The 57,671-nt window shown below is 54.9% G+C and carries 49 protein-coding genes (1 of these 49 running past the window's edge); 27 read left to right on the top strand and 22 right to left on the bottom strand.

Annotated features, from left to right (window positions below; translation table 11 throughout):
* From glnD to ABDW13_RS14460, 3 genes are all read left to right on the top strand, one after another.
* Positions 1–2,543, top strand: partial view of a bifunctional uridylyltransferase/uridylyl-removing protein GlnD gene (glnD, locus tag ABDW13_RS14470; protein WP_343553263.1) — the 3' portion only. The gene continues 112 nt to the left of window position 1, outside the view; the window shows 2,543 of its 2,655 coding nt (coding positions 113–2,655); the start codon falls outside the window, past its left edge; it ends in the stop codon at positions 2,541–2,543.
* Positions 2,544–2,727: 184 nt separating this feature from the next.
* Positions 2,728–3,552: a 2,3,4,5-tetrahydropyridine-2,6-dicarboxylate N-succinyltransferase gene (dapD, locus tag ABDW13_RS14465; protein WP_343553260.1), complete on the top strand. Its 825-nt coding sequence runs from the start codon at positions 2,728–2,730 to the stop codon at positions 3,550–3,552.
* A 294-nt stretch (positions 3,553–3,846) separates the two neighbouring features.
* The gene (locus ABDW13_RS14460; protein WP_343553259.1) at positions 3,847–4,236 is read left to right on the top strand and encodes a DUF3461 family protein; all 390 of its coding nucleotides are present in this window, start codon (positions 3,847–3,849) and stop codon (positions 4,234–4,236) included.
* Positions 4,237–4,282: 46 nt separating this feature from the next.
* Here the strand turns inward: ABDW13_RS14460 and ABDW13_RS14455 are convergent, their stop codons facing one another.
* From ABDW13_RS14455 to dgt, 4 genes are all read right to left on the bottom strand, one after another.
* Positions 4,283–5,503, bottom strand: coding sequence for an alginate lyase family protein (locus ABDW13_RS14455; RefSeq protein WP_343553258.1), 1,221 nt, complete (start codon positions 5,501–5,503; stop codon positions 4,283–4,285).
* A 2-nt stretch (positions 5,504–5,505) separates the two neighbouring features.
* Positions 5,506–6,663, bottom strand: coding sequence for a CdaR family transcriptional regulator (locus ABDW13_RS14450; RefSeq protein ID WP_343553257.1), 1,158 nt, complete (start codon positions 6,661–6,663; stop codon positions 5,506–5,508).
* A 184-nt stretch (positions 6,664–6,847) separates the two neighbouring features.
* Positions 6,848–8,290: a serine endoprotease DegP gene (degP, locus tag ABDW13_RS14445; protein WP_343553255.1), complete on the bottom strand. Its 1,443-nt coding sequence runs from the start codon at positions 8,288–8,290 to the stop codon at positions 6,848–6,850.
* A gap of 136 nt (positions 8,291–8,426) precedes the next feature.
* Positions 8,427–9,920: a dGTPase gene (gene dgt / locus ABDW13_RS14440; RefSeq protein WP_343553254.1), complete on the bottom strand. Its 1,494-nt coding sequence runs from the start codon at positions 9,918–9,920 to the stop codon at positions 8,427–8,429.
* A gap of 97 nt (positions 9,921–10,017) precedes the next feature.
* Between dgt and mtnN the strand changes: the two genes are divergently transcribed.
* The 3 genes from mtnN (at position 10,018) to ABDW13_RS14425 (ending at position 11,877) form a co-directional block, all read left to right on the top strand.
* Entirely contained in the window at positions 10,018–10,716 is a 699-nt protein-coding gene (gene mtnN, locus ABDW13_RS14435; RefSeq protein WP_343553253.1) for a 5'-methylthioadenosine/S-adenosylhomocysteine nucleosidase, read from the top strand.
* Positions 10,709–11,518, top strand: a complete 810-nt coding sequence (btuF, locus tag ABDW13_RS14430) for a vitamin B12 ABC transporter substrate-binding protein BtuF (protein WP_343553252.1) — start codon at positions 10,709–10,711, stop codon at positions 11,516–11,518. The genes mtnN and btuF overlap by 8 nt, the downstream gene beginning before the upstream one ends.
* Before the next feature lie 107 nt (positions 11,519–11,625).
* The gene (locus ABDW13_RS14425) at positions 11,626–11,877 is read left to right on the top strand and encodes a hypothetical protein (RefSeq protein WP_343553251.1); all 252 of its coding nucleotides are present in this window, start codon (positions 11,626–11,628) and stop codon (positions 11,875–11,877) included.
* A 35-nt stretch (positions 11,878–11,912) separates the two neighbouring features.
* Here ABDW13_RS14425 and erpA read toward each other — a convergent pair whose 3' ends face one another.
* Positions 11,913–12,260: an iron-sulfur cluster insertion protein ErpA gene (erpA, locus tag ABDW13_RS14420; protein ID WP_343553250.1), complete on the bottom strand. Its 348-nt coding sequence runs from the start codon at positions 12,258–12,260 to the stop codon at positions 11,913–11,915.
* A 220-nt stretch (positions 12,261–12,480) separates the two neighbouring features.
* Here erpA and hemL point away from each other — a divergent pair, with 220 nt between their 5' ends.
* Positions 12,481–13,761: a glutamate-1-semialdehyde 2,1-aminomutase gene (hemL, locus tag ABDW13_RS14415; protein ID WP_343553249.1), complete on the top strand. Its 1,281-nt coding sequence runs from the start codon at positions 12,481–12,483 to the stop codon at positions 13,759–13,761.
* A gap of 31 nt (positions 13,762–13,792) precedes the next feature.
* On the opposite strand, the gene fhuB is transcribed toward hemL, so the two are convergent.
* The 6 genes from fhuB to hrpB all read right to left on the bottom strand — a co-directional run bounded on the left by fhuB (position 13,793) and on the right by hrpB (position 24,987).
* Positions 13,793–15,769: a Fe(3+)-hydroxamate ABC transporter permease FhuB gene (gene fhuB, locus ABDW13_RS14410; RefSeq protein WP_343553248.1), complete on the bottom strand. Its 1,977-nt coding sequence runs from the start codon at positions 15,767–15,769 to the stop codon at positions 13,793–13,795.
* Entirely contained in the window at positions 15,769–16,647 is an 879-nt protein-coding gene (gene fhuD, locus ABDW13_RS14405; RefSeq protein WP_343553247.1) for a Fe(3+)-hydroxamate ABC transporter substrate-binding protein FhuD, read from the bottom strand. The genes fhuB and fhuD overlap by 1 nt, the downstream gene beginning before the upstream one ends.
* A gap of 6 nt (positions 16,648–16,653) precedes the next feature.
* Positions 16,654–17,448, bottom strand: coding sequence for a Fe3+-hydroxamate ABC transporter ATP-binding protein FhuC (gene fhuC / locus ABDW13_RS14400; RefSeq protein WP_343553246.1), 795 nt, complete (start codon positions 17,446–17,448; stop codon positions 16,654–16,656).
* 45 nt (positions 17,449–17,493) lie between these two features.
* Positions 17,494–19,701 (bottom strand): ferrichrome porin FhuA, encoded by a 2,208-nt coding sequence (gene fhuA / locus ABDW13_RS14395; protein ID WP_343553245.1) that lies wholly within the window; start codon positions 19,699–19,701, stop codon positions 17,494–17,496.
* A 217-nt stretch (positions 19,702–19,918) separates the two neighbouring features.
* Positions 19,919–22,456, bottom strand: coding sequence for a bifunctional glycosyl transferase/transpeptidase (mrcB, locus tag ABDW13_RS14390; RefSeq protein ID WP_343553244.1), 2,538 nt, complete (start codon positions 22,454–22,456; stop codon positions 19,919–19,921).
* 95 nt (positions 22,457–22,551) lie between these two features.
* Positions 22,552–24,987 carry an ATP-dependent helicase HrpB gene (gene hrpB, locus ABDW13_RS14385; RefSeq protein WP_343553243.1) on the bottom strand — a complete coding sequence of 812 codons (2,436 nt, stop codon included), beginning with the start codon at positions 24,985–24,987 and terminating at the stop codon, positions 22,552–22,554.
* Between the two features lie 76 nt (positions 24,988–25,063).
* Between hrpB and thpR the strand changes: the two genes are divergently transcribed.
* The 9 genes from thpR (at position 25,064) to panD (ending at position 32,072) form a co-directional block, all read left to right on the top strand.
* Positions 25,064–25,603, top strand: a complete 540-nt coding sequence (gene thpR, locus ABDW13_RS14380; protein ID WP_343553242.1) for an RNA 2',3'-cyclic phosphodiesterase — start codon at positions 25,064–25,066, stop codon at positions 25,601–25,603.
* Positions 25,604–26,308, top strand: coding sequence for a DNA/RNA nuclease SfsA (gene sfsA / locus ABDW13_RS14375; RefSeq protein ID WP_343553241.1), 705 nt, complete (start codon positions 25,604–25,606; stop codon positions 26,306–26,308).
* A gap of 247 nt (positions 26,309–26,555) precedes the next feature.
* A complete protein-coding gene (dksA, locus tag ABDW13_RS14370) occupies positions 26,556–27,011 on the top strand; it encodes an RNA polymerase-binding protein DksA (protein WP_007888770.1) in 456 nt (151 codons plus the stop codon).
* A 70-nt stretch (positions 27,012–27,081) separates the two neighbouring features.
* On the top strand, positions 27,082–28,014 hold the full coding sequence (gene gluQRS / locus ABDW13_RS14365; RefSeq protein ID WP_343553240.1) for a tRNA glutamyl-Q(34) synthetase GluQRS: 933 nt from the start codon (positions 27,082–27,084) through the stop codon (positions 28,012–28,014).
* 38 nt (positions 28,015–28,052) lie between these two features.
* Positions 28,053–29,459 carry a polynucleotide adenylyltransferase PcnB gene (gene pcnB, locus ABDW13_RS14360; protein ID WP_343553262.1) on the top strand — a complete coding sequence of 469 codons (1,407 nt, stop codon included), beginning with the start codon at positions 28,053–28,055 and terminating at the stop codon, positions 29,457–29,459.
* The gene (gene folK, locus ABDW13_RS14355) at positions 29,456–29,941 is read left to right on the top strand and encodes a 2-amino-4-hydroxy-6-hydroxymethyldihydropteridine diphosphokinase (protein WP_343553239.1); all 486 of its coding nucleotides are present in this window, start codon (positions 29,456–29,458) and stop codon (positions 29,939–29,941) included. Before pcnB ends, folK begins: the two co-directional genes overlap by 4 nt.
* Before the next feature lie 82 nt (positions 29,942–30,023).
* On the top strand, positions 30,024–30,818 hold the full coding sequence (gene panB, locus ABDW13_RS14350) for a 3-methyl-2-oxobutanoate hydroxymethyltransferase (protein WP_343553238.1): 795 nt from the start codon (positions 30,024–30,026) through the stop codon (positions 30,816–30,818).
* 15 nt (positions 30,819–30,833) lie between these two features.
* On the top strand, positions 30,834–31,688 hold the full coding sequence (gene panC, locus ABDW13_RS14345) for a pantoate--beta-alanine ligase (protein ID WP_343553237.1): 855 nt from the start codon (positions 30,834–30,836) through the stop codon (positions 31,686–31,688).
* Positions 31,689–31,691: 3 nt separating this feature from the next.
* Positions 31,692–32,072: an aspartate 1-decarboxylase gene (gene panD, locus ABDW13_RS14340; RefSeq protein WP_007888760.1), complete on the top strand. Its 381-nt coding sequence runs from the start codon at positions 31,692–31,694 to the stop codon at positions 32,070–32,072.
* A gap of 172 nt (positions 32,073–32,244) precedes the next feature.
* Here panD and ABDW13_RS14335 read toward each other — a convergent pair whose 3' ends face one another.
* The 3 genes from ABDW13_RS14335 to hpt all read right to left on the bottom strand — a co-directional run bounded on the left by ABDW13_RS14335 (position 32,245) and on the right by hpt (position 34,667).
* On the bottom strand, positions 32,245–33,015 hold the full coding sequence (locus tag ABDW13_RS14335; protein ID WP_343553236.1) for an ABC transporter permease: 771 nt from the start codon (positions 33,013–33,015) through the stop codon (positions 32,245–32,247).
* Positions 33,012–33,938 (bottom strand): ABC transporter ATP-binding protein, encoded by a 927-nt coding sequence (locus ABDW13_RS14330; RefSeq protein ID WP_343553235.1) that lies wholly within the window; start codon positions 33,936–33,938, stop codon positions 33,012–33,014. Before ABDW13_RS14330 ends, ABDW13_RS14335 begins: the two co-directional genes overlap by 4 nt.
* Before the next feature lie 192 nt (positions 33,939–34,130).
* Positions 34,131–34,667, bottom strand: a complete 537-nt coding sequence (gene hpt, locus ABDW13_RS14325) for a hypoxanthine phosphoribosyltransferase (RefSeq protein WP_343553234.1) — start codon at positions 34,665–34,667, stop codon at positions 34,131–34,133.
* 165 nt (positions 34,668–34,832) lie between these two features.
* On the opposite strand from hpt, the gene ABDW13_RS14320 reads away from it, so the two are divergent.
* On the top strand, positions 34,833–36,122 hold the full coding sequence (locus ABDW13_RS14320) for a cystathionine gamma-synthase family protein (protein ID WP_343553233.1): 1,290 nt from the start codon (positions 34,833–34,835) through the stop codon (positions 36,120–36,122).
* Here the strand turns inward: ABDW13_RS14320 and cueO are convergent.
* Positions 36,115–37,704, bottom strand: a complete 1,590-nt coding sequence (cueO, locus tag ABDW13_RS14315) for a multicopper oxidase CueO (RefSeq protein ID WP_343553232.1) — start codon at positions 37,702–37,704, stop codon at positions 36,115–36,117. The two genes, ABDW13_RS14320 and cueO, sit on opposite strands and share 8 nt — an antisense overlap.
* 177 nt (positions 37,705–37,881) lie before the next feature.
* On the opposite strand from cueO, the gene ABDW13_RS14310 reads away from it, so the two are divergent.
* The 3 genes from ABDW13_RS14310 to speD all read left to right on the top strand — a co-directional run bounded on the left by ABDW13_RS14310 (position 37,882) and on the right by speD (position 40,013).
* Positions 37,882–38,229 carry a YacC family pilotin-like protein gene (locus ABDW13_RS14310; RefSeq protein ID WP_007888732.1) on the top strand — a complete coding sequence of 116 codons (348 nt, stop codon included), beginning with the start codon at positions 37,882–37,884 and terminating at the stop codon, positions 38,227–38,229.
* Between the two features lie 105 nt (positions 38,230–38,334).
* Entirely contained in the window at positions 38,335–39,198 is an 864-nt protein-coding gene (gene speE / locus ABDW13_RS14305; RefSeq protein WP_343553231.1) for a polyamine aminopropyltransferase, read from the top strand.
* A 5-nt stretch (positions 39,199–39,203) separates the two neighbouring features.
* Entirely contained in the window at positions 39,204–40,013 is an 810-nt protein-coding gene (gene speD, locus ABDW13_RS14300) for an adenosylmethionine decarboxylase (protein ID WP_343553230.1), read from the top strand.
* Between the two features lie 130 nt (positions 40,014–40,143).
* Here speD and ABDW13_RS14295 read toward each other — a convergent pair whose 3' ends face one another.
* From ABDW13_RS14295 to ABDW13_RS14285, 3 genes are read right to left on the bottom strand one after another with little or no spacing between them, the layout of a single operon-like run.
* Entirely contained in the window at positions 40,144–40,905 is a 762-nt protein-coding gene (locus ABDW13_RS14295; RefSeq protein ID WP_343553228.1) for a DeoR/GlpR family DNA-binding transcription regulator, read from the bottom strand.
* A gap of 6 nt (positions 40,906–40,911) precedes the next feature.
* Positions 40,912–41,892: a D-threonate 4-phosphate dehydrogenase gene (locus tag ABDW13_RS14290; RefSeq protein ID WP_343553227.1), complete on the bottom strand. Its 981-nt coding sequence runs from the start codon at positions 41,890–41,892 to the stop codon at positions 40,912–40,914.
* Positions 41,885–43,156: a four-carbon acid sugar kinase family protein gene (locus ABDW13_RS14285; protein WP_343553226.1), complete on the bottom strand. Its 1,272-nt coding sequence runs from the start codon at positions 43,154–43,156 to the stop codon at positions 41,885–41,887. The genes ABDW13_RS14290 and ABDW13_RS14285 overlap by 8 nt, the downstream gene beginning before the upstream one ends.
* A gap of 187 nt (positions 43,157–43,343) precedes the next feature.
* Between ABDW13_RS14285 and ABDW13_RS14280 the strand changes: the two genes are divergently transcribed.
* The 6 genes from ABDW13_RS14280 to ABDW13_RS14255 all read left to right on the top strand — a co-directional run bounded on the left by ABDW13_RS14280 (position 43,344) and on the right by ABDW13_RS14255 (position 50,209).
* Complete coding sequence (locus ABDW13_RS14280) at positions 43,344–44,492, top strand: iron-containing alcohol dehydrogenase (RefSeq protein WP_343553225.1); 1,149 nt, start codon at positions 43,344–43,346, stop codon at positions 44,490–44,492.
* Positions 44,493–44,509: 17 nt separating this feature from the next.
* Positions 44,510–45,394, top strand: coding sequence for a dihydrodipicolinate synthase family protein (locus ABDW13_RS14275; protein WP_343553224.1), 885 nt, complete (start codon positions 44,510–44,512; stop codon positions 45,392–45,394).
* A 52-nt stretch (positions 45,395–45,446) separates the two neighbouring features.
* Positions 45,447–46,400: a phosphoglycerate dehydrogenase gene (locus ABDW13_RS14270; RefSeq protein ID WP_343553223.1), complete on the top strand. Its 954-nt coding sequence runs from the start codon at positions 45,447–45,449 to the stop codon at positions 46,398–46,400.
* Between the two features lie 39 nt (positions 46,401–46,439).
* Complete coding sequence (locus tag ABDW13_RS14265) at positions 46,440–47,759, top strand: MFS transporter (protein ID WP_343553222.1); 1,320 nt, start codon at positions 46,440–46,442, stop codon at positions 47,757–47,759.
* A 72-nt stretch (positions 47,760–47,831) separates the two neighbouring features.
* The gene (locus ABDW13_RS14260) at positions 47,832–49,169 is read left to right on the top strand and encodes an MFS transporter (RefSeq protein ID WP_343553221.1); all 1,338 of its coding nucleotides are present in this window, start codon (positions 47,832–47,834) and stop codon (positions 49,167–49,169) included.
* Positions 49,166–50,209 (top strand): cyclase family protein, encoded by a 1,044-nt coding sequence (locus ABDW13_RS14255; RefSeq protein ID WP_343553220.1) that lies wholly within the window; start codon positions 49,166–49,168, stop codon positions 50,207–50,209. The genes ABDW13_RS14260 and ABDW13_RS14255 overlap by 4 nt, the downstream gene beginning before the upstream one ends.
* Before the next feature lie 100 nt (positions 50,210–50,309).
* On the opposite strand, the gene yacL is transcribed toward ABDW13_RS14255, so the two are convergent.
* The 3 genes from yacL to ABDW13_RS14240 all read right to left on the bottom strand — a co-directional run bounded on the left by yacL (position 50,310) and on the right by ABDW13_RS14240 (position 54,678).
* Positions 50,310–50,672 carry a protein YacL gene (yacL, locus tag ABDW13_RS14250; RefSeq protein WP_343553219.1) on the bottom strand — a complete coding sequence of 121 codons (363 nt, stop codon included), beginning with the start codon at positions 50,670–50,672 and terminating at the stop codon, positions 50,310–50,312.
* Positions 50,673–50,845: 173 nt separating this feature from the next.
* Complete coding sequence (gene acnB / locus ABDW13_RS14245) at positions 50,846–53,443, bottom strand: bifunctional aconitate hydratase 2/2-methylisocitrate dehydratase (protein ID WP_343553218.1); 2,598 nt, start codon at positions 53,441–53,443, stop codon at positions 50,846–50,848.
* A gap of 239 nt (positions 53,444–53,682) precedes the next feature.
* Positions 53,683–54,678, bottom strand: a complete 996-nt coding sequence (locus ABDW13_RS14240) for an aldo/keto reductase (protein ID WP_343553217.1) — start codon at positions 54,676–54,678, stop codon at positions 53,683–53,685.
* A 98-nt stretch (positions 54,679–54,776) separates the two neighbouring features.
* Between ABDW13_RS14240 and ABDW13_RS14235 the strand changes: the two genes are divergently transcribed.
* Positions 54,777–55,676, top strand: a complete 900-nt coding sequence (locus ABDW13_RS14235; RefSeq protein ID WP_343553216.1) for a LysR family transcriptional regulator — start codon at positions 54,777–54,779, stop codon at positions 55,674–55,676.
* A 568-nt stretch (positions 55,677–56,244) separates the two neighbouring features.
* Here the strand turns inward: ABDW13_RS14235 and lpdA are convergent.
* The gene (lpdA, locus tag ABDW13_RS14230) at positions 56,245–57,669 is read right to left on the bottom strand and encodes a dihydrolipoyl dehydrogenase (protein WP_343553215.1); all 1,425 of its coding nucleotides are present in this window, start codon (positions 57,667–57,669) and stop codon (positions 56,245–56,247) included.
* Positions 57,670–57,671: the final 2 nt, after the last annotated feature.

Genomic DNA, 57,671 nt, shown 5'->3' with positions numbered 1-57,671 from the left:
AGCAAAATCTTGGCATCGCATTTGATGCCGGCACCGATATCGAATCGCTGATTGATGCGCGCACGCTGTTTATCGATCGCCTGCTACGCCGCCTGTGGCGTTTCTTTGGCTTCGATCAAATGAAAGAGATCGCGCTGGTTGCGGTAGGCGGTTACGGCCGTGGCGAACTGCATCCGCTCTCAGATATTGACGTGCTCATCCTCAGCCGCCAGCCACTGGATGACGCCGCCGCGCAGCGCACCAGCGAACTGCTGACCTTGATGTGGGATTTAAAGCTCGAAGTCGGCCACAGCGTACGCACCCTCGAAGAGTGCCTGCTCGAAGGGTTATCCGATCTCACCGTTGCCACCAACCTGATTGAATCGCGCATGCTGACCGGCGATGTCGCGCTGTTTCTTGAGTTGCAAAAGAACATCTTCAGTGACGGATTCTGGCCATCATCGCGCTTCTTTGCCGCCAAAATCGAAGAGCAGCAGGAGCGTCATCAGCGCTATCACGGCACCAGCTACAATCTCGAACCCGACATCAAAAGCAGCCCCGGCGGCCTGCGCGATATCCATACCTTGCAATGGGTGGCGCGTCGCCATTTCGGTGCCACCACCATGGATGAAATGGTCGGTTTTGGCTTTATCACCGAAGCGGAACGCAATGAAATAAATGAGTGTCAGGAATTCTTGTGGCGCATTCGTTTTGCACTGCACTTAACGCTGCCGCGTTACGACAACCGCCTGCTGTTTGATCGCCAGCTGACCGTCGCACAACGCCTCAATTATCTCGGCGAAGTCAACGAGCCGGTTGAGCGCATGATGAAGGATTTCTATCGCGTCACGCGTCGTATCGGCGAACTGAATCAAATGCTGCTGCAACTGTTTGATGAGGCAATTCTGGCGCTTTCAACCACAGAAAAGCCGCGCCCCATTGATGATGATTTCCAAATCCGTGGCAACTTAATCGACTTGCGCGATCCCACGCTGTTTGAACGCGAACCGCAGGCGATTCTCCGTATGTTCTACGTGATGGTGCGCAATGAAAATATCAAAGGCATTTACTCCACCACCTTGCGTCAGCTGCGCTATGCGCGCCGTCATCTGAAACAGCCGTTGTGTCAGATTCCTGAAGCGCGACAAATCTTTATGGCGATTTTGCGTCATCCCGGCGCGGTGAAACGCGCGCTGGTGCCGATGCATCGACACAGCGTGTTGTGGGCGTATACGCCGCTGTGGGGCAACATCGTCGGTCAGATGCAGTTCGATCTGTTCCACGCTTACACCGTGGATGAGCACACCATTCGTGTGTTGCAGAAGCTGGAAAGTTTTGCTGATGAAGCCACGCGCCCGATGCATCCGCTGTGCGTAGAGTTGTGGCCGCGCCTGCCGCAGCCAGAATTGCTGTTGATGGCCGCGCTGTTACATGACATTGCCAAAGGCCGCAATGGCGATCACTCGATTCTCGGTGCGCAAGACGCGTTGGATTTCGCCGAGCTGCACGGCCTTAACTCGCGCGAAACGCAACTTGTCGCCTGGCTGGTACGTCATCATCTGTTAATGTCGGTCACCGCCCAGCGCCGTGATATTCAGGATCCAACGGTCATTCAGCAGTTTGCCGAAGTGATGCAGAACGAGAATCGCCTGCGTTATTTGGTATGTCTGACGGTATCCGACATCTGCGCCACCAACGAGAGTCTGTGGAACAGTTGGAAGCAGAGCCTGCTGCGTGAGCTGTTCTTTGCGACCGAAAAACAGCTGCGTCGCGGCATGGAAAACAGCCCAGATCTGCGCGAACGCGTGCGTCATCATCGTCTGCAAGCGCTGGCGCTGCTGCGCATGGAGAACCTCGACGAAGAGCGTTTACACCATATCTGGAGCCGTTGCCGCGCCGACTATTTCCTGCGCCATACGCCGAACCAACTGGCGTGGCACGCGCGTCATTTAATCCATCACGATCTGAACAAACCGCTGGTGCTGGTCAGCCCGCAGGCCACACGCGGCGGCACCGAGATCTTTATCTGGAGCCCGGATCGCCCGCATCTGTTTGCTGCGGTGGCTGGCGAGTTGGATCGCCGTAATCTTAGCGTGCACGATGCGCAGATCTTCACCAGCCGCGACGGCATGGCGATGGATACCTTTATCGTGTTAGAGCCCGATGGCAGCCCGCTGGCCGCCGATCGTCATCCGATGATCATTCAGGCGCTGGAACAGGCGATTACGCAAACCGAATGGGTGCCGCCACGCACGCGTCGTCAATCGGCCCGCCTCAAACATTTCAGTGTCGATACCGAAGTCAATTTCCTGCCGACACACACCGATCGCCGCAGCTATCTGGAACTGGTGGCGCTCGATCAGCCAGGCTTGCTGGCGCGCGTGGGGGAAGTATTTGCAGATTTAGGCGTATCGCTCCATGGCGCGCGCATCAGTACAATCGGTGAGCGGGTTGAGGATCTTTTCATCCTTGCCGATAGCGAGCGTCGCTCGCTTGGCGTTGAAATGCGCAATGTGCTGCAACAGAGGTTGACAGAGGCCCTTAATCCAACCGATAAAGTGTGATCTACCCGTCATCATTCAAACCGCAGGGGCGTTGGCTTTCCTCGCTCGACCCGGTCACATACTGATGTATGCTCCCGGGCTCTCGCTGCGTTGCCGCCTTCCTGCAGCTTGAATGATTTAGGGTAGAAATTTTAATCATGTCCGAATTTACGGGCATCCGCTATGACAGACTCAGGAAATGAATATGCAACAGTTACAGAGCGTTATCGAATCTGCCTTTGAGCGCCGCGCCGACATCACGCCAGCCAGCGTAGACAGCGTAACCCGTGAAGCGATCAACCAGGTTATCGGCCTGCTGGACAGCGGTGAACTGCGCGTTTCTGAAAAGATCAACGGTGAGTGGGTAACGCATCAGTGGCTGAAGAAAGCGGTGCTGCTGTCTTTCCGCATCAATGACAACGAAGTGATTGAAGGCGCTGAAACGCGTTTTTACGACAAAGTGCCGATGAAATTCGCCGGTTGGGATGAAGCACGTTTCAAGAGCGCGGGCTTCCGTGTGGTGCCACCTGCAGCGGTGCGCCAGGGTTCATTCATCGCACGCAACACCGTGCTGATGCCTTCTTACGTCAACATCGGTGCTTACGTTGATGAAGGCACCATGGTGGATACCTGGGCGACCGTGGGTTCATGCGCGCAGATCGGTAAAAACGTTCACCTGTCTGGCGGTGTCGGCATCGGTGGCGTGCTGGAGCCGCTGCAAGCGAATCCAACTATCATCGAAGACAACTGCTTCATCGGCGCACGTTCTGAAATCGTTGAAGGCGTGATCGTTGAAGAAGGTTCAGTGATCTCCATGGGCGTTTACATCGGCCAGAGCACCAAAATCTTTGACCGCGAAACTGGCGAAGTGCATTACGGCCGCGTACCAGCGGGTTCTGTGGTGGTTTCCGGTAACCTGCCTTCTAAAGATGGCAGCTACAGCCTGTACTGCGCAGTCATCGTGAAGAAAGTGGATGCGAAAACGCTGAGCAAAACCGGTATCAACGAACTGCTGCGCACCATCGACTAAGTTTCTCCCCACCTTAATTTCCTGCCGACGGGTCTGTATTCAGACCCGTAATTATTTGTTTACACAGCCAATCAAATTACCTGTTTCGCGCCGCGAATTAACACGTGCGTTTAATTTTCAAACAGTTCATAATCCGCGCCAAGTTAACTCCGGTCGCGCACTGTTCATCCCGGTTTTTGTGTCTACAGTTGATTAAGTATGCCGTAAGCGTTCCGGTTGCAGCGTTTTTGCCGCATCCCGAATGATGATGATAGTCCTGCGCGCTCACCCACTCTTAGATGGAATATAAACGCTATGTACGACAACCTGAAAAGCTTAGGTATCAGCAACCCCGACGACATCGACCGTTACAGCCTGCGTCAGGAAGCTAACAACGACATTCTGAAAATCTACTTCCGCAAAGACAAAGGTGAATTCTTCGCCAAAAGCGTGAAATTCAAGTACCCACGTCAGCGCAAAACCGTTGTCGCCGATCACACCAGCCAGGGTTACAAAGAAGTGCAGGAAATCAGCCCAAACCTGCGTTATGTGATTGATGAGCTGGATCAGATTTGCCAGCGTGACCAGGTTGAAGTGGATCTGAAACGCAAAATCCTCGCCGATCTGCGTCATCTGGAAAGCGTAGTTTCAAACAAGATCGCTGAGATCGAATCAGACCTCGATCAGCTGACACGCAACAAATAATTGTTGGTTGCACATTGAGATGAAGGCCAGCGGATGCTGGCCTTTTTTATGGCTGCTGATAAGGCAGCGAAAGTAGCCAGGTATCGCGCTGCGCCTGCATTACTGCCCCACGACTCTTATCATTCGACCATTGCGTTTGCTGAATCCAGTGCTGATAACGCGGCTGCTGCAAACTGTTATCGGCAATCGAAAGCAGCGGAATTAAGCGCTGACTGACACGATCACGATTTTTCCACGGCCACGCTTTGGTGGCATCGCTATACGGTGCCATCGCGTCGAGCGCGTTCAGCAGCGGGCCATGCCACAAATCAGCTAGCCCAGCTTTACTGGCTAGTTGTGCCAGCGCGGTTAGCGCCTGCAAGTTGAAATAGCTGTAATGGAAGGATCGCGTGCGCGCCAATTCAAGCGGTTGCATTCCATCGGCACCAATTTGCCCCGCCATCTTATTACGGGCTAATTGCACCATCGCTTTAACGGTTGCGCGATCGCCCAAATACCAGGCAATGCCCGCCACTTGCGTGCAGTACCAGCTGCCATGATTGTTCTTCGCGACGGCTTCCTGCAACGCTAGCGGATCATGGCGCAGCCATTGCAGATAATCGCTAAACCAACGCTGCATCGCGGTTTCATCGGCTTGCTGCCAGCCTGGCGCGTTACGCAACAAGGCTAACGCATCAACCACGCGCGTAGCGAAATAGCGCCCATCCAGCACGCCATCATGACGACCCGTGCTGCGCCCGGGGATGCCTTGTGCAAACTTGAGATTCGGGTTCATGCGGCTATCTGGATTAATAAACCAATGGCGCATCATCGCCAGCGCCTTATCGGCATAACGTTGATCGCCGGCAAAGTACCACGCCAGCGTCAGCGCCTGAAAATCTGCGGTAAAACGCGCCAACCGCACACCGTCGCTTTGATCGTTCTTGCTGACCGGATTGACTTCACCATCGCGGCGCTGCCACGGCAAACCTTCAGCTTTGCTGGCATCCGGCCACCAATAAGCACTTAAGCTCAGATAATCATGCTTAGAACCGCTGGGCGGCAGCAGGCCTTTATCGGTCACGCTGGGATTGGGGTGCTTTAAGGCTTTATCAGCCTGCTGCTGCAATTGTTGCCAAGCTTCAAGCGTGGGCGCAGCGGCCTGATGTTGTGCCAACTGCTGCTTCACCCGTTGCAGATCGTTCAAGGACATAAACGCCGGATCGTTAGCAAAACTGAACGCGCAATAAAGCCATAACGACGCAAGCAGTAAGTTTTTCAATGTCATGGTTAACTTTGTTCGTCCAGTTGCAGTGCCACGTATAACAGTAGTCGATCATCAAAGTTAGCCAAATCCAACCCGGTTAATTCAGAGATGCGATTGAGGCGATATTCCAATGTATTGCGATGAATAAACAGCGCGCGTGCTGTGGCGCTGGGCTGCACATTATGGCTAAACCATGCCACCAGCGTGCGCCTTAGCAAACCGTTGTTATCCATGCTCTTGAGCTTAGCTAACGGCCGCGCCAGCTCGTTGGCTTGCCAGCCACCGCGTAAGCTATCAAGCAGCACCGGCAGCACCAGATCCTGGTAGAAATAGCTACGCTGTTCCGGCATACGTTGCTTGCCGACCATCATGGTGGTGCGCGCGGTGCGATACGAACGGGCGATGCTACCGGGGCCGGTGAAATAGTTGCCGAGCGCAATGCGCATTCGCACTTGTCCACTCTCTTTCATGCGTTGCAACAGTTGATCAACCCGACGCCGGTGATCGTCCTGATCGTAGCGGCCATGCGCGTTGAGCGCCGGTTTCAATACCACCATTTCAGTGAGCGACACGATAGCAATCAGGTTGTCGCGATCCGGCGTAGTGAGCAGCGTTTGCAGCTGCTGCAACTCCGACATCGCGCTATCAACGCCCAACTGACCGCTATCCACTTCCACCACCGCCACCACGCGCGGTTGATTGAGATCGATGCCGAGCCGTTGCGCCCATTCGCTCAATGCCGGTGATAAGGTTTCACTGCGGATCAGATTGAGCACCAACTCTTCGCGCAAGCGGCTATCCTGCGCCAGCATGTGCAGCAAACGTGCCTGCTCCAGCATCATTTCCGCCGTCATACACACCAACTCACCGTAGTGGCGCAGCGCTGCCGGTAAACCGGTCAAACCGATCACCCCGACAATTTCGCCATCAATGCGCAGTGGCAAATTGATGCCGGGACGCACGCCGTGCAGATGTTTTGCCACTGCGTCATCGATATCCACCACGCGGCCCTGCGAGAGCACCAGCAGCGCGCCTTCGTGCAATTCGCCAATACGCTCGCGATCGCCGCTGCCGATAATGCGGCCGCGCGCATCCATCACGTTGACATTGCTGTCAATAATTTTCATGGTGCGGGCAACGATATCCTGAGCCAGTCGCGCATCGAGATGATAGGTGGCCATCAATCACTCCGGAAATAAAGACGAACAGACAGAATACGCATCGAATAATGCGCTGGCATTGTGCAACTGCACATAGCCGGAGGGAGATTACGGGAATTGTGGTGGGCGTCACATTCAGTACCGGACATTTGCACAGGCGTAAAAAAGGCGAGCCGCAGCTCGCCTTCATCAACAACCTACAATGTTACTGCATCAGCAGATACAGGCTGCTATCACCGCGCTGTACGTTCAATGCCAGCACCGATGGTTTGGTATCCAGCACTTTACGCAGCTCGCCCAGATTAGCGATCGCTTGCTGGTTCACACCCAGAATCACGTCACCTTTCTTCAGGCCGATACGCGCAGCGGCACTGCCCGGTTTGACGTTATCAACACGCACGCCTTTCTGGCCGTTGCTGTCGATATTGCTGAGATCGGCACCTTCAATGCCGGTGTAAATGGTGGCGGATTGCACTTTATCCTGCGAGCTCTGCTGCAATTCAACCGTAACGTTGACCGGTTTGCCGTCACGCAGCAAGCCCAATTCCAGCTTGGTGCCTACCGGCAACGAACCGACTTCTGCGCGCAGCGCGGCGAAGCTGGTCAAGGCTTTACCGTTCATCGATACCACTACGTCACCGGCTTTCACGCCAGCTTTAGCCGCAGCCGAGTTCGGCAACACCTGGCTAACAAAGGCGCCACGCTGTGCATCGACCTTCATCGCTTTCGCCAGTTCAGAATTCAACTCGGTGCCCATAATGCCCAGCTCACCGCGTTTCACCTGGCCGTATTCCACCATCTGCGCAGTGAGGTTTTTCACCATCGAGCTAGGAATCGCGAAACCGATACCGATGTTGCCGCCATCCGGCGCCAGAATCGCGGTGTTAATCCCGATCAGTTCGCCATTAAGGTTAACCAACGCGCCGCCGGAGTTACCGCGGTTAATCGCCGCATCGGTCTGAATGAAGTTTTCATAATTTTCCACGTTCAAGCCGCTGCGGCCCAACGCGGAGACGATGCCGGACGTCACGGTTTCACCCAAGCCGTAGGGGTTACCGATCGCCACGGTGTAATCACCGACGCGCAGATTGTCGGAATCAGCAATCTTAATCGCGGTGAGATTTTTCGCGTCCTGCAACTGAATCAGGGCGATATCCGACTGCGGATCTTTACCGATCACTTTGGCGTCATAACGGCGGCCATCGCTGAGCTGAACCTGAATTTTGGTGGCGTTATCTACCACGTGGTTATTGGTGACCACGTAGCCTTTATCAGCATTGATCACCACACCAGAACCTAATGCGCGGAAAGGCTGTTTCTGCGCGTTGGCGCCGCCATCAGCGCTGCCATCACCGCCGCCGTTTTGGCACATAGGTGAACTCTGGAACGGCGAGCCGTCCTGGCAGAAAGGTGAATTATCACCAAAGAATTGCTGGAACTGCTGCGGCATACGCGGCGTTTTCACCGTGGTGCTGCCTTCCACGCTGATACTCACCACCGAAGGCATGACTTTTTCCAGCATCGGTGCCAGGCTTGGCAACTGCTGAGTGGAAGAAGATGCGGTTTCTGCGGCGAACACACTCACAGGGCTCAATGCAGCCGCGCCGAAACTCAGCGCCAACGCCAGCATAATGGAATTTTTTTTCATTTTTCTGTGTCTCTCTAAGAATTGCGGTCAGACCATTGCTGTGGTCGTGATGGTGAGATTAAGTTTTTAGCGCGAAGTTCCTAATAAAGTTTTAGGCAAAGGTAAAAATTTGTTCGCCATCTTTACAAAACTGCGCTTATTCAACCGCCATTAAACGTCGATATTCATCCCACGCATAATTGTCCGTCATTCCGCTAATGTAGTCCTGAATCAGACGCGCACGATAATAGCGTTCCCACAATAAGCGCTGATATTTATGCTCCACAATTAATGAACGCATATGCTGCTGGTAGGCTTTGCGGTGTTTGCCTGAAAGCTTGTGAAACAGTCGGGTTTCAATCGGATGTTTAGCCAGAAAATCATCCTGCATTAAGGTGGTGAATTGCTCGTAATCCAATAACAATAAGGATTGATATATTTCCAGCAATCCTTTAATCACCCGATAGCCTTGTAATTCCAGTTGCTCCACTTCCGGATGATTAAATACCTGCTGGCGCGCCACGGTTTTAAATAACTTTAGCAAGCGCCCTTCATCACCTTCATCTTCCAGCAACGCGTGATTGAAGTTGCCTTCATAAATCGCCGGTAAATTATCAATAAATCGCCGTACCGCATGACTGACCAACACATTTTGCACGTTAACGCGCAGCGACATAAAGAATTGATCGCTGATACTGCGGCGTTTTTTCTGATTGGCTTCTTTCCACGCATCACCGATAGTGCGGCTGAACACATCGCCAGTTTTAACCGTTCCCCATGCATCAAGCAGATGCTTATATAAGGTCTCGACATGGAAGATATCTTTTTCCACCGCGTCATCCAGATCGGCGATGCAATAAGAGATATCGTCGGCGGCTTCCATTATCCACGTCAGCGGGAAACGGTGATGCTCTGGAATATGGGTGGCTTCACGTAATTCGGCAACATATTCACGTTCGGATAAATAGAATCCCGGTTTTTTCATTAATACGCTGAACTCGGCCGGTTTATCACCTTGCCACCACGCCGGCGCGGTATATTTCAAAATACAGGCCACTTGCGCGTAGCTGAGATTAAGTTGCAGCAGCGTATGCACCAGACGAATCGCTTGCGCGTTGCCCTCGAAATGGCACAAATCCTGGCGAATCATGGCATTCATTTGGTCGAAAGCTTTACGATCGTTATCGCCTGCCACGCCCGCCACCAGCGGATCGACCAACTCGGCGGGTAGATTATCATCGAACCAATCGTTGATTGCCGCTTCACCAAAATGACCAAACGGTGGATTGCCGACATCATGCAGCAAACACGCCATCTCAATCAGGCTTTCAAACGCACCTTCAAACTCATCCAGACCGTAGTTTGCCAGCCCGCCGCCCTGTGTTTTTAGCGCTTGCAGGATCTCTTTGGTGATGTAGCGGCCGGTCTGCTGTACTTCGAGCGAATGCGTCAGACGTGAGCGCACGGCGGCATTACGTTCTAATGGGAATACCTGGGTTTTTTGTTGCAGACGGCGAATCGCGGCAGAATTAATAATACGTCCACGGTCGCTTTCAAAATGGCGGGTAATAAAGTATTCGCCTTCGGGATCTTTACGGCTGGTATAAGGGCGGGTGAAACTGATCTTCTTCCTGAAATTGATCGTCGCCATAATTACCCCTTATTTTTTCGTGAATTCATCCTCAATCAGCCATGGTAGACTATGCCTCACTTTTACGCGTGACATCCATTAAATTAGCGAGATTCTTATGAAAGTAGGCATTATTGGCGCGATGGAGCAGGAAGTTACTCTGCTGCGAGACAAGATTGAAAACCGCCAGACACTCACGCTGGCGGGCTGCGAAATTTACACTGGCGCAATCAACGGTGTTGACGTGGCGCTGCTGAAATCAGGCATTGGTAAAACTGCCGCCGCGCTCGGCACTACCTTGTTGCTGGAATTGTGCAAGCCGGACGTGGTGGTTAACACCGGTTCTGCTGGCGGATTAGCGCCTACGCTGAAAGTCGGCGATATCGTGGTATCCGACGAAGTGCGCTATCACGATGCCGATGTCACTGCATTTGGTTATGAGCCAGGCCAAATGGCCGGTTGCCCGGCGGCATTCACCGCCGATGACAAGCTGATTGCCGCCGCCGAACAGGTGATCAAACAGCTCGACCTCAATGCCGTACGCGGCCTGGTAGTTAGCGGCGATGCGTTCATTAATGGCGCTGCACCGCTGGCGCGCATCCGCAGCACCTTCCCGCAGGCGATTGCGGTTGAAATGGAAGCCACGGCGATTGGTCACGTTTGCCATCAGTTCAAGGTGCCATTTGTGGTGGTACGCGCCATTTCTGATGTGGCCGACCAGGAATCTCATCTCAGCTTTGACGAGTTCCTCAGCGTTGCCGCGAAACAATCTTCATTGATGGTGGAAAACCTGCTGGTACAGCTGGCGCGTGGCTAAATATGTTCTGCTTGGGCTATTGCTACTGTGCAATAGCCTGTTTGCCGCCGCACCGCGCGTCATTACCCTTTCCCCGCACCTAACTGAACTGGCATTTGCTGCTGGCATCACGCCGATTGCGGTTAGCGCCTATTCTGATTATCCGCCGCAGGCTAAAGCGTTGGAGCAGGTCGCCAACTGGCAAGGGATTAAGGTGGAGCGCATCCTGCAACTGAAGCCGGATGTGGTGCTGGCGTGGCGTGGCGGCAATCCGCAGCGGCAAATCGAACAACTGCAACGTTTTGGCATTAAGGTTGAGTGGATCGATCCGCAGACCATCGATCAAATGATTGATGCGCTCGCCGGATTAAAACAGTGGAGCCCGCAACCGCAGCAGGCGATAGATACCGCGCAAATGCTGCGCCAGCAGGCAGCGGCGTTGCGTCAGCAGTATCAGCAGCAAACGCCCATCGCGTTATTCTTGCAATTCGGCCAGCAACCGCTGTTTACCGCGTCACGTAATACGCTACAAAATCAGGTGATTGAACTGTGCGGCGGCAGGAATATTTTTTCCGATAGCAGCGTTAGTTGGCCGCAGGTGAGCCGCGAGCAGGTGTTAATGCGCCATCCGCAAGCGATTGTGATTGGCGGAGACGCCGCGCACGCTGCCAGTATCGCCAAATTCTGGCAGCCGCAGCTCAATGTACCGGTGATCGCCATCAATGATGATTGGCTCAGTCGTCCCGGCCCGCGCATGTTATTGGCAGCGAAACAACTGTGCGCCGATTTACATCCGACGAAAAAAAGCACCAATAAAGATTAAAGATTCGGCAAAATTTGTCGTAAATCATAATACAAGGCACAGCCGCCACGTATGCTCTGTGCCCTTTTTAGCGCCTAGCGCAATTTTGTCTTCACCAGGAACTATTCATGACCAGAGCTCTGCTGCTGGCCATAGGACTCGTAATCGCTGCACCACTGAGTGCGGCGACCTCAACCGGTTCTATCGCCGTCACGCTGACGATCTTTTCACGTTGCGATATTTCACGCCAAAGTGAAAAAACGCTGCCAACCGTGGATTGTGGCCGCCACTTTAGCGCACAGCCACGCATCACCGAACGCGTATTAGAACGCGATGCTCAACGCCGCGAATCCGCGCGCTTAGTCACTGTTGAATGGTAAGAATCTGGCTACCAGAACGGCAGCCAGAAGCAGCATTAGATGCTGAAGGAAGAGCCGCAACCGCAGGTGGTTTTGGCGTTCGGGTTAGTCACGATAAAACGTGAACCTTCCAGACCTTCGGTGTAATCCACCGAACCGCCAACCAGATATTGCAAGCTCATAGGATCGACCACCAGCGCCACGCCTTGTTTCTCGATGGTCATGTCGCCGTCATTCATTTGATCGTCAAACGTGAAGCCATATTGGAAACCGCTGCAACCGCCGCCAGTGATATAGACGCGCAATTTCAGTTCTGGATTTTCTTCATCAGCAATCAGGTTTTTCACTTTTTTAGCTGCTGCATCAGTGAATTGCAAAGGCAGCGCTGCTAAGTCGTCACTCATCTTTTACTCCGGGTAAACGTCGAGGTCAGAAAACGACCTTAATTTCGCTATTATCTGCCAGCCGTCCAGTGCAATCAAGTGCCGTGCTTGACACTGTGTGCCGCCTGCCTTGCGCTAAAGTATAGCCATGCTTGAGGCTTTCGTGCCTACGCGCCTTTCACCGCAGGCCGTTCTTCCCGTAGAATGGCGCCAATTTTTTCCGAACAGCAGGAGCAGAATAATGAGTAAGTCAGAAAGCCTGTATGCCGCAGCGCAACGCCTGATCCCCGGCGGTGTGAACTCTCCGGTACGTGCTTTTACCGGTGTGGGCGGCGTGCCGCTGTTCATCGAACGCGCTGACGGCGCCTATTTGTATGATGCCGATGGCAAAGGTTACATCGATTATGTCGGTTCGTGGGGCCCGATGGTTTTGGGTCACAACAACGCCAACATCCGTAATGCGGTGATTGAAGCGGCCTCACGTGGCTTGAGCTTTGGTGCGCCGACCGAGATGGAAGTGAAAATGGCCGAGTTGGTGTGCGAACTGGTGCCAAGCATGGATATGGTGCGCATGGTTAACTCCGGCACCGAAGCCACCATGAGCGCCATTCGTCTGGCGCGCGGCTTCACCCATCGCGACAAAATCATCAAATTCGAAGGCTGCTATCACGGCCACGCCGATTGCCTGTTGGTGAAAGCCGGTTCTGGTGCGTTGACGCTCGGCCAGCCCAATTCACCGGGCGTACCAGCGGATTTCGCCAAACATACGCTGACCTGCACCTACAACGATTTAGCCAGCGTACGCGAGGCGTTCGAGCAATATCCCGCCGATATCGCCTGCATCATCGTTGAGCCGGTCGCCGGTAACATGAACTGCATTCCACCGCAGCCTGATTTCCTGCCGGGCCTGCGCGCATTGTGCGACGAGTTTGGCGCATTGCTGATCATCGACGAAGTGATGACCGGTTTCCGTGTGGCACTGGGCGGCGCTCAGGCTTATTACGATGTGACGCCAGATCTGACCTGCCTCGGCAAAATCATCGGCGGCGGCATGCCAGTGGGCGCATTTGGTGGTCGTCGCGATGTGATGGATGCGCTGGCACCTACCGGCCCGGTTTACCAGGCGGGCACGCTGTCTGGCAACCCGATTGCGATGGCGGCGGGCTTTGCTTGTCTGTCGCAGATTGCGCAGCCGGGCACCCACAGCACGCTGACCGATCTGACCACGCAACTGTCAGAAGGTTTACTGGCTGCGGCCAAAGCGGAAAACATCCCGTTGGTGATCAACCACGTTGGCGGCATGTTTGGTATTTTCTTCACGGATGCGGAAAGCGTGACTTGCTACGCGGATGTGACTCAGTGCGATGTTGAACGCTTTAAGCGTTTCTTCCATTTGATGCTGGAAGAAGGCGTGTATCTGGCGCCATCCGCGTTCGAAGCGGGCTTCATGTCGCTGGCGCACAGCAAAGAAGATATCCAACGCACCATTGATGCGGCACGCCGCAGCTTCGCGAAGCTATAAAGTAATAAGGGCGCCGATTGGCGCCCTTCTGTTATGCGCGACGCAATAACCAGATAAAGTACGGCGCACCGAAGAAGGTTGCCATTAAACCTGCCGGAATCTGATCCGGGAACGCCAGCATCCTGCCGCACCAATCGGCGAAAATCATCAAGCCGCCGCCTAACAATCCTGACATCAGCAGTTGCGGCAACGCGCGACGGAAGCCCAGCATGCGCACGATATGTGGCGCCATCAAACCGACAAAACTCAATGGTCCGATGGTCAAGGTTGCCGTCGCGGTCAATGCCGCCGCCAGCAGCAACAAACTTAACCGTGAAGCCGTCAACGACATCCCCGCCGAACGCGCGGTGGCGCTGCCAAGCGGCAACAACGTCAACCAACGGCTCGCCAGCGGCGCTAAGGCAATCAGCACCACGCCAACCAGCGCGCTCTGCACCGCTTGCTGCATATTGATGTTGTAGGTGGAACCAGAAATCCAGCTCAGCAAGCCGCCCATACGCGGATCGCCGCTGGCCAGCAGCACCATCAACAAGGTTACAAAGGCGCTGTTGAGCGCCATCCCCGCCAGCAGCATACGCTCTGGCGAAAAGCCGCCACGACTGGCGACCAGCATAATGATCAACAGCGTTAACGCCGCGCCCAATGCACCGGCTGGTAGCAACCACGCCACTGCGTTGCCGGGTACGAAGAACATCATCACCACCACGCCGCACGCCGCACCGGAACTGATGCCCAACACTTCTGGGCTGGCCATCGGATTGCCGGTCAGACGCTGAATCAGCGCGCCCGCCACGCCCAGCATCATGCCGACGATCAACGCCGCCAGCACGCGCGGCGCACGCCACGGCAACAGTTGATGCAGCATCTCGCCGCTCACCCAGCTAAAACCGGTGGCATCGCGGCCAAAGGTAATCCCGACCCAACTCAACAGCGCCAGCAGCAGCAATCCAATCAAACACCAGCGCAGCACCTTCTGCCGTTCGGCAGGCACCTTATCGCCTTGATTGAGCACTGGCGGCACCGATCCGGTACGCAGACGCGGTAGCAGCCACAGCAGAATTGGCACGCCAATCAACGCCGTCGCGGTGCCGGTTGAGACTTCGCGCCAGTGGCTGGTGAGCCACAACACGCATTGATCGGCCAGCCACAGCAGCAGCGCACCAATCAACGGCGCTAACAGCATGCGGCTGATCAGACGACGTCCGCCCAGCAGCTTCGCCAGCAGCGGTGCAAACAGGCCGATAAAACCAATGATGCCCGCCACATTCACCAACTGCGCACTGAGCAAAATCGCCAGCGCTAACGTGGCGATGCGCGCAACCGACAGCGCCAGACCAAGATTTTTCGCCACGCCATCGTCCAATCCCATTAGCGTGAGCGGGCGCAGTAACGCTAGGGTCAACACCAACGCCAGCAATAGACGCGGCCACAGTTGCGCCACATTATGCCCATCAAGCTGGTTGAGTGCGCCAGTGCTCCACAAGAACATGTTCTGCAACTGATCGTGGTTAAAGATCGCGAAGATTTGATTCACCGAACCGGCATACAGGCTTAACACCAGGCCAGCAAGGATCAGCGTTACTGGCGAAAGACGTTTGCCCCAAGCCACGCCAAACACCAGCGCGCCGACGATCACCGCGCCGCCCATTGCGGCAAATTGCTGCGTGAACTCGCCGCCAGGTAAATGCCACAGCGTCGCCACGGTGATACCTAGCTGCGCGCCCGACGACACGCCGAGCGTAGTCGGTTCCGCCAGCGGATTGCGCAGCACTTGCTGGAACAGCAATCCGGCCAGACCCAGCCCAGCACCGACCAGCAATGACAGCGCTAAGCGCGACAGTAAGCTGTGGTGAAACACCACTTGCTGAATATTGTTGATATCGGGCGCAAAGAACGCCTGCGACCACTGTTCAACCGGCAACGCCTGGCGCAAGTTGATGAACGTCAGCGTCAACGCCAACAGGCAGATCGCAGTGAGCAGCGCGACGGGGAAAATACGTTGACGCATCAGTGCGACTCCAGCGCGTGTTCCAGCACGCGGACAAATTTCAGTGCCGAATAAGTGGCGCCGTAATACCACACCGCCGGCACACGTTGAAAACGTTGCGCGCGCACAAAAGGCAGCGCCTGCCACAGCGCGCTTTTCATCACACGTTGCATATCGCGATCATTATCGTGATCGAAGCAGATCACCTGCACATCACCAACGTTTGCCAAACGCTCCAATCCCACCACCGCGCTGCCCCAGAAGTTGGTTTCGCCCTGCCAGGCATTACTCAGCCCAAGGATCTCCATCACTTCAAGGAACAAACTGTTTTTACCGAAGGTAATCGCATGGCGACTATCCATCAGCGACATCAGCAATATCGGACGATCGGCCCACGATTGCAGGCGTTCACGCGCCGCCGCCAACTGCTGATCAACGAACTGTAAATGCTGCTCAGCCTGCGCTTCGCGTCCAATGCGTGCACCTAACGCTCGCAATGATTTACGCGCGGTGCTGAGTGGTTTCCCGTCGCCGCTGTTGAGATCAAATCCCATGGTTGGCGCGATACGGTGCAGTTTTTCCAGCGACGGTCCGTAACCGTTGGAGTGCAGAATCAATGAAGGTTCGAGCTGCGCCATCAGTTCCAGATTGGGTTCAGTACGCAAGCCCAGATCGATAATGTTGGCAGGCAGTTTGGGTTCGCCGACCCACACGTTGTAGTTGTGCATATCGGCGACGCCAAGCGGCGTGACGCCCAGCGCCATCAGCAACTCAACCGGCAACCATTCCAACGCCAGAATACGCTGGGTATCAGGCAAGCCGGCGCGCAATGGAAAAGCGCTCATCAATGGCGACAGCGCCAGCGCCGTAATTAATCGGCGACGAGAGAGGTTAAGCATGCGGCCTCAATAGACAAAACTGACGGGCGCGCCGCCCTGCGGATGCGGCAATATCCCCATTGGAATACCGTAAATATTGCCCAGCACCTCGGCCTGCATGATCTCGTCTGGGCCGCCTTCGGCAATCACTTCACCGCCGCGCAACGCCACCAGTTGATCACAATAACGCGCCGCCATGTTGAGATCGTGCAGCACCGCAATCACCGTTAACCCGCGCTCACGGCTCAAACGTTGAATCAGCGCCAGTACATCTACCTGATGCGCGATATCCAGCGCCGAAGTCGGTTCATCCAACAGCAAGCAACGGCTATTTTGCGCCACCAGCATCGCTAACCACGCGCGCTGACGTTCACCGCCGGACAAGCTATCAACCAGACGATTAGCAAAGGGTTTCAATCCCACCAACGTAATCGCCTCATCAACGCGGTCGCGATCTTCCTGACCGTAACGTCCCAACGCGCCATGCCACGGATAACGACCAATCGCCACCAACTCGCGCACCGTCATGCCTTCCGCCGCCGGTAATTGCTGCGGCAGATACGCCACCTGACGAGCAAAATCTTTGCTGCCCCAACTCTCCAGCGCATCGTCATTCAGCAGCACTCGACCTTCACTCGCCACGTGATGACGGCCAAGCATTTTCAGCAGTGTGGATTTGCCGGAACCGTTGTGACCGATCAGCGCCGTGACTTTTCCCGGCGCGAAGGTGAGCGACAGCGGATGCAGCAACGTGCGGCCTGGCACACGAAAACTGACGTTATCCAGCCTGAAGGTGGTTTCTGCGTGGTGCGGATGCTGCATGATAATCCCTGGTTAATAGGCGCCGGAGCGCCCTTTTTATCAGTATCAGAAGCGGAACGTTGCGGTAGCAACAACCTGGCGACCCGCGCCCCAGAAGCAACCGTAAGTCTGGAAGCAGCTGGCAACGTATTCACGATCAAGCAGGTTATTCACATTCAGCGCGATGCTCGAACCGTACAGACCGACGCGGCCCAGATCGTATTTCACCATCGCATCCATTACCGCAGCACTGCCGACTTTAAAGGTGTTGGCAGGATCGCCATAGCTTGAACCAATGTAACGGCCACCGACACCGGCGCTAAAGCCACTCAATGCCCCTTCGTTGAAGGTGTAATCGCCCCACAAAGATGCCATCTGCTTTGGCACCTGAACCGGCGTGTTGCCTTTCAGGGTGAAATCTTTGGTGTATTCCGCGTCGGTGTAAGTGTACGAAGCGGTCATGTTGATGTTGGCATTAAGCGCCGCTTTGGCTTCCAATTCCGCACCGCGCGCACGAATTTCACCTGACGGAACCTGTTTCAAACCATTGTTAGGATCGGAGGTCAGATTGTTGGTTTTGGTCAGGTTATACAGCGCAGCCGTCAAGACGATTGGGCGATCTTTTGGAACGTATTTGACACCAACTTCGTACTGCTCACCTTTCGACGGTGCAAAGCTTTGACGCGGCGTGCCGAACAGATCGAAGTCATTTGGCTCAAATGATTGGCTGTAGCTGAAATACGGCGTAATACCGTTATCAAACAGATAATTGATGCCGCCGCGCCAGGTAAATTGGCTGTCATTACGTGAAACGCTACCGTTGTCGCTGCGCACGACGCTGTTTTGTTGCAGCCAGTCGTAACGTCCGCCGATAGTCAGCAACCATTTGTTCCACTCGGCCTGATCTTGAACGTAAAGGCCGGTTTGCTTCATTTCATTGAGCTGATAAGGCGTTGCTGAACCGAAATCAAAGTCATCATGCTGTGGATTATAAAGATCCATCGGCGTGGCCGAACCAAACGCAGCATTGATGTCATTACGCATACGCTGGAAATCCACGCCAGTCAGCAAAGTATGTTGAACATCGCTGGTCGCAAATTTGCTTTCTAATTGCGTATCGACGGTGAAGTTTTGCAGACGCTCATTATCCACCACGGTATTGCGTTGCAAGGTATGGCCGAGTTCGCCTACTGGAACCGTTGGGCAACTGGCTGCGGTACAAATCCCCTGACCATAAACCGTTTTCTGCGCGGTTTTCATTTCGGTGAAGCGCAGGTTCTGACGCACGGTGAAAGTGTCATCAAAGCTGTGTTCAAAGGCGTAACCGACCATACGCTCATAGCGCGAATAGCTGTTGTTGTTAGCCCCTTCGTTGAAGTTATTTGGTAAACGACTGCCGTTTGGCAGCGGTTTTACCGTGCCTTCCATCGGCAACCAACCGTAATAACCGGTTTCCGGCTCATTTTGCAGATAAGAAAGGAAGGTAAAGCTGGTGCGATCGTTTGGACGCCAGGTAAAGGATGGCGCGATGGCGTAACGCTTCTGCTTGGCATTGTCCTGCTGATCGTTATTGGAACGCGCCATGCCGGTTAAGCGATACGAAAACTCACCGTCATCGTCCAGCGCATCACTGAAATCGAAGCCGGTTTGCATCAGATTGTCAGTGCCCATTTTGAACTGCACTTCGCGCAAGGTTTCCGTGGTTGGGCGTTTGCTGACCATGGTAACGATGCCGCCGGGATTGCTTTTCCCGTACAACACCGACGTTGGGCCGCGCAACACTTCGACGCGCTCCAGCATGTAAGGATCGATCACGGCATCATTGTAGAAGTTGCCCTGCATCTTCAAGCCGTCGAGATAGTTGTTCTGGTTTTGGCCGCTTGAAGAGAAACCACGGATGATCACTTGATCGTAAGTATTGGATGAGCCGCGCGTGCCGCTCATGACGCCAGGCGTGTATCCCAACGCTTCTTTCACTGAATTAGGCTGACGAATGTCCATCTCCTGACGCGTCACCACAGAAACCGACTGCGGATTCTTTTCGATCGGCGTGTCGGTTTTGGTGCCGGTGGCGCTGTGCTTCGCGGCGATAGTCGGCGACGGGCCCCACGCGCTTTCTTGTGGCGCGGTGCTATTGGCATCCGCGCTCACCACAACAGTCTCTTCGGCCAGCGCTTGTGCGCTGAGGGTGCCCATGCTCAGGGCAATCAATAAAGCTAACGGGCGTCGGGTGGAAATCGCGCGCAAAGAACAAGGATTGTTTCGTGTATTCATAAAGTGGGATCTCTCGAAAAATGTCGATGCAGGTGAATACAAACGAGAATGATTATTATGACGCACGGATTTTAGGCGAAAGCACGCCACAATCGCAACTTGTAATGCCCGCGAGCGCGGCGTTTGCCGCCAGATCGTGCAAATCTATGATCGCGATTAATAAAGTTTCAGGCGTAAAAAAGGGCGCCGCAGCGCCCTTATGAGGTTCAACAACTTATTACTTGCTGCCGAACATATCCTTAATCCAGCCCGCTACGCCGTCTGAGTCTTTCTGCTCATTCTGCGGTTGCTGCTGTTGCTGTTCTTGTTGCTGCTGCAACTGCTGCTGTTGTTGCTGAACCTGCTGTTGCTGCTGTTGGCACAGCGCATTGGGATCCAGCGACCACACTGGCAGCGAACGCCACGTGCTGCTGCCGCTACCGCAAATGAAGTTACCGGCAGAATCGACGTTCATCTGCGTGATATCTTCCGGCGGCGTCAGCACCAGCGGCATCGGTGCCTGGTTGTCGAGGTAGCGACGATACAGCTGCATCGCACCGCTAGCACCGTACAGTTTCGAGGTCTGGTTGTTGTCGCGGCCAACCCAGGTAATCGCCACTTCTTTGCCATCCACGCCAGCAAACCAGCTATCGATCAGGTCGTTGGTGGTACCGGTTTTACCCGCCAAATGCGCATTGGGATAACGCGCACCCAAAGCTCGCGCGGTGCCGTGATCGGCCACTTGCTGCATGGTGTAGAGCGTCAGATATGCAGCCTGTGCCGGTTCAACACGTTGCGCCTGCGGATAGCTCTGATACAGCACCGTGCCATCTTCGGCGATCACCGAACGCACCGCCGACAACTCAGCGCGGTTACCGCCGCTGGCAATCGACTGGAACGCCTGCGCCACTTCGATTGGCGTCAGGTTCAACGCACCCAGCAACATCGCTGGCACAGGATGCAGCTGATCTTTCGGCACGCCCAGTTTGGTCCACGTATCGACCACCGAATCCAATCCCAATGTCATACCGAGGTTAACCGTTGGCACGTTCATTGAGTTGGTCAACGCGTCGACCAGCATCACTTTGCCGCTGAAACGACGATCGTCATTCATTGGCTTCCAGACGGTGCCGTTCGGCTGTTTCAGCGCGATCGGTTCATCGGCAATCCAACTGTTGAGACGATAGCTGTTCGGCTGGCTCAACGCGGTCAGATAGGTCGCCGGTTTCGCTAGCGAGCCAATCGAACGACGCGCCTGCAACGCACGGTTGTAACCGGCGAACTGCGGATCGGCACCGCCGACCATAGCGCGTACTTCGCCGCTGAAGCGATCGACCACCACCATCGCGGTTTCCAGATCTTTCAGGCCACGCTGTTTCTTCAGGGTTGGAATGCCTTCCACCACCGCTTTCTCGGCGGCATCCTGTGAGATCGCATCCAGCGTGGTGAAGATTTTCACGCCAGAGAGATCTTTCATTTTGTCGCCAAGTTTGGCTTGCAGCTCGTTACGCACCATCTGCATAAACGCCGGCTGCGGCGTGATCACGCCCCCTTTCGGCTGCACGCCGAGCGGACGCGCCGACAGCATGTCATACAGTTCCTGGTCGATGACGTTCTGCTGCTGCAACAGACGCAGCACCAGATTACGACGCTCCAGCGCCAGTTTCGGGTTACGCCACGGGTTGTACAGCGACGCGCCTTTCACCATGCCGACCAGCATCGCTTGCTGATCGAGGCTCAGCTCATCCACCGGACGACCGAAGTAATACAGACTCGCCAGCGGGAAGCCGCGGATCTGATCGTTGCCGGTTTGGCCGAGATACACTTCGTTGAGATACAGCTCCAGGATGCGATCTTTGCTGTAACGCGCATCCATGATCACCGCCATGTAGGCTTCACGCGCTTTACGCCACAGCGAACGCTCGTTGGTGAGGAACAGGTTTTTCACCAGCTGCTGCGTCAAGGTACTGCCGCCCTGCACCGCTTTACCGGCGGTGATGTTGGCGAGGAACGCACGACCAATCGAGTACGGGCTAATGCCGTCGTGCTCGTAGAAGTGGCGATCTTCGGTAGCGATCAAGGTGCTGACCAGCAGATCCGGGAAACCGGCGCGTGGCACGAACAGGCGCTGTTCACCGTTCGGCGACTGCAACATGGTGATCAGACGCGGATCGAGGCGGAAGAAGCCAAAATCACGGCCGGTATCGAGGTTTTTAATCTCGCTCAACTCGTTGTTGCTAAACGTCAGGCGCGCGTTGATCTGTCCTTCTTTGCTGTCCGGGAAATCAAACGGACGGCGCAGCAGATCAATGGTGTTGCCTTTCACGCTGAACTCGCCCGGGCGGGTGATGCGCGACACTTCGCGATACTGCGTGCCTTCCAGCAGCGCAATCATCTCTTTCTTGTCGTACGACATGCCCGGTTCGAGGCTTACCATGCGGCCATACACGGCAGCAGGCAATTGCCACACTTTTCCGTCGATACGGCTGCGGATTTCCGAGTCGAGATAAACGCCCCAGGCGGCCATCACAACCACAAAAATCAGGAAGAGTTTGATCAACCAGCCTAACCAGCGACGTTTGCCGCGTGGCGAACGCTTTCCTTTACCTTTACCTTTACCTTTTGGTGGCACCGGTCCACTCTCCTCATCTTCGTCAAAATCGTCCTGATCGATATCATCATCAAGTTCCCTGCGGCGACCCCTACGCGCAGTGCTGCGCGGCGGCTTTGGCGCTTTTCCTTTGCGCCCAATAGGTTCGCGATCGTTCCCAGACATGCTTTTATTCTCCAGGCATTGCTACGGCGGCGGCCGTTACTCTAACTGCTTTCTCGTGCTGCGCATGGCAGAACCCTCTGAATTCGATCCAGCGGTCACGATGAAAATTTCTTGGTCCGCCTTGTGGGTAAGGCGTTTGCCGGATCGTCCGGCCACGGATGTTTGGGATAACGTCCTTTCATCTCTTTCTGCACGTCCGGATAAGCACCGCGCCAGAACGCCGCGAGATCGCGGGTGATCTGCAACGGGCGATGCGCGGGAGAAAGCAGTTCCAACACCAGCGGCACGCGGCCTTCTGCCACCGCCGGATTCTGCGCTTCGCCAAACATCTCCTGAATACGCACTGCCAGCGCGGGTGGCTTTTCAGCATCATAGCGAATGGGCAGGCGACTTCCGGTCGGCACAGTGTAATGAGTTGGCAGCACACTATCCAGCCGCTGACGTTGTGACCATGTCAGCAAATGTAATAATGCGCTGACCAGATTGATGTTCTGTAATCCCTTGAGATCGCGCACCGTGCCCATCTCCGGCAGCAGCCAGCTTTCCAGCGCATCCAGCAGGCTATCATCGTCGAGCTGCGGCCACGCCTCTTCCGGCAGCCATTGGGCGGCACAGTGCAAACGCAGGCGCAACTGTTGCGCATCCTCTTTCCAGCCCAACACCGACAAGCCTTTTTCACGGATCCAACGCAACATCGCCGGATGCAAGATTTCCGCTTCCGGACGCGCCTGCGGCTGTGCTTTTAGGACCAGCGCACCAATGAGTTCACGCTTCCAGGCACGCAACGTGCCCTTTTCTTCGTCCCACTCGACATCGGTGCGCTGCTCGACCAAATTCGGACACTGCTGACGCAGCACGTCGATATCCACTGGCAGCGCCAACAGCATGCGTGCATCGGCGGCGCTGGCACCTTGCAGCAAGGTTGGCGCAATCAGCCATTCATAGCGGCTTAAACCGTCCTGTTCATTGAGCATCGCGCCAATGCCGTTCGCCAGCTGATAACGCGCACTGTCACCGCGACGCTGCGCCAGACGATCGGCAAAACCGGCAACCAGCAGTTGCGGGAACAGATCGGCATTCACCTTGCCGCCGCTGGCATTCAGACGCGTTTGCCACTGACGCGCGCGGCGCTGCCAATGCGCCTGCGGATAATTGAGCGCATCACGCAGATCGACGCTGCCGCTGCGCGGCGGATCTTCGAGAATCGCCACCAATAATGCCGCACTAACGATGGCGTCGTTATCCTGTCCAGCCGCCACCAGAATGGCGCTCAAACGCGGATCGCTGCCCAGCGCCGCCATTTTGCGGCCACGCGCATTAAGGGTGTGATTGTCCAGCGCACCGAGCTGAGTGAGTTGCTGACAAGCCGCGCGCAGATTGCGCTGCGGCGGTGCATCAAGCCACGTCAGCTGCGCCGCATCCTGGCAGCCCCATTGCAGCAAATCGATCTGGAGCGAGGTTAAATCGCTGTTGAGAATTTCCGGTTCGCTCTGCGCGGCTGCACGCAGCGCTTGCTCCTGCGGCAGAAAATGCAGGCAAATGCCGGCTTCTAAACGACCGGCACGCCCGGCGCGCTGCGTCATCGACGCCTGGCTGATGCGCTGGGTTTGCAAGCGCGTCACGCCGCTGCGCAGGTCAAACTGCGCCGCGCGTTCCAATGCGCTATCCACCACCAAACGAATGCCTTCGATGGTCAAACTGGTTTCCGCGATATTGGTTGCCAGCACCACTTTGCGGCGACCCGCGGGCGACGGCAAAATCGCACGTCGCTGCGCATCCAACGATAACGCGCCATATAAAGGAGAGAGATCAACGTCTTCACTGACGCGTGCTTCCAACTCGCGTTTCACCCGTTCGATCTCGGCAACGCCAGGCAAGAACAGCAACAGCGAACCTGACTCATCGCGCAGCAACTGCGCCACTTCGCGCGCCACCGCTTCCTCGAAGCGTTGCTGGCTGTTGAGCGAGGCATAACGGCGCATCACCGGGAAGCTGCGGCCTTCAGAAACGATCAGCGGCGCATGCGGCAATAATTGCTGCAAGCGCTGGTTATCCAGCGTGGCCGACATCAGCAGGATTTTCAGGTCGTCGCGCAGCCCTTGCTGTACATCCAGCAGCAGCGCCAGCGCCAGATCGGCCTGCAAGCTGCGTTCGTGGAATTCATCAAGGATCACCAACGATACGCCTTCCAGCATCGGATCGCGCTGCAACATGCGCGTCAGAATGCCTTCGGTCACCACTTCCAGCCGCGTGTTGGCGCCGCAACAGTTTTCACCGCGCATGCGATATCCGACGGTGTCGCCCGGCTGCTCGCCAAGCTGTTCCGCCAGTCGCTGCGCCACATTGCGTGCCGCTAAACGGCGCGGCTCCAGCATGATAATGCGGCCAGACAATTGAGCGTGTTGCAGCAGTTGCAATGGCAGCCAGGTGGATTTACCTGCGCCGGTTGGCGCCGCCAGCAACACCTGCGGCGACTGCGCCAGCGCGGTCAGCAATTCAGGCAGCACCTCGCTTACCGGTAATTCACTCAAACTCAACTCCCATCGCCCTGTGCTAAGATGGCGCGCATTGTACCACTACTTCCCAACCGATTTACTGGAGGACAATTTGGCAACGCAACGTCTGTTTTTTGCTCTTGAACTGCCCGATCCTCTCCAGCAACAGTTGGTACAGTGGCGCGCCGATAACTTTGCCGCCGAAGCCGGTAAACCGGTGGCGGCAGCCAATTTGCATCTGACGTTGGCGTTTCTCGGCGACGTCAGCGATGAAACCTCGCGTAAGCTGCAACTGCTTGCGTCACGCATCGTCCAGCCGGGTTTTGCGCTGGATTTGGACGATGCCGGACATTGGCCGCGTCCCGGCGTGGTGTGGCTCGGTTGCCAGCGTGCGCCGCGCGGTTTGCTGCAACTGGCGAGTTTGTTGCGTGCGCAAGCAGCAAGGCACGGATGTGCACAGAGCGCGCAACCCTTTCACCCGCATGTCACGCTGTTACGTCACGCCGCACCACAGGTTGCGCTGCCACCGCGCGGTTTCCACTGGCGCGCTGACGTCCAACACTTTGCGCTGTTCGCCTCGAACGTAACGCGTGGCCGCACCCGCTATCAGGCGCTGGCCCGCTGGCCGCTGTTATCATCCTCAGGAGAGTAAATGCAGTTCGATCCGCCACTTAAACCCGCCCGCTTGATCGCCCGTTACAAACGCTTTTTAGCCGATGTGGTGACACCAGAAGGTGAAACGCTGACCATCCATTGCGCCAACACCGGCGCGATGACCGGCTGCGCCACGCCTGGCGATACGGTGTGGTATTCCACCAGCGACAGCGCCACGCGCAAATATCCGCACAGTTGGGAATTGACCGAAACTCAACAAGGCCATTGGATCTGTGTGAATACCTTGCGCGCCAATCAACTGGTGCGCGAGGCGTTAACCCTTGATGCGATTCCGGAATTGTCCGGTTACAGCCGCTGCCAGCCTGAAGTAAAATATGGCACGGAAAAAAGCCGAATTGATTTCCTGTTACAAGCAGATGGCAGATCGAACTGCTATATTGAAGTCAAGTCCGTCACCCTTTTACATCAAGGGAAAGGTTATTTTCCGGATGCCGTGACGACTCGGGGCCAGAAACATCTGCGCGAACTCAGCACGATCGTGGCAGAAGGTCATCGGGCCATTTTGTTGTTTGCAGTTCTGCATTCGGGGATTGAGGACGTCTCCCCGGCACGCCATATCGACGTGCAATACGCAGAATTACTGGAGCAGGCGCAACGCTGTGGCGTAGAGGTGTTAGCGTACCAGGCTGAGATTTCACCGCTAAAGATATTACTGACGCATCCGATTAACGTAGCGTTGTAATATTTATAGCAATTTGGTGTGATAGGAATGTTCTGGGCGGTGCGCTGAATACGCGAATGTTAAGAGGCTTGTCAAGCTGTGGTCAGGATTAATTGCCAACCTTGATTGCTTCTGCTATTTATAGCGGCCTGTTTTTTTCCCTTTATGGGAATCGATAAACCCTAAACGTTTCGAGTTGCAGGAACGCAGCCAACGCACCTGCAACCTGAAGTCTGAGGGGAAGTGCGTGTTATCCAGGAGAAACAACATGCAAGAAGGGCAAAACCGTAAAACATCGTCCCTGAGTATCCTCGCCATTGCTGGAGTGGAACCTTATCAGGTGAAACCGGGCGAAGAGTATATGAACGACGCCCAGCTAGGCCATTTCCGTAAGATTCTGGAAGCCTGGCGCAACCAACTTCGGGATGAAGTAGATCGCACTGTATCGCACATGCAGGACGAAGCTGCTAACTTCCCGGATCCGGTCGACCGTGCCGCACAGGAAGAAGAGTTCAGCCTGGAATTGCGTAACCGCGATCGTGAGCGCAAACTCATTAAAAAGATTGAGAAAACGCTTAAGAAAGTGGATGACGACGATTTTGGCTACTGCGATTCCTGCGGTGTAGAAATTGGTATTCGCCGCCTTGAAGCGCGTCCGACTGCCGATCTCTGCATTGACTGCAAAACGCTGGCAGAAATCCGCGAGAAGCAGATGGCTGGCTAATGGCCGTGAGCAGACTGTCACCGCACAGCCGGGAAAATCCCTGTTTTCCCGACGTGCGGTACACCTTCCTATGAGTACTTCATCTTCCTGTATTGGGCGTTTCGCTCCCTCTCCTTCCGGTGATCTCCATTTTGGCTCGCTTATCGCTGCGTTAGGCAGTTACCTGAGTGCGCGTGCGCAACAGGGACGCTGGTTAGTGCGCATTGAAGATATCGATCCGCCGCGTGAAGTGGCGGGTGCCGCCACGCGAATTTTGCAGCAGCTGGAGCATTACGGATTGCATTGGGATGGCGACGTGTTGTGGCAATCTCAGCGGCATGACGCGTATCGCGAAGCTCTTAGCTGGTTGCAAAGCCATCGCCAAAGCTACTTTTGCCGCTGCACGCGCAGCCGCATTCAGCAGCTCGGCGGTTTTTACGACGGCCATTGCCGCGATTTGCATCTGCCAGCCGAGAATGCCGCCTTGCGCCTGCGCCAACACGTGCCGGTCAACGGCTTCGACGATGTGCTGCGCGGCTATTTGCAGGCGGATGTGCAACTGGCACAGGAAGACTTTATTATCCATCGCCGCGATGGGCTGTTCGCCTATAACCTGGCGGTGGTGGTCGATGACCATTTGCAAGGCGTGACGGAAATCGTGCGCGGCGCGGATTTAATCGAGCCGACGGTGCGCCAAATCGCGCTGTATCAGCAGCTTGATTGGCCGGTGCCGGAATATCTGCATCTGCCGCTGGCGGTGAATGCCGACGGCAACAAACTTTCGAAGCAAAATCATGCGCCCGCGCTACCGCAAGGCGATGCGCGGCCGATAATAGTGGAAGCGCTGCGCTTCCTTGGCCAACCGGTTTCGCCAGGTTGGCAGGACGAATCGCTGGAAAGCCTGCTGAAACAGGCGGTCGCACAGTGGAATATCCGTCTGATTCCGTTGCAGAACGCCCTGAAGCCCGATGAAACGACATCGGCATTCCTAAATGGTTCTCAACAGGCTATGATTAGCCGCTGATTTTATTAACACCCATTTTCTCACTGTCGAGGTGTCCCATTTTTACCCGAGTCGCTAATTTTTGCCGGAGAGTCCTCAAGCGTGATGAGGAGGCGCCTGAAGAGGTGGAAACCGAGAGTCAGATGACCGTCATTCCACGAGAAAGCCACAACATCTCACGCAAAGATATCAGCGAAAACGCCCTCAAAGTGCTCTATCGCCTGAACAAAGCCGGATACGAAGCCTACCTGGTTGGCGGCGGCGTGCGCGATTTGCTGCTTGGCAGCAAGCCGAAAGACTTTGATATCACCACCAACGCCACGCCAGAACAGATGCGTAAACTGTTCCGCAATTGCCGTTTGGTGGGTCGTCGTTTCCGTCTAGCACACGTGATGTTCGGACCGGAAGTGATCGAAGTCGCCACTTTCCGCGGCCATCATCAGGAAGAGAGCGAAGAAGATCGCAACAGTTCGCAGCGCGGCCAAAACGGCATGCTGCTGCGCGACAACATTTTCGGCAGCATTGAAGACGATGCGCAGCGCCGCGATCTCACCATCAACAGCCTGTATTACAGCGTGGCGGATTTCACCGTGCGCGATTACGTTGGTGGTCTGCATGATTTGCAGGAAGGCATCATTCGCCTGATTGGCGATCCAGAAACGCGTTATCGCGAAGATCCGGTGCGTATGCTGCGTGTGGTGCGTTTTGCCGCCAAGCTGGAGATGCGTATCGCCGCCGAAACCGCTGAGCCGATTCCGCGCCTCGCCACGCTGCTGAACGACATTCCGCCTGCGCGCCTGTTCGAAGAATCGCTCAAGCTGCTGCAAGCCGGTTACGGTTATCGCACCTACCAGATGATGCGCGAATATCAGTTGTTCCAGCCGCTGTTCCCCACACTGACGCGCGGCTTCACCGCCGAAAGCGATAGCCTGATGGAACGTATGCTGGCGCAAGTGCTGAAAAACACCGACAGCCGCATTCAAAACGATATGCGCGTCAATCCAGCCTTCCTGTTTGCCGCGATGTTTTGGTATCCACAGCTGGAATCCGCCGAACGTATTGCGCAAGAAAGCGGGCTGACCTATTACGATGCTTTCGCGCTTTCGATGAACGAAACGCTGGATGAAGCCTGCCGCGCGCTGGCAATTCCAAAGCGTATTACCACGCTGGTGCGCGATATCTGGCAGTTGCAGTTGCGCATGTCACGTCGTCACGGCAAACGCGCCTGGAAACTGATGGAGCATCCTAAGTTCCGCGCCGCCTACGATTTAATGGCGTTGCGTGCTGATGTCGAGAAGAATCCAGAGCTGCAAAAACTGACGCATTGGTGGGGCGAATTCCAGGCCGCCGCGCCGGTGCAGCAGAAAACCATGATGACCACGTTGGGCGACGATCCGGCACCACGCCGCAAACCGCGCCGTCCACGTCGCCGTCCAACCGGGCCACGCACTAACCCGCCGCAATGACCCGCGTTTATCTCGCTTTAGGCAGTAATTTGGCCGATCCGCTGCATCAGGTTGATGCAGCGTTGGCCGCGCTCGATGCCATTCCGCACACCTCGCGCATTAACACCTCGTCGTTTTACCGCACACCGCCGTACGGCCCGCCGGATCAGCCCGATTATCTCAATGTGGTAGTGGAACTGGAAACTGCTCTGGAAGCGGAAGCGCTGCTCGATCACACCCAACGCATCGAACTTGAGCATGGTCGCGTACGAAAAGCCGAACGTTGGGGACCGCGCACGCTGGACCTCGACATCATGCTGTTTGGCAACCAAACGATTAACACACCACGCCTTACCGTGCCGCATTACGACATGCACAATCGCGCCTTTATGCTGGTGCCGTTGCTGGAAATCGCACCGCAAATAACGCTGCCGAACAGACAAGAATTGTCGGTGATCCTCGCCCAGCTTGATCGCAGCGCAATCCGTTTGTGGTCTGAGTAAGCCGTTATAATCGCACGTCGGTCGTATCGACTTTCCAATCAATCCAGTACACTGCGCGCATCAGAAAACTCTGGAGTGCGTGATGAAACCAACTACCCTCACCCATTTACGCCAACTGAAAGCCAGCGGCCGCAAATTCGCGACCTTAACGGCTTACGATTTCAGTTTTGCCCGCCTGTTTGCCAACGAAGGTATTCAGGTGATGCTGATTGGCGACTCGCTTGGTATGACCGTTCAGGGCCACGATTCCACCTTGCCGGTCACGGTAGCGGATATCGCTTATCACACCGCCGCAGTACGTCGTGGCGCGCCCAATGCTTTGCTGATGTCAGACTTGCCGTTCATGAGCTACGCCACGCCAGAACAGACCTTTACCAACGCCGCTGAGCTGATGCGCGCCGGTGCCAACCTGGTGAAGCTGGAAGGCGGTGCGTGGCTGGCGGATAGCGTGCGTATGCTCGCCGAACGCGCGGTGCCGGTGTGCGGACACTTAGGTTTGACGCCGCAATCGGTCAACGTGTTTGGCGGCTACAAAGTGCAGGGCCGCGATGAAGCCGCCGCAGAACGTCTACTGGCTGATGCGCTGGCGCTGGAAGCGGCGGGCATGCAGTTGCTGGTGCTGGAGTGCGTACCAGTGGCGCTGGCCGAACGCGTCACCAAAGCGCTGAGCGTACCGGTGATCGGCATTGGTGCCGGTAATGTCACCGACGGCCAGATTCTGGTGATGCACGACGCCTTCGGGATTACCGGCGGCCACATCCCCAAATTCGCCAAAAATTTCCTCGCGGAAACCGGCGACATTCGCGCGGCGATTCGCCAATATATCGCCGACGTTGAAGCGGGCACCTATCCAGCCGCTGAACACAGTTTCCAGTAAATCAGGAGATTTGCAGTGCTGATCATTGAAACATTGCCGATGCTGCGTCGTGAAATCCGTCGCTGGCGTCAGGCAGGTAAACGTATCGCGCTGGTGCCCACCATGGGCAACCTGCATGACGGCCATCTCACCTTGGTCGATGAAGCGCGTGAACGTGCTGATATTGTAGTGGTCTCGATTTTCGTTAACCCGATGCAGTTTGATCGTCCCGACGATCTGGCGCGCTATCCACGCACTTTGCAGGACGACTGCGAAAAACTGAATCGCCACAGTGTTGATTTGGTGTTCGCGCCCGCGCCCGCCGATGTTTATCCAAAAGGCCTCGACAGCCAAACCTTCGTCGAAGTGCCGGGTTTATCATCATTGCTGGAAGGTGCCAGCCGTCCGGGCCATTTCCGTGGCGTCTCCACCATCGTCAGCAAGCTGTTTAATCTGGTGCAGCCGGACATCGCCTGCTTCGGCGAGAAAGATTTCCAGCAGTTGGCGATCATCCGCAAGATGGTGGCGGATATGGGCTTTGACATTGAAATTGTTGGCGTACCGACGGTGCGCGCCAAAGATGGCCTGGCGTTGAGTTCCCGCAACGGCTATCTCACCGCCGACGAACGTAATATTGCTGCCGGTTTAAGCCAGGTGATGAACAGCATGGCTGAACGTTTAAGCAACGGCGAGCGTCATGTAGAAGAGATTATTGAGCAGGCGGAAGCGGCGCTGCGTGACAAGGGTTTTCGTCCGGATGGACTGGCGATTTGCGATGCCGAAACCCTGCAATCGCTCACCGTCGATAGCCAGCGCGCAGTGATTTTGATGGCCGCATGGTTGGGTAATGCGCGCCTGATCGATAATCAGCAAGTGGATCTTACGGAGTAAAAGATGATTCGTACCGTGTTACAGGGCAAACTGCACCGCGTGAAAGTCACTCAGGCAGATTTGCACTACGAAGGTTCCTGCGCCATTGACCAGGATTTCCTTGATGCATCCGGCATTCTGCAATATGAAGCCATCGATATTTACAACGTCACCAACGGCCAGCGTTTTTCGACCTACGCGATTGCCGCCGAACGTGGCTCGAAGATCATTTCCGTTAACGGTGCTGCGGCACGCTGCGCCTGCGCTGGCGATATCATGATCATCTGCTCTTACGTGCAGGTGGAAGATGAAGTGGCCCGCAGCTGGCAGCCGAAAGTCGCCTATTTCGAAGGCGATAACGAAATGAAGCGCCTCGCCAAAGCGTTACCGGTGCAGGTGGCTTAATACAAAAAGGGCGCGGTTTTGACACCGCGCCCTTTTGTTATGACTTAACTGCAAAACAGCGCGATAAATCGCGCCGCTACAATTCTCTGCGCTTGATATGCCTCGATAGCAAAAATCCGCACATACCGTAGCGGCGCAATTTATTGCGCAATGCCTGGATGGGCTATGCGGCCTACGTACGCAACCCACGTCCACGCTGAATCAGCGAATACACCAGCACATAAAACACCACGATAAACGCGATCAGCACCGACATGGTGAACACCAACGGCACATCGCTAATGCCGAGAAAACCGTAACGGAAGCCGCTGATCATATACACCACCGGATTCAGCTTCGACACCGCTTGCCAGAACGGCGGCAGCAGCGTCAGCGAATAAAACACCCCGCCGAGATAGGTTAATGGCGTCAGCACGAAGGTGGGAATCAGGCTGATATCGTCAAAGGTGCGTGCAAACACCGCATTCAGCAAGCCAGCCAGCGAGAACAGAATCGCCGTCAGCAGCAGCGTCAGCGCCACCATCGACCACGAATGCACGTGGAACGGCACAAAGAACAGTGAAATCGCCGTCACCAAAATCCCGACGCACACGCCGCGCGCCACGCCGCCGCCGACGTAACCGGCAATGATGATGTGCGTTGGCACCGGCGCCACCAGCAGTTCTTCAATGTTGCGCTGGAATTTGGCGCTGAAGAACGACGATGCCACGTTGGCATAAGCATTGGTGATCACTGCCATCATGATCAAACCCGGCACGATAAACTGCATGTAGCTGAAACCGTGCATATCGCCGATGCGCGAACCAATCAAATTACCGAAGATGATGAAATAGAGCGTCATGGTGATCACCGGCGGCACCAGCGTCTGAATCCAGATGCGGGCAAAACGGTTGATCTCTTTGCTCCAGATGCTCTTGAGCGCCACCCAATACAAGTGCGTCATGCTTTCACTCCTGTTTTTCCCTGTGTCAGGCTGACGAACAGCTCTTCAAGGCGGTTTGCTTTGTTACGCATGCTCAACACCTGCACGCCCTGCGCACTCAGTTGGCTAAACACGCTGTTCAGCCCTTGCTCACGCATCACTTCCACTTCCAGCGTCGAGGTATCAACAAGGCGATACTGGAAGCCTTCCAGCTGCGGCAACGGGCTGCGCGGCGCGAGATCGAGGATAAAGGTTTCGGATTGCAGCTTAGACAGCAAGCCTTTCATCGAGGTGTTTTCCACCAGCTCGCCGCTCTGAATAATGCCGATATTGCGGCACAGCATTTCTGCTTCTTCCAGATAGTGCGTGGTCAGAATGATGGTGGTGCCTTTGATGTTGAGATCTTTCAGGAAGGTCCACATCGAACGACGTAACTCGATATCCACGCCAGCGGTCGGTTCGTCGAGAATCAACAATTTCGGTTCGTGCATCAGCGCACGCGCGATCATCAAACGGCGCTTCATGCCGCCAGAAAGCATGCGGGCGCGTTCGTTGCGTTTGCCCCACAAATCCAGCTGATTGAGGTATTTTTCCGCGCGCTTATTGGCTTCCGCACGTTCCACGCCGTAATAACCGGCCTGATTCACCACAATCTGCATCACGGTTTCAAACGGGTTGAAGTTGAACTCTTGCGGCACCAGACCCAGCTGACGTTTGGCGTTCACCACGTCTTTTTGCAGGTCGTAACCAAATACCCGCACGCTGCCGCCCGATTTATTCACCAGCGAGCTAATAATGCCGATGGTGGTGGATTTGCCTGCGCCATTAGGCCCGAGCAAGGCGTAAAAATCCCCTGCTTCCACATTGAGATCGAGTCCTTTCAGCGCCTGTACGCCGCCGGGATAGGTTTTGGTCAGCCCGGAAATTTCCAGTGCATATGTCATTGCGAATCCATACCTTGTTGTAGTGACATCAAAGCCAGATGAAAAATGATAGTGCGCGCGAATCGTGTCGCGTTCATTAAGATTAAGAAATCAATGGAGTTTAGCAGAGAGTTGAGCATGCCCATAAGCGTTAGCTCACGGGCTGCGCAGTGTATCGTAGGCGGGGGAAATTAGCCTTGGAAGATTGTGCGGTTACTCACCGGTTGGGATAACTTTGCCGATATACGGCAAATGGCGATAGCGCTGTGCGTAATCGATGCCGAAGCCGACTACGAACTCATCTGGAATGGTAAAGCCAACGTATTCCACGGTGACATCCACTTCGCGGCGCTCTGGCTTATCCAGCAAGGTACAAATCGCCAGGGATTTTGGCTCACGCAAGCGCAGGATCTCGCGCACTTTGCTCAGCGTATTGCCGGAATCGATGATGTCTTCAACGATCAGCACATCTTTGCCGCGAATATCTTCATCGAGGTCTTTGAGGATTTTCACATCGCGGGTGCTCGACATGCCGCTGCCGTAGCTGGAAGCGGTCATGAAATCGACTTCATGCGGCACATCGATGGCGCGGCACAGATCGGCCATGAACATAAAGGAGCCACGCAGCAGTCCCACCAACACCATTTCGCTGCCGCTGTCGCGGTAGTGCTCGCTAATCTGCTTGCCCAACTCGGCAATACGGGTTGCGATCTCTTGCTCGGAGATCATCACATCGACAGTGTGTTTCATTGCATGCGTCCAATTACGGTTTTTGGAAAGCCACGAAGTCTATCATAGTCGAACCGGCGTCTGACGCCGCGCCCACAAAGCAAACGATTTCGTGGCGAAATTTATGCCGCTGACGTTAACTGTATGGACGAGTCCGCCTGTTCACCGCTGAGAGTGGGAGTTGCCATGACTGCTTCATCCAGTAAAAAAACCCAGATTGGTACACGCGATTTGCATCCTGAAACGCAGATGCTGAATTACGGTTACGATCCGCAATTGTCGGAAGGCGCGGTAAAACCGCCGGTGTTTCTCACCTCCACTTTTGTGTTTAACAGCGCCGAAGAGGGACAGGACTTTTTCGACTTTGTCGCCGGACGCAAGCAGCCGCCAGAAGGCAAAAGCGGCGGGCTGGTGTATTCGCGTTTCAATCATCCGAACAGCGAAATCGTTGAGGATCGGCTGGCGGTGTACGAGGGTGCAGAAAGCGCCGCGCTGTTCTCATCCGGCATGTCGGCAATTGCCACCACGCTGCTGACGTTTGCACGTCCAGGCGAAGTGATTCTGCACTCCCAGCCGCTGTACGGCGGTACCGAAACGCTGCTGAGCAAAACGCTGCATGATTTAGAGATCAAAGCGGTGGGATTCAGCGATGGCACCGATGAAGACAAGGTGTACGAAGCAGCAAAACTGGCATGGCAGCGCGGGCGCGTGGCGCTTATTTTGATTGAGACACCGGCTAATCCCACCAACAGTTTGGTGGACATCAAATTGATGCAGCAAGTCGCTGAAGTGATTGCGCAGCAGCAAGGTTCGCGCCCGATTCTTGCCTGTGATAACACTCTGCTCGGCCCGCTATTCCAAAAGCCATTGCAGCACGGCGCCGATTTATCGCTCTATTCGCTGACCAAGTATGTCGGCGGGCATTCTGATCTGATTGCGGGTGCGGTGCTGGGCAGTAAAGCGATGGTCGGTAAAGTGAGATCATTACGCAGCGCCATCGGCACGCAACTTGATCCGCACTCCAGTTGGATGATTGGTCGCTCGCTGGAAACGCTGTCGCTGCGCATGGAAAAGGCGGCCAGCAATGCGGAACACGTCGCGACGTTTTTGCGCGATCATCCGCAAGTGGAGAAGCTGCATTGGCTGCCGTATCTGGATGCCAAAAGCCCCGCCGGAAAAACCTATCAGCGTCAGTGTACTGGAGCGGGTTCGACCTTCTCATTTGATATCAAAGGTGGGCAGCCTGCGGCGTTTCGCTTCCTCAATACATTGGCGCTGTTCAAATTGGCGGTCAGCCTCGGCGGCACCGAATCGCTGGCCAGCCATCCTGCCAGCACCACCCATTCCGGCGTGGCGCAAGAGGTGCGCCAGCGGATTGGTATCAGCGATGCCACCGTACGTTTGTCGATTGGTATCGAACATCCAGACGATTTGATTGAGGATATTCGTCTGGCGTTCGAAGCGGCGCTTAGCTAACGGTAAAGCCCAACATCATGCCGGTATCTTCATGCTCCAGCAGATGGCAATGCGCCATATAAGCGTTGTCCGCGTTAGCGACATAGTTAAAACGCACCAGCACTTCGCTGCGCCAACCGTTGACGCTGACCATGTCTTTCCAACCCGCGCGATGTGGCGCGGGCGGCTTGCCATTTTCTGACAGGATGCGGAATTGTGTGCCATGGATGTGGAACGGATGCAGCATCGCATCGCCTTCACCTGAAATGGTCCACTTTTCGAGCTTGCCCAATTCGGCGTTGAACGCGGGCTTGGTCATATCGAAAGCCTGGCCGTTGATCTTGTTGCCGTTGTGGAAATCGTAGGCGGCGGTTTTGCCGTGACTGCTGTGATCCATCGCCATATTGCCATGATCCATCGGCTTGTCGCTGTTGCTCATGTCCATGCTGCCATGATCCATTTTCATGTCGCCCATGGCTTTATGGCCGTAACGATCCATCAATGCCTGCATGCCTTGTTGATCGAGTTGTGGATCCATCATCAGTTGCAGCCAACGGCTTTGCAGGCCATCGGTGGACGGGATTGGCGGCAGATCCACCAGCTTGTCCGGCAGCGAACCGCTGGCCATCACGCGCAGCGGCAGAATATTGACCAGCGGCAGCGGCTGATCGAACGGTGCTAACGACATGCCCATTTGCGTCACCGGCAACGTAATCACATCGAAGGCTTTGCCGTCCGATGTATCGACCAGCACTTCAAAACGCTCGCCCGGCAGCAGCGGCAAACTATCGACTTTTACCGGCTCGCCCAGCAAACCGCCATCGCTGGCAATCACATACAACGGGCGTTTATCGCTGGTGGCGATGTGCAGCGAGCGCGCATTACAACCATTCAGCAAACGCAAACGCAACCAGCCACGCGGCACCGCATGTTGCGGATATTGCACGCCATTGGTCAGCATCATGTCGCCAAACCAACCGACAGCGGCGCGCATCACATCCAATTGATAATCGATTTGCGTACCGGCTTTATTTAACTGTTTATCCTGGAAAATTAGCGGCACATCATCTTCGCCCCACTGCATCGGCAGACGTAATTGGCCGGAAGCTTGATCTTCCAACAACACTAAACCGGCGAGGCCTTGCGCCACTTGATAGCCGGTTTTGCCATGTTGATGCGGATGAAACCAGCAGGTCGCCGCCGGTTGATCGGGGGTGAAACTCACCTGACGTGATGCGCCCGGCGCAATAATACCTTGCGGGCCGCCATCGACATCGCCGGGGATTTCTAAGCCGTGCCAATGCAGCGTCGTCGCTTCCGGCAGTTGGTTATGAATATTCACAGTAACGGCTTTTTCACGCTGCAAGCGCAGCGCCGGCCCAAGCAATCCGCCGTTGTAGCCCCAAGTCGGCACCGCTTTGCCATTCCATTGGCTGCTGCCGGTCATGGCGGTGAGCGTGTATTGTCCACGCGCATCGGGCTCTAAAATAGAGGGAATCGGCAATAAAGGACGTGTGGCAGCCATTAATGAGCGGCTCCACAGCGGCAATGCGCCTGCAGCGCTGAGTGCGGCAGTCAACTTTAGAAAATGACGACGTTGCATATTCTTATCCTTGTCGTGAATAGGGGCACAGCGTAAACCTTTACCCTGCGGGAGGGTCAAGCCCTGAAACAGAATGCGCCGATAAAAACCGGCTGATAGGCCCAAAAGGGCAAATTTAGCGGAATAGCGGCAATATCTGTGCTAACGTCAATAAATTGTCCCTTGTTGAGAATGATTATGACGAAAAGCATCAAGATCCTGCTGTTGGCGGGACTCCTTGGCTTCTCTTCCACCAGTTTTGCCCTGAGCGAATCCGAAGCAGAAGATCTGGCTGACTTGACCGCCGTGTTCGTTTATCTGAAAAACGATTGTGGTTATCAGGATTTACCGGATGCGCAGATTCGTAAAGCACTGGTGTTTTTCGCCCAACAAAATCGTTGGGATTTAAGCAATTACAGCAACTACAACATGAAGTCGCTGGGTGAAGAGAGCTACAAAGATTTAAGCGGCATCGCCATCACCAACGATAAAAAGTGTAAGTCGCTGGCGCGTGATTCGCTCAGCCTGCTCGCTTACGTCAAATAGCCCCGCCTCGCTTTACTGCTGAAGATTTGACCGTGCAACCACGGTCAGTTTTCGCTATCCTTTTTTCCCCTTTTCTTATCGATGTTATTCCAGGAGAGCCGCATCATGGCGCAAAAAGAAATGTGGTGTGAAACGCTGCATGATGGATTTGGACAGTATTTCACCGTCGATAAACAGCTTTACCGTGACAAAACCACGCATCAGGATCTGGTGATTTTTGAGAATGCCGCTTTTGGTCGGGTGATGGCGCTGGATGGCGTGGTGCAAACCACCGAACGCGATGAATTCATCTATCACGAAATGATGACGCACGTGCCGATTCTGGCGCATGGCGCAGCCAAACGCGTGCTGATTATCGGCGGCGGCGATGGCGCAATGTTGCGTGAAGTGTCGCGGCACAAAATCATCGAACACATCACCATGGTGGAAATCGATGCGGGCGTGGTGAGTTTCTGCCGTGAGTATTTGCCGAATCATAGCGCGGGGGCGTACGACGATCCGCGCCTCAATCTGGTCATCGACGACGGCGTTAACTTCGTCAATCAAACCACTGAACGCTTCGATGTGATCATCTCCGACTGCACCGATCCGATCGGCCCCGGCGAAAGCCTGTTCACCTCAGAATTCTATGCGGGCTGCAAACAAGCGCTAAATCCCGGTGGCATTTTCGTGGCGCAAAATGGCGTCTGCTTCCTGCAACAAGATGAAGCGATTAATAGCCATCGTAAACTGAGCCACTATTTTGCTGACGTCACCTTCTATCAGGCGGCGATTCCCACCTATTACGGCGGCATCATGACCTTTGCCTGGGCCAGCGATAACGCTGCGCTGCGCCAACTGGATGCAGCCACTTTGCAGTCGCGCTTTGCCGCCGCTGGATTGCGCTGCCGTTACTATAATCCCGCTATCCACACCGGCAGCTTTGCCTTGCCGCAATATCTGCTGGAAGCCTTGTCGTTGAAGGAGTGACGAAATTGCAAAAGCTAAAACTACATGGCTTTAACAACCTAACCAAAAGCCTGAGTTTTTGTATTTACGATATTTGCTACGCGAACAGTGAAGCCGAGCGCGATGGCTATATCGCCTATATTGATGAGCAATATAACGCCAATCGCCTGACCGAAATCCTCACTGAAACCTGCTCGATCATAGGCGCGAATGTGCTGAATATCGCGCGTCAGGATTACGAGCCGCAAGGCGCCAGCGTCACCATTTTGGTCAGTGAGGAGCCAATTAATCCGCAGGATATCGACAAATCCGAACATCCCGGCCCGCTGCCAAATTCGGTGGTGGCGCACCTCGATAAAAGCCACATCTGCGTGCATACCTATCCGGAAAGTCATCCGGAAGGCGGATTGTGTACTTTCCGTGCCGATATCGAAGTTTCAACCTGCGGCGTGATTTCGCCGCTGAAAGCACTGAACTATCTGATTCATCAGCTGGAATCGGACATCGTTACCATCGATTATCGCGTGCGCGGTTTTACGCGCGATGTGAATGGCGTGAAGCACTTTATCGATCATGAGATCAATTCAGTGCAGAACTTTATGTCCGAGGATATGAAGGCGATGTACGACATGGTGGATGTGAATGTCTATCAGGAAAATATCTTCCACACCAAGATGTTGCTGAAAGAGTTCGACCTAAAATATTACCTGTTCAACACCAAACCGGAAGAACTCAGCCCGCAAGAGCATAAGCGCATTACCAATTTGCTGTGGAAAGAGATGCGCGAGATTTATTACGGCCGCAATATTCCGGCGACGGGATTGAAGATGTCGTAATGGGTGCGGCTTGTCCCTCACCCCAACCCTCTCCCATAAATGGGAGAGGGAGCAGTCCGAGCGGTTCCTACCTAATCATCCCCTCTCCCGCGTGCGGGAGAGGGTTAGGGTGAGGGACAGCGAGCACAATCTAAGCCGTCAGCTCCAGCCCAATACCTCGCTCGCGCAAGTCGCGGCACACCGCTTCATCCAATCGCGCATCGGTCACCACATCGGTCAAACTGTCGATCGGCGCAGCACAATACAACGACCAGGAACCGTATTTGCTGCTGTCAGCCAGCAAAATGCGACGGCGCGCATTCGCCAGCAAATCCATCTTCAATCCGGCTTTATCTTCGGTTGGCGTGGTAATGCCGCGTTCGATACTCCACGAGTTGCAGCTCACAAACGCAATATCCGGGTTGATGCTGCGCAGTAAACGACGACCATGTTCACCAATGCACGATTGGCTGGAGTCGTCGATGCGTCCACCAATGATGGTGGTTTCGATTTGCTTAAACTCGGATAAAAACAGCGCAATGTGCAGATCGGCGGTGATCACCCGCAGTTTGAGATGGGTTAATTGGCGCGCCAGCTCCAGCATGGTGGTGCCGGCATCCAACACCACTGCATCGCCGGATTGCACATAACTGGCAGCAAACTGGGCAATAGCCTGCTTTTCTGCCAGATTGCGCTGCATCTTCTCCAGCGTCGTCGGCTGCGTGGGTATAAAGCGATTCAGCGTAACGCCGCCATGACTGCGGCTAATCACGCCTTCCTTGTCTAGCTTGATCAGATCGCGGCGGATGGTGGCCGGCGAGGCCGAAATAGCGCTCACCAGTTGTTCAACAGTGACCAAATTATGGCTCTTCAGATAGTCCATAATCTGGTCGAGACGGCTTTGTCCCTTCATATTTCCCTATGCAAGCTGCATCGCGAGTTTAATGGAGATCGCCATGCTCGCAGAGTTCGCTTTTCCTGTCCAGGCGATATCAAACGCAGTGCCGTGGTCCGCTGAAGTACGGATAAATGGCAAGCCGGCGGTAATATTCACACCATCATAAAAGCCCAATAATTTCAGCGGGATGTGTCCTTGATCGTGGTACATCGCCACCACCATATCGTACTGCCCTTCCTGACATTGCAGGAACACGGTATCCGGCGGGCACGGGCCATACACATCAATGCCCTGCTCTTTCATCACTTTAATGGCGGGGGCGACGATTTTAATCTCTTCATCGCCAAATAAACCGTTTTCACCCGCATGTGGATTGACGCCCGCTACCGCAATACGCGGGTTGTCAAAACCGACACGACGCAGGAAGCTATCGGCCATGCCGATCACCGTCTGAATACGATCGCCATTCAGCGTATCAAGGAACTTACGCAGCGCGATGTGCGTGGTAACGTGAATCACTTTCAGCTTATCGGTAAACAGCACCATGGCGTAATTCTTTGTGTTGGTCAGTTGAGCCAGCAGCTCGGTGTGACCCGGATAAATATGGCCCGCAGAGTGCAGCGCTTCTTTATTCAGTGGCGCGGTCGCTATCGCTTGCACATCGCCCGCCATCGCCAGTTCGGTAGCGCGCTTGACGCAACGCCAGGCGAGATCGCCCGCTTCTTTCTGCACCACGCCCGGCTTCAGCGCATCGGCATCAGCCAGCGGTTCATCAATCACGTTGATAATGCCCGGCGCAAAGTGGGCATCTTTGACCTGATCCAACACGCGCAATTCGGCTTGCGGCGTGACGTTCAACGCCATCACCCGACGCAGCGTATTCGCGCAGCCGACGACGACAGCAGGCACACCGGCCAACTCGCCTTCAGCCAGCGATTTGATGATGATCTCTGGGCCGATGCCCGCCGGATCGCCCATGGTAATCGCGATAATTTTATTCACTCGACTTCTCCTCAATAAAACGAATGGCTTCTACCAGGGTGTTTTCGTCGCCAAAGCCACCTGCTTTGGTCATCACCGGCAACTGTAATTCACTGTTAAGCAGAACCCCGTGCGGCACACAGCCAGCCACCAAGCCCTGAATCTGAAATCCACTGGCACCGAAGGCCTGCGCGACGGCAATCGCCACGTCACCGCCGGAAAGATACAATCCAGCGGGCTGCACCTGCTGGCAAACGCGGCGGGTTAACTGCGCCAGAAACTGGCAAATCTGCTCGCCCAATGCCTGACGTGATACTTGATGCGTGAGGCAAAGCCGATCGATTTCATGGCGCTGATCGGCGTGTTGGGTGGTACGCACCACGCAATGTGCGCCATCGTGCAACGCTTGCTGCATCGCCTGCGCCCAATTGTCCTGATGCGGCCAGGCCGGTTCGGCAAACAGCTGGCGGATATCAATATCGATAACGCGGATATCACGCTGGCTGGCGAGACGCGTAATCTGCTGCTGCGCGATGGCGCTCATCGAGCCAACCACCGCCAGCACCGGACGCGCCACCTTGGTCGCCAGCAATTCCCCCAGCGCATCGCTCAAACCGGATGCACCCGCTAATAGCGGACGAATTTCCAGCGTGGCGGCTGCGGCCATCACTAATGCGATGTCGGCGTCATGTTCAGCATCCACCACCAGCAAACCCTGCTTGCTTGCCAGCACCTGCGCCAGTTGCTTACTGCGTACGGTGGCGAGATCAAGCATTTCACCTGGCAAGGCGCTCTGCATGTGCAGCCGCGTCAGGACATGGCTGCTGGTAACCGGCGTTTTCGGATCGCTGGCGAACTCGGTCTCGGTCAGACGCTGCTGATTGATCCACACTTCACCGTTGCGTGTAGTGCGTCCTAACTTGGGTACGGCGGGCAGCACCAAGGCTAAACGCTTGCCGCTGACCTGCATCGCGGCTTCGATTTCCGCGCCGGGATTACCGCGCAACGTGGAATCGATCTTCTTGAATAACCAACCATCGTTAGCAATCGCCTGATGCTGCTGCACTGCGGCGCGGGTGCGGCGTGCCGCTTCTACGCTATCAACCGCGCGGCTGTCGGTGCTGATCACCAGTACATCCGCCGCACTGGCGTCGTGTGGCGTAGCGCTATCAAACAGCACATGCACGCGCGCTCCGGCTCGCGCCAGCCCACTGCCCGCGTCATTGGCACCGGTAAAATCATCGGCAATCACCAACACTGGCGTTTTCCATGACTGTAAAGTCATTCTCTCTCCTCGATCGGCTGTTGCCGCGATGCAATGATTATATTCAATCATGATTGATTATATGTGAGCAAGATCAAATTAATTGAAATCAATTTGTCCTATAAATTTAGCCACTGCAGTGACAGACCTCGCACTGTTTTGAGCAAAATTAATCATTCAGTACGAAAAAACGCGATAAGGGTAAGAGATGAATATCAACAGCACCGTGATCAGTGGCTTTCAGGCGCTTAATGACCTCAGCTATTTACTGCAAGGCAAAGAAAAAGCGTTGCTGGTAACCGATAAGAATATTGAAGGCATTCCGGCGGTAAAGGCGCTGATTGCGCAGTTGCAGCAGCAGATTAGCAGCCTGAGCATTGTCAATACGGTGCCGCCAGAGCCAAGCCAGCACGATGTGGCAGCAATTGTCGCGGCGCTGCCGAGCACCGATGTGGATTTGGTGATTGGCGTCGGTGGCGGCAGCGTGCTGGATGTCGCCAAGCTGCTCTCAATTCTGTGCGTGGATGGCGCGCCAAGCCTGGAAGCGCTGCTGGCCGGCGAAAAGCCGCAAACGCGCACTACCTCGCTGCTGATCCCGACGACCGCAGGAACCGGTTCAGAAGCTACACCGAATGCGATCCTGGCGATCCCTGAGAAAGAGACCAAAGTTGGCATTATTACGCCGGTAATGCTGCCCGATTATGTGGCGCTGGTACCGGAGCTGACCACCAGCATGCCGCCACACATTGCCTCTTCAACCGGCATTGATGCGCTGTGCCATTTGATTGAGTGTTTCACTGCCACCGTGTCGAATCCGGTCAGCGACAACTATGCCTTGATCGGTATGAAAAAGCTGTTTGCCAGCCTGGAAAAAACCATCGCAGAGCCGGGTAATCTGGAGGCGCGCCTGAATATGCTGTGGGCGTCTTATTATGGCGGCGCATCGATTGCGCATGCCGGTACGCATCTGGTGCATGCCATGTCTTATCCGCTGGGCGGCAAATATCATCTGCCACACGGCGTAGCCAATGCCATTCTGCTGGCACCGTGCATGCGCTTTGTGCGTCCTGCCGCGGTGAGTAAATTCGCTCAGGCTTACGATCTACTGCCTGATGCCGATGCTGCATTGGATGAAGAAGCGAAATCGCACGCGCTGGTCGAGTATTTCGCCGCACTGGTACAACGTTTGAAGCTGCCTGCCAGCCTGGAAGAGTTGGGCATCGGCCCGGATCATCTGCCGTATTTGGTGGAAGCCGCGCTCGACGTGCAGCGCCTAATGAAGAATGTGCCGATGAAAGTCAGCGCCGATGACGTGCGCAACGTCTACCTGACGCTGTTTCCGGCGTTGAATCACTAAGGATTATCGAGGACATCATGAGCAAAAAAATTCAGGGCGTATTAACCGCTATCGTCACCACCTTTGATCGCGACGGTGCGTTCAATCCGGCGACACAACGCGAGCAGATCAAGCGTCAGCTGGCGGCGGGCAACGGCATATTCTGCGGCGGCACCAACGGTGAATTCTTCGTGCTGAACGAGCAGGAGAAACTGGCGGTGACGGAAACCTGCGTCGATGAAGTGAACGGCAGTGCACCGGTTGTCGCGCACATTGGTGAGATTTCCACGCGTGAAACCATTCGCCTGGGTCAGCAAGTGGCGAAACTCGGGGTGGATGCGGTTTCGGTGATCACGCCCTATTTCGTGCCACTCAAGCAGGAAGAGTTGATTGCGCACTATCGCGCGGTGGCCGATGCCATCGACGTACCGCTGTTCCTCTACAACATTCCGGCGCGTACCGGCAACACGCTGCAACCGGAAACCGTGCGCACGCTGGCGTCACATCCGAACATCATTGGCATCAAAGACAGCGCGGGCAGCTATGAAAGCCTGAGCGGTTTTCTCAAAGCTGCCGCAGGCATGGAAAACTTCAACGTGCTGACCGGACCCGATTCGCTGATTCACCAAGGGTTTGTTGAAGGTTGCAGCGCCTGCATTTCCGGTCTCGCCAATGTGGCACCGAAAGAGATCAATGCCATTTGGGCACGTTTCCATGCGGGTGATATTGAAGGATCACGTCAAGCGCAGGAGAACATCACTGGCCTGCGTACCGATCTGTATAGCGTCGGTTTCCCGCCAGCGACGGTGAAGAAAGCCGTTTCACTGCTGGGTTCGGATGTCGGTAACAGCCGTTATGCGGTGAGTTTCTCGGCTGAAGAAGAGCAGAAAATCCGTCAGATTGTGAACCAGTATTTGCAGTAATCGCCTGTTGGGCAGCACATGCTGCCCTTTTAGACACTGGGATAAAAACGTTATGAAAGTCATCTGTACTTCACCGTCATTCGCTAAATACGACGCGGCTCCGATTGAGGTGCTGCAACAGCACGGTTTTGAGCTGATTACACTGCCGGCCGATGCACCGCTCAGCGCGCTGGAACCACATCTGGCGGATACCGTGGCGATGATCGTCGCCTTTACCGACGTCAACGAAGAACTGCTGAACAAAGCGCCACAGCTAAAAATCGTCTGCAAACATGGCGTGGGTGTCGACAACATCAATCTGGATGCCACACGTGCGCGCGGCATTTACGTCACCAACGTGCCGGATGCCAATAAACATGCGGTGGCGGATTTCGCTTTCGCTTTAATCCTCAATAGCGCGCGCCAAATCACTCAGGCCGTGATTGAAACCCGCGCCGGTAACTGGCCGCGTATTTTTGCCACCGATGTGTACGGCAAAACGCTGGGCATCATCGGCTTGGGCAACATCGGCAAGCAAGTGGCGTTGCGCGCTAAAGGCTTCAACATGCGCGTCATCGCCTTTGATTTCTATCCCGATGAAGCCTTTGCCGCCGAACACGGCATTGAGTTTGTCACGCTGGATCAACTGACTGAAAGCAGTGACTTCATCACCTTGCACAAACCGCTGACGGATAAAACCCGCAATCTGTTTGATGCTGCCCGTATCAAACAGATGAAGAAAAGCGCCTTCCTGATCAACGCCTCACGCGGCGGCATCGTCAACGAACAGGATCTGTATCAGGCGCTGCTGGATAACGTGATTGCCGGTGCAGCCGCCGATGTGTTTGAGCAAGAACCGCTGAATGAACATCCGCTGTTCACGCTGAGCAACTTTATTCCTACTTCACATATCGCTGGGTATACCGACGGCGCAATCAGCGCCATTGGCGAACGTTGCGTGACGCAAATTGTGCAGTGCATCAAGAAGAGCCAACGCCCGGTTAACGTCATGAACGGGCTGGAATAACCTGCCATCCCTACAAAATAGAAAGGTGAAAATAAAATTATGCAGAACACCTTACGCTCTACCCGTATCCGTTGGTGGATTGCTGGCCTGATGTGGCTGGCGATCGCCATTAACTACATTGACCGTACCGTACTGTCGGCGGCGGCACCGCATTTGATCAAAGAACTCGATATCAATCCGGAAATGATGGGCTTCATCATGGCGGCGTTCTTCTGGTCCTACGCGCTGTTGCAGATTCCCGCGGGCTGGTTTGCCGACCGCTTCGGCCAGAAAAAAGGCCTCGGCATTGCGGTCGGTTGGTGGTCCATCGCGACGATGGCGATGGGATTGGCGACCGGCTTTAAATCGCTGTTGGCGCTGCGTCTAGCGCTGGGCGTCGGCGAAGCGGCGGCCTATCCGAGCAACGCCGGTATCACTGCGCGCTGGTTCCCGGACCGCGAACGCGCCACGGTTTCTGGCCTGTTTGATAGCGCCTCCAAATTCGGCGGTGCGGTCGCCATGCCGCTGATCGTGTTTATGATCGCCATGTTTGACTGGCGTCTGACGTTCCTCGCGATCGGTGCGCTGGGGCTGTTCTGGGTGATTGCCTGGTACTTTATCTACGCGGAAAACCCAGAAGATCATAAATCGATCAGTACCGATGAAGTGCGCTTTATCCGTGACGGTCAGGCGCAGAAACATGGCGATAAAAGTGTGCGTCCGATGAAATGGTACAAGCTGCTGCGCTATCGCAACATCTGGGCGATGTGCATCGGTTTCTTCACCATCAACTACACCTCTTACTTCTTTATCACCTGGCTGCCGACCTATCTGGTGAAAGATAAAGGCATGGATTTCCTGAAAATGGGCATGGTGGCCGCGCTGCCGCTGATTTGTGGCATGGTGATTGAAGTGCTGGCCGGTTGGGCCTCGGATCGCATGGTGCATAACAAAGTGCTGTCGCTGACCGCCACGCGCAAACTGTTCCTGACCATCGGCTTGTTAATGGCGTTGTGCATCGGCTTTGCACCGTTCACCGATTCGGTGTTCATGACCGTCCTGCTGCTGTGTATCGCCAAATCCGGTACCACTGTGGCAGCATCGCAAGTGTGGGCGCTGCCCGGCGATGTGGCACCGCAAAACAGCGTATCGATTGTCGCTGGCCTGCAAAATACCGTGTCGAATATGGGGGGCGCAGTCGGTCCGATCATTACCGGCGCGATTGTCGGTGCCACCGGTCACTTTACCTGGGCGCTGGTGTTCTCGGCCGTATTGGTGGTGATTGGTATCCTTAACTATCTGTTCCTGATGGGCAAAGTAGAACCCATCGTCGATGAGGAACAGATGCAGCATACGCATTCCGTTGTAAGTCGCGCGTAAGCGTGAAATCCCGCCGCATCATTCCGATGCGGCGTTTCCCCTACAAAACATAAAAAACAATTGGAGGCGATTATGTCGCTGAATTCCAATGGATCACCTGCTGCAATTTCGGCAAGTAAAGCGAAAGGGAAATTTCGTTTCGTCATTCTTACGGTGCTGTCAGTCGGCATCGCCATTAACTATATCGATCGTGCCGCCATGAGTGTGGCGATGCCGTTTATGAGCCAGGAACTGCACTTCTCGCCCACTGACAGCGGCTTGCTGCTCTCGGCGTTCTTTTGGAGCTATGTACTGTTTCAGCTGCCCGGCGGCTGGTTGGTGGATAAGCTCGGCCCGCGCATCACCTTTGCGCTCAGTAGCCTTGGCTGGGGTTTAGCCACCGCAGCGTGCGGCCTTGCCAGCTCGATTGCCGCGCTGGTGGGCTTCCGTTTTGTGCTGGGCGCAGTAGAAGCGCCAAGCTATCCCGCCAGTTCTTCCACCGTAACGCGCTGGTTTCCGCGTCAGGAACGCAGCTTCGCCGCCGCGACCTTTAATAACGGCAGCAAAATCGGCGGCACGTTGGCGATCCCGATCATTTCTTTCTTGATTGCGTTAGTCGGCTGGCGCATGACTTTCGTGCTCTCCGGCGTGGTCGCGGTGGTGTGGGCGCTGGCTTGGTATCTGTGGTATCGCGATCCGCGTGAGCACAAAACCGTAACGCAGGAAGAAGTGGAATTTATCGAAGCCAATCAGGATCCGCAAACTGGCGAGCCGATGAGCGTGCGCCAGTTGCTGGGGCAACGTACCGTGCAGGCGATGATGGCCGGTTTCTTCTGCATCAACTTCGTTTCCTACTTCTTCTTCACCTGGTTCCCGACCTATTTGGTGGAAACGTTTCACCTCTCGCTGATGAAATTCGGCCTACTCGGCATGCTGCCGGGCATTGCGGCGATTGTTGGCGGCTGGTGTGGCGGATTGTTATCAGATTCCCTGGTGCGTCGCGGTTATTCACTGAGCGTGGCACGGAAGATCCCGCTGGTCGGCGGCATGCTCGGCAGCGCGACCATTGGTTTAGCCGCCTTTTCACCGACCGTTGGGCTGGCGTTAACCGCGCTGTGTTTTGCCAACTTCGCTGCTACCTTTGCTTCGGCAGCATTGTGGGCGCTGCCTTCCGATGTGGCACCGAATCGCGCTAACGTCGCCACCATCGGCGGTATACAGAACATGGCGGCGAATCTCGCCGGTATCATTTCACCGATTTTGATTGGCGTGCTGATGCAGTTCACCCATTCATTCGTGATTCCGTTGGAAATCGCGGGCGTGATTGGCGTGGTCGGCGCACTGATTTACGCCTTCTGGTTGCCACGCGTGCAGCCGATGGGCGCAGAGAGTAACGCCGCGCTGGAAGGCACCTTAAGGAGAGAAGTATGAATACGCGCTGGAAAAAGCGACCTGAACAATCAACGTGGGGCGATTTTGGCCCGGACGATCAGTTAGGTCGGCTCAATCTGCTCACCGCCGCTAAAGTGCTGGAAGGCATCAAAGAAGTGAAAAGTGGCGAAACCTTTTGCCTGAGTTTGCCGCTGGATTTGCCCGGCGGCACGGCGATGAATCCACGTCGTCCGCCGCCGCAGCTAAATGCCACGCGGCGCGGCGAGCACGCCAATATGACCTATCCGCTGTCGCGTGATAATCCTCTGCTGACGGATGTGATTTGCGACGATAGCGTCACGCTGGCGCTGCAATATTCAACGCAGTGGGACAGCCTGGCGCATATGGGACAATGGTTCGACGTCAACGATAACGGCGAGCCGGAAATGGTGTTTTATAACGGCTACAAAGCCAATGTGGATATCGTCGGCGAAACCGATTATCGCGGCGGCTGTGGCTGCGATCACGGCACGCATCTCGGCGCGAAAGCGTTGGGCATTGAGAATATGGCGGCGCACGGCATGCAGGGCCGCGCGGTGATGATTGATATCAAACGCCACTTTGGCAGCGAGCGCTTTGCTTTTGGCTACCAGCATCTGCAACAGATTTTGCGCGCCGACAACATCGAGGTGCGGCCTGGCGATTTCGTCTGCTTCCGCACCGGCATGGATGAAGCGATTCTGGCGATGAACGGCGAGCCGGATATGACGTTTTTGAACAGCCATTTTGCTGGTCTGGATGGCAGCGATTGCCAACTGCGCGACTGGATTGTGGAAAGTGGCGTGGTGGCGTTACTTGCTGATAATCCGGCGGTGGAGATATTACCGGCGCGTCCGCTTAACGATGATTTTTATCCGTCGCATCCGTTGCACGATCTGTGTCTGTTTAGGTTAGGCGTGTATTTGGGTGAGCTGATGTTGCTGAGTCCGCTGGCAGATTGGCTGGCGCAGCATCAGCGCCATGCTTTCCTGCTCACCGCGCCGCCGCTGCGTTTGCCGGGTGCGGTAGGATCGCCCGCAACGCCGGTGGCGACGGTTTAACCAACGCACAAATGTGTAGCGGCGCGATTTGTCGCGTTCAGTTGATGTTAAAAGGTCAACACAACGCAATGAATTGCGCCGCTACGGATAATGCAAATCTTTATTTACCGGCGAGGAATTGGCGATAGGCGGCAATCACCGCGAGGAAATCGTCGACACCGCAAAACGACAAGCTCTCTTCATCGTAGTAAGTCATGCCCTCTTCGATACCGTCATCTTCCAACGCCAGTTGATTGGCGCGGATCATCACCTCTTCTTCATCCATCCACAGCGTGTATTCATGCCCAACACGCTGCCACTGATTAATGGTGCCTTTCACCTGCTGCGCGGCGGCTTCCACCTCATCCAGCAGGGCCAGATTATCGGCCACTTCTTCGTTGAACCAGTGCCCCACCGCTTCGTGGTCCATCGACATACGCACTTTGACCTGACCGGTCAAATCACGCAAAAATTCATACTCCATGAGTTTGCCTCTTACTGATAACGCGCCGTTTGGCAGCGTCTTCGTGCATTTTGTGCGCTGCACGCTGATTAAAGTGGGATCGCGCTCGCATTATGCCTGGAGATGCCTGCTGAAAAAAGCGCATAAAAAAAGGGACGATTCGCATCGCCCCTTTTTCTCATTCCTTGCGCCGGTTAAACAGCGGTCTGGAAGATCACCGTATCCGCTTTGTCAGTGTATTGTCCCAGCTGATCAAAGTTGAGGTAACGGTAAGTGTCTGCCGCAGTCTTATCAACCTGCAACATGAACTGCTGATACTCGTCCGGCGTTGGCAGTTTGCCCAACAGCGATGCCACCGCTGCCAGCTCTGCTGATGCCAGGAAGACGTTCGCGCCGGTACCGAGACGGTTCGGGAAGTTACGGGTTGAGGTAGAAACTACCGTCGCGCCGTCGGCCACACGCGCCTGGTTACCCATGCACAGTGAACAGCCCGGAATCTCGATACGCGCACCGCTCTTACCAAAGACGCTGTAATAGCCCTCTTCGGTCAACTGTGCGGCGTCCATTTTGGTTGGTGGCGCAACCCACAAGCGGGTTGGCAACTGACCTTTATGCGCATCCAGCAGTTTACCGGCTGCACGGAAGTGACCGATGTTGGTCATGCACGAACCGATGAACACTTCGTCGATCTTCTCGCCCTGCACGTCAGACAACCAACGCGCGTCGTCGGGATCGTTCGGTGCACAAAGAATTGGCTCTTTGATTTCTGCCAGATCGATATCGATCACCGCAGCGTATTCCGCGTCCGCATCGCCTTCCAGCAGTTGCGGATCGGCCAGCCATTTTTCCATGCCCTGAATACGACGTTCCAGCGTACGACGATCGCCGTAGCCTTCCGAGATCATCCACTTCAGCAGCACGATGTTCGAGTTGAGATACTCGATGATCGGCTCTTTATCCAGCTTGATGGTACAACCGGCAGCAGAACGCTCAGCAGAAGCATCGGTCAGTTCGAACGCCTGCTCAACTTTCAGTTTCGGCAGACCTTCAATTTCCAGCACGCGGCCAGAGAAGATGTTTTTCTTACCTTTCTTCTCAACGGTCAGCAGGCCAGCTTTGATGGCGTACAGTGGAATCGCGTGCACCAAATCGCGCAGCGTGATGCCCGGTTGCATTTCGCCTTTGAAGCGCACCAGCACTGATTCCGGCATATCCAGCGGCATAACGCCAGTCGCAGCAGCAAAGGCGACCAGACCAGAACCCGCCGGGAACGAAATACCGATTGGGAAACGGGTGTGCGAGTCACCGCCAGTACCCACGGTATCCGGCAGCAGCATGCGGTTCAGCCAGCTGTGAATAACGCCATCGCCCGGACGCAGCGAAACGCCGCCACGGTTCATGATGAAGTCTGGCAGCGTGTGATGGGTGGTCACGTCAACCGGCTTAGGATACGCCGCGGTGTGGCAGAATGACTGCATCACCAGATCGGCCGAGAAGCCAAGGCACGCCAGATCTTTCAGTTCATCACGGGTCATTGGACCGGTGGTGTCCTGAGAACCGACCGAGGTCATTTTCGGTTCGCAGTAAGCGCCCGGACGGACACCTTCTACGCCGCACGCGCGGCCAACCATTTTCTGCGCCAGTGAATAACCACGGCTGCTGGCTGCCACGTCTTTGGCTTGCACGAACACATCGCTGTGCGGCAGGCCCAGCGACTCGCGCGCTTTGGTGGTCAAGCCACGGCCGATGATCAGTGGAATACGACCGCCCGCACGTACTTCATCCAACAGCACGTCGGTTTTCAGTTCGAAGGTCGCCAGCACTTCATCGGTTTCGTGATTGCGCACTTCACCTTTGTACGGGTAAACGTCGATCACATCGCCCATGTTCAGACGATCAACATCCAGCTCGATTGGCAGTGCGCCAGCATCTTCCATGGTGTTGAAGAAGATCGGGGCAATTTTACCGCCCAGGCACAGACCCCCGCCCTTTTTATTCGGCACGTACGGAATGTCATCGCCCATAAACCACAGCACCGAGTTGGTGGCAGATTTACGTGAAGAACCGGTTCCGACTACGTCACCGACGTAAGTCAGCGGGAAGCCTTTTTGTTGCAGTGCTTCGATCTGTTTGATCGGGCCAATGTTACCAGCATCGTCGGGTTCGATGCCTTCACGGGCGTTTTTCAGCATTGCCAACGCGTGCAGTGGAATATCCGGACGTGACCATGCATCCGGCGCCGGAGAGAGGTCGTCGGTGTTGGTTTCGCCGGTCACTTTGAACACGGTGGTAGTGATTTTTTCAGCCAGTTTTGGACGCTTCAGGAACCATTCGGCATCGGCCCAGGACTGGATGATTTTTTTCGCGTGTGGGTTACCCGCTTTTGATTTCTCTTCGACATCGTAGAAGTTATCGAACATCAGCAGCGTGTGAGACAGGGCTTCAGCGGCAATCGGGGCTAAGGCTTCATCATCAAGCGCTTCAATCAACGCGTGGATGTTATAACCGCCCTGCATGGTGCCCAGTAGCTCAACGGCTTTTTCGCGAGTAACCAGAGGAGAGTGGGCTTCGCCCTTAGTGACAGCTGCCAGGAAACCGGCTTTAACGTACGCCGCTTCATCAACACCTGGTGGAACACGATTGACCAACAGGTCGGTAAGGAATTCTTCTTCACCCGCTGGCGGGTTTTTTAGCAGTTCAACCAGCGCGGCCATCTGGGAAGCATCTAACGGCTTAGGTACGATTCCCTGGGCAGCACGCTCGGCAACGTGCTTACGGTATTCTTCTAGCACGACGTTCTCCTCGCTCTCATTGTATAGCTTTCCGGTACACCCCTTGATGCTGTCAAACAGTAGGGTGAGGTGCCCGGTTCCGCGTGGGGCAGCATAGCAGCATTTCGGCTGATTGTTAATCTGTTTACAAAAAAGCAACATCCGCGCGATTTTTAGCAGCTTTCACTGGCTTATGAACTGCGTCACATAAAAAAGCAGGCCGATTCAGCCTGCTTGTTGCATGAGCGAGGTGAAAATCTTTAACGATCGACCAGCACAAACTCGCTGTCGTTATAGCGTTCGCCGTGAATATTTTGTGCGCTGAATAGCGTATCTAGCGTCGCAACATCGGCTGCACGTAATGCCAATTCAGCCGCCGCGCAGTTCTGTTCCAGATGCGCAATCTTGCTGGCGCCAGGGATTGGCACAATAAACTGCCCTTTCGCCAGCACCCACGCTAAAGCTAGCTGCGCGGCGGTGGCGTCATAACCTGTAGCCATCTCAGTAAGCTGATTCACTAACTTCTGGTTATGCGCCTGCGCATCTTGCTGGAAGCGTGGCAGATAACGGCGGAAATCATCGTCAGCTAACGTGGCGGCAGCCGGGAATTTGCCGGTTAAGAAGCCGCGCCCTAACGGGCTGTAAGGTACAAAGCCCACGTTCAGTTCACGGCAGGTTGCCAGAATCTCCTGCTCAGGATCGCGTGACCACAATGAGTATTCGCTTTGTAACGCTGAAATCGGGTGAACTGCATGTGCCCGGCGCAACGTGGCCGCAGAGACTTCAGACAAGCCGAGATACTTCACCTTCCCTTCGCGCACCAAATCGGCCATTACGCCGACCACCTCTTCGATCGGCACCACCGGATCGAGACGATGCTGATACAGCAGCTCAATGGTCTCAACGCCAAGGCGCTGGAGCGATCCTTCCACCGCGCGGCGAATATGCGCCGGGTCGCTGTTTACGCCGGTAATGCGCTCCCACTCTTCGCCGTGATCGGTAATACGAAAGCCAAACTTGGTCGCCACCTTGATATCGCGGCGCCCTTTTATCGCTTTTGCCAATAAGCTCTCGTTGGTGAAAGGGCCATAGACTTCAGCGGTATCGAGAAAATTCACCCCGATATCGAATGCGCGCGCCAGCGTTTCCAGCGCCTGCTTTTCATCATTTTGCCCATAGGCAAAGCTCATGCCCATGCAGCCTAATCCCAGCGCCGAAACCTGTAGTCCCTGATTGCCTAATTGACGTTGTTGCACTGTTTTATCCTCTTCGCTGTTGGTGTTAATGTTATAAACCTCATCAATAACCGCAACAATTGAGGCATTCTTGCCGATTTAGTGAGTAAAACTCAGTAATGAACAAATACCGTGCATCCATGCAGGAACTGGAAATGTTTGCCGCCATCGCGCAGCACTTGAGCTTTCGCAAAGCGGCGGAGGAGCGCAATGTCACGCCTTCAAGCCTAAGCCACGCCATGCGCCATTTCGAAGCACGACTAGGCGTGCGATTGCTCAATCGCACCACGCGCAAGGTGGCGTTGACCGAAGCGGGCGAGCGCTTTTTGCAACGCATTCAACCGGCACTGGCGGACTTGTCGCAAGCGGTGGATGAACTCAATGATTGGCGCAGCGATCCGCGTGGCGTATTGCGCATCAGCATGCCGCGTTCGGCCGAAGCGTTATTCTTCGATTCGCTGATCCTGCCGTTTTTGCAGCGCTATCCTGAGATCACACTGGAGCTCGATAGCAACGATTCACTGCTGGATATTGTTGAGGCTGGCTATGATGCCGGTGTGCGCTACGGCGATGTGCTGGCGCAGGATATGGTGGCAGTACCGTTTGGTGCACCGATGCGCGCGCTGGCAGTGGCAAGCCCAGCGTTTATTGCGCAGCATGGCGTACCAACCGCTCCCGCCGAACTGCTGCAATTTCCCTGCATTGAACGACGCTTTCCCAGCGGACGCCGTTATCGCTGGGAGTTTTGGCAACAGGGCCGCAAGCAGGAAGTGGCGGTAAAAGGCGCGCTGGTGTTGGATAACAACGAACGCATATTACAAGCGGCGTTAGCAGGCGTGGGAATTGCGTTTTTACATCAAGGTACAGTGGAAGATGTTTTAGCTCGCGGGGAATTAGTGGAGATCCTGGCGGAATATACCCAAGTAGAAGAAGGATTCTGGTTTTATTATCCGAGCAGGAAATATCTTTCCGCGCCATTACGGCATTTTATTGATTGGCTTAAGGAAACCAAAAATTAATTAACCCTCCTTTTTAAAAGAAGAACTAAAACAAACCAATCGCAGAATCATTAAATTTTAAATAATTATAAAATTAAGATGAAATAAAGGAATTAAAGCGTAGACTGCCTGCGGGCGCTTGAGGCAACTTGCTTCAAGTTTAAAGAATTGAGGTAGGTTGTGGAGAGTGAACCCGTGAAGCTATATCTAATCAACTTCACGGGCAAGCGACCTACCCTACCACGTGAGAAATGTTAGGGTAGCCGCTTGCTCGTGCTAACGCAAGGAGTAAGTAACTATGAAGTCAATATTCAGCAAGCTGATTATCAGCGGGCTCATTCTATTAGGTTTGTGTCTGGTTAATCGCAGTTCATTATGTGAATTACGTTTTCGGATACTCACTGCTGAATTATCGGCTGTAATGGCTTACGAAGTCCGACAGTAAACTTCATTAGCGGGAGTTCGCTCCCGCTATTCCGGCATGACTCACTAAGTAGCTCACGCGCCTTTTTTACTTGTTTATTTAAATAGAAGCCGTAATAAAAAACGGCTCCTTTAAGGAGCCGTTAATTGTATTCAACACGAAAGCTTATTTCTTTTTCGCTTTCGCGTTTGGCAGGTCAGTAATGCTACCTTCGAACACTTCCGCCGCCAGACCAACTGATTCATGCAGCGTTGGGTGCGCGTGAATGGTCAGTGCGATATCTTCGGCATCGCAGCCCATTTCAATCGCCAGACCAATTTCACCCAGCAGCTCGCCGCCGTTGGTGCCGACAATCGCACCACCGATAACACGGTGAGTCTCTTTGTCGAAGATCAGTTTGGTCATACCGTCTGCACAATCAGAAGCGATAGCACGGCCTGAAGCTGCCCACGGGAAGGTGGAAACTTCGTAGCTGATGCCTTTCTCTTTGGCTTCTTTTTCAGTCAGACCAACCCAGGCAACTTCTGGCTCGGTGTAAGCAATCGATGGGATCACTTTCGGGTCGAAGTAGTGCTTCAGACCAGAGATCACTTCCGCCGCTACGTGGCCTTCGTGCACGCCTTTGTGCGCCAGCATTGGCTGACCCACGATGTCACCGATAGCATAGATGTGCGGTACGTTGGTGCGCATTTGCTTGTCGACACGGATGAAGCCGCGATCGTCCACTTCCACGCCCGCTTTACCAGCATCCAAACCTTTACCGTTTGGTACGCGACCAATGGCGACCAGCACCGCGTCGTAACGCTGAGCTTCAGCCGGTGCTTTTTTGCCTTCCATGGATACGTAGATACCATCGTCTTTCGCTTCAACAGCGGTAACTTTGGTTTCCAGCATCAGGTTGAATTTCTTGCTGATACGCTTGGTGAAGACTTTCACCACATCTTTGTCAGCTGCTGGGATTACCTGGTCAAACATCTCAACCACGTCAATCTCTGAACCCAGCGCTTTATATACGGTCGCCATTTCCAGACCGATGATACCGCCGCCCATAACCAGCAGACGCTTAGGCACTTCTTTCAGTTCCAGCGCATCGGTAGAGTCCCACACGCGTGGATCGTTGTGTGGAATGAATGGCAGTTCAATTGGACGAGAACCGGCTGCGATAATCGCGTTATCGAAGTTGATGGTGGTCGCGCCGCCTTCACCTTCAACCACCAGCGTGTTAGCACCGGTGAATTTGCCGAGGCCAGTCACAACTTTCACTTTACGACCTTTCGCCATACCTGCGAGGCCGCCAGTGAGTTGCGTAACCACTTTCTCTTTCCAGCTACGAATCTTGTTGATGTCAGTTTGCGGCTGGCCAAACACGATGCCGTGCTCTTCCAGGGCTTTTGCTTCGTCGATGACTTTCGCGACGTGCAGCAGCGCTTTTGACGGGATACAGCCTACGTTCAGACAAACACCACCGAGGGTGCTGTAACGCTCAACGATTACGGTTTCCAGACCTAAATCAGCGCAACGGAAGGCTGCAGAGTAACCTGCAGGACCTGCCCCAAGTACCACGACTTGAGTTTTAATCTCTGTACTCATCA

Origin of the sequence: Pantoea sp., from assembly GCF_039594315.1 — a bacterium.
In the GTDB taxonomy this organism is placed as follows: Bacteria; Pseudomonadota; Gammaproteobacteria; order Enterobacterales; family Enterobacteriaceae; genus Pantoea.
This window is presented reverse-complemented; position numbering and strand designations above follow the sequence as displayed.

Excerpts from the sequence above, each read along its gene's own strand:
- ABDW13_RS14235 (WP_343553216.1), top strand. The coding sequence starts at position 54,777 with ATGAACAAATACCGTGCATCCATGCAGGAACTGGAAATGTTTGCCGCC.
- folK (WP_343553239.1), top strand. The coding sequence starts at position 29,456 with ATGACCCGCGTTTATCTCGCTTTAGGCAGTAATTTGGCCGATCCGCTG.
- mtnN (WP_343553253.1), top strand. The coding sequence starts at position 10,018 with ATGAAAGTAGGCATTATTGGCGCGATGGAGCAGGAAGTTACTCTGCTG.
- dksA (WP_007888770.1), top strand. The coding sequence starts at position 26,556 with ATGCAAGAAGGGCAAAACCGTAAAACATCGTCCCTGAGTATCCTCGCC.
- ABDW13_RS14275 (WP_343553224.1), top strand. The coding sequence starts at position 44,510 with ATGAGCAAAAAAATTCAGGGCGTATTAACCGCTATCGTCACCACCTTT.
- fhuD (WP_343553247.1), bottom strand. The coding sequence starts at position 16,647 with ATGCTTAACCTCTCTCGTCGCCGATTAATTACGGCGCTGGCGCTGTCG.
- ABDW13_RS14285 (WP_343553226.1), bottom strand. The coding sequence starts at position 43,156 with ATGACTTTACAGTCATGGAAAACGCCAGTGTTGGTGATTGCCGATGAT.
- fhuB (WP_343553248.1), bottom strand. The coding sequence starts at position 15,769 with ATGCGTCAACGTATTTTCCCCGTCGCGCTGCTCACTGCGATCTGCCTG.
- lpdA (WP_343553215.1), bottom strand. The coding sequence starts at position 57,669 with ATGAGTACAGAGATTAAAACTCAAGTCGTGGTACTTGGGGCAGGTCCT.
- ABDW13_RS14460 (WP_343553259.1), top strand. The coding sequence starts at position 3,847 with ATGTACGACAACCTGAAAAGCTTAGGTATCAGCAACCCCGACGACATC.
- cueO (WP_343553232.1), bottom strand. The coding sequence starts at position 37,704 with ATGCAACGTCGTCATTTTCTAAAGTTGACTGCCGCACTCAGCGCTGCA.
- ABDW13_RS14330 (WP_343553235.1), bottom strand. The coding sequence starts at position 33,938 with ATGACATATGCACTGGAAATTTCCGGGCTGACCAAAACCTATCCCGGC.
- panD (WP_007888760.1), top strand. The coding sequence starts at position 31,692 with ATGATTCGTACCGTGTTACAGGGCAAACTGCACCGCGTGAAAGTCACT.
- ABDW13_RS14425 (WP_343553251.1), top strand. The coding sequence starts at position 11,626 with ATGACCAGAGCTCTGCTGCTGGCCATAGGACTCGTAATCGCTGCACCA.
- erpA (WP_343553250.1), bottom strand. The coding sequence starts at position 12,260 with ATGAGTGACGACTTAGCAGCGCTGCCTTTGCAATTCACTGATGCAGCA.
- fhuC (WP_343553246.1), bottom strand. The coding sequence starts at position 17,448 with ATGCAGCATCCGCACCACGCAGAAACCACCTTCAGGCTGGATAACGTC.
- hemL (WP_343553249.1), top strand. The coding sequence starts at position 12,481 with ATGAGTAAGTCAGAAAGCCTGTATGCCGCAGCGCAACGCCTGATCCCC.
- ABDW13_RS14265 (WP_343553222.1), top strand. The coding sequence starts at position 46,440 with ATGCAGAACACCTTACGCTCTACCCGTATCCGTTGGTGGATTGCTGGC.
- fhuA (WP_343553245.1), bottom strand. The coding sequence starts at position 19,701 with ATGAATACACGAAACAATCCTTGTTCTTTGCGCGCGATTTCCACCCGA.
- ABDW13_RS14295 (WP_343553228.1), bottom strand. The coding sequence starts at position 40,905 with ATGAAGGGACAAAGCCGTCTCGACCAGATTATGGACTATCTGAAGAGC.
- ABDW13_RS14320 (WP_343553233.1), top strand. The coding sequence starts at position 34,833 with ATGACTGCTTCATCCAGTAAAAAAACCCAGATTGGTACACGCGATTTG.
- sfsA (WP_343553241.1), top strand. The coding sequence starts at position 25,604 with ATGCAGTTCGATCCGCCACTTAAACCCGCCCGCTTGATCGCCCGTTAC.
- mrcB (WP_343553244.1), bottom strand. The coding sequence starts at position 22,456 with ATGTCTGGGAACGATCGCGAACCTATTGGGCGCAAAGGAAAAGCGCCA.
- gluQRS (WP_343553240.1), top strand. The coding sequence starts at position 27,082 with ATGAGTACTTCATCTTCCTGTATTGGGCGTTTCGCTCCCTCTCCTTCC.
- degP (WP_343553255.1), bottom strand. The coding sequence starts at position 8,290 with ATGAAAAAAAATTCCATTATGCTGGCGTTGGCGCTGAGTTTCGGCGCG.
- ABDW13_RS14335 (WP_343553236.1), bottom strand. The coding sequence starts at position 33,015 with ATGACGCACTTGTATTGGGTGGCGCTCAAGAGCATCTGGAGCAAAGAG.
- ABDW13_RS14255 (WP_343553220.1), top strand. The coding sequence starts at position 49,166 with ATGAATACGCGCTGGAAAAAGCGACCTGAACAATCAACGTGGGGCGAT.
- ABDW13_RS14260 (WP_343553221.1), top strand. The coding sequence starts at position 47,832 with ATGTCGCTGAATTCCAATGGATCACCTGCTGCAATTTCGGCAAGTAAA.
- speE (WP_343553231.1), top strand. The coding sequence starts at position 38,335 with ATGGCGCAAAAAGAAATGTGGTGTGAAACGCTGCATGATGGATTTGGA.
- ABDW13_RS14270 (WP_343553223.1), top strand. The coding sequence starts at position 45,447 with ATGAAAGTCATCTGTACTTCACCGTCATTCGCTAAATACGACGCGGCT.
- yacL (WP_343553219.1), bottom strand. The coding sequence starts at position 50,672 with ATGGAGTATGAATTTTTGCGTGATTTGACCGGTCAGGTCAAAGTGCGT.
- ABDW13_RS14310 (WP_007888732.1), top strand. The coding sequence starts at position 37,882 with ATGACGAAAAGCATCAAGATCCTGCTGTTGGCGGGACTCCTTGGCTTC.
- ABDW13_RS14455 (WP_343553258.1), bottom strand. The coding sequence starts at position 5,503 with ATGACATTGAAAAACTTACTGCTTGCGTCGTTATGGCTTTATTGCGCG.
- dapD (WP_343553260.1), top strand. The coding sequence starts at position 2,728 with ATGCAACAGTTACAGAGCGTTATCGAATCTGCCTTTGAGCGCCGCGCC.
- panB (WP_343553238.1), top strand. The coding sequence starts at position 30,024 with ATGAAACCAACTACCCTCACCCATTTACGCCAACTGAAAGCCAGCGGC.
- ABDW13_RS14450 (WP_343553257.1), bottom strand. The coding sequence starts at position 6,663 with ATGGCCACCTATCATCTCGATGCGCGACTGGCTCAGGATATCGTTGCC.
- ABDW13_RS14280 (WP_343553225.1), top strand. The coding sequence starts at position 43,344 with ATGAATATCAACAGCACCGTGATCAGTGGCTTTCAGGCGCTTAATGAC.
- dgt (WP_343553254.1), bottom strand. The coding sequence starts at position 9,920 with ATGGCGACGATCAATTTCAGGAAGAAGATCAGTTTCACCCGCCCTTAT.
- hpt (WP_343553234.1), bottom strand. The coding sequence starts at position 34,667 with ATGAAACACACTGTCGATGTGATGATCTCCGAGCAAGAGATCGCAACC.